A 41,323-nucleotide genomic window follows, 5' to 3' on the forward strand; every position below is an offset into this window, starting at 1 on the left:
TAGGGGAAAAAAATAAATCTATCTGTCGGGTTTCGTCGCTGACTTCTTTGCTGATTTCGACGGTTCCCAGGGGAGAAAGTAATTGTTCAAGGTAATTTTTGGCAAATTGGTCATGGGGTTTCATGGAGTTTCTTGAATAGCTTGTCGGACCTGTTCTAAGTCTAAATCCAAAGCTTGAGCGATTTGTTCCACACTTAAACCCAAAGCAAGCAAACGGGGAATAGATTCCAGTTTAGCCTCTAGTTTTCCTCGCTCTAGTCCTCGCTCTAGTCCCTGTTCTAGTCCTTCCCGTTTAGTTGCTTCCTTCCATTCCTGATAGGTTTGAGATAAAGTCATAAACACCTCTCTATCCTCAGTTTCTAGGATGTTATTTACTTCCATACTAACCCGCCAACTAATCAATAATTCTAGGACATTTTCCCGGAAAGCATTACCTTGAGGTAATTCTAACAATTCTCGCACCGCTTGGTTTTGAGTTTTTCCCCGTCCCAATAATCTTAACCAGAGAGTCTCAGCAGTCACAGGCAATCGATTAATAGCGATAATTGCCGTGCGATAAAGCGAGGGAAGAAAATAGACTCCTTCTGGCCACTCTGGCTCTAATTTTGCCCCAAATCCTTCTATAACAGTGATACCAGCCGAAGGGGATAAAATCCACAAACGAGGGGCATTGTTTTCATTGTAGCTCTGATTTTCTCGTTTAGCTTGTCTTTGCAGTTCGGCTAAAATCGCCAAAAGTTTCGCTAAACAATTACGAATCTCGCTCCGATTGGGAGGATTGCGATAGGGTTCAATTAAGACAGTATTAAGGACAATTCTGCCTAATAATCCCAGAGCATCGGGGTTTGGTTCGGGATTAGGGGAAAAAAATAAATCTATCTGTCGGGTTTCGTCGCTGACTTCTTTGCTGATTTCGACGGTTCCCAGGGGAGAAAGTAATTGTTCAAGGTAATTTTTGGCAAATTGGTCATGGGGTTTCATGGACTGAGCAGTTAATCGATAATTCTCAATTGTATAGTTATTAAAAAAGTGGGTTTAAATAACCCACTTCTCAGGTGATGATTAGTAGTTTTTGGAATCTGAATTTTCAAATTGTGCCAGAAACTATGAACAGCCATGGCAATTATTCTCCTTGTCAATAGTGAGAAATTTTAAGATTAGACTACCTCTTCGAGAAAATCATAAATTTTGTCTAATTGTTCTAAGGTCACTAAACCGTACTGCCAGAGAATCATCGGTAAATGAATTTTATCAGATTGGATCGATCGCTCGGCCATAGCGATCGATTCTTGGGGAAGGGACAATTCCTCTTGTAGAAATTGTCGGAATTGGGAATAGGCAATCGTGGACATAGGGGGACTTTTTCCTCAATAGTATATCTAGTAATTTTAACAAAACACCACCTGATCGGTTTCAAGGACAGTTAGTCTCGCGAACGTTTTTTCTGTATCTAAGCTATCTCGATGATAGAGAGTGCTTTCCTAAAAATCGCTGGCTCTCTTAAGATAGTCCCGTTAGATCGAGCAGAATTTTGTCTCTGTTTAATTTATACCAAGGGTGAAGATTATTCAATCTATGATTTAATAGACTATAAAAATCTTAATCGATATGGTCATATCTTAAACAGTATAAATGCGTAATAGCTTATAATAGCCATACTTATACTTCCAGACAAGGGACACTTTTTATAAGAAAGTTAACACCATTTTCAAAAATCAAGGTCTTGAGATAGACTCAATCTTAATTTTATCCCCTTCTTTCACTCCTAATTCTTTCGCTCGACCCCCAGCTAGTTCGATCACTTGATTAACCATGGTGTTTGGACCATAGACAGGACAAGGATCCACAGCACAAGGAGGGACATTAAGCAAAACTGCCTTTACTATACCATCTTTTAGAAAAATCATGTCTAGAGGAATCGAGACATTTTTCATCCAAAACCGGGCTATCAGAGGTTGTGCAAAGGGAAATAGCATACCGCGATTCTTCTCCAAAGACAAGCGATACATTAAACCCTTGGCCTGTTGTTCGGGGGTTTGAGCTACTTCTAACTCAATCATCTCACCATTAATATCTGCTTTGGCCGTGATCGGTAATATTTGCCCTTGATTCTCAGTTGTAATCTGAGCCATCGAACTATTATTACCATTGAGATTAGTCGATTGACAACTCAGCAGCAACAAACCTAAAAATAGTATTAACTTGATCTTGAGCATAAATGATTTTTTACCAGTCATCACCAATAGTTATCAATACTTAATTTTCCTAGGATAAGTGAAGAATTAAGCAGATAAGACATTAACACAAAGTGGCGACGGCAAATATAAAGATAGTATTAAAAATATCTAGCATGGGGGTGAGTTTACTTCCTTGCTTGAGCAGAGGGACAGAATTACTAGAACATATATACTAGGAAAATTCTCAAATTTATTGGCCGATTTTCCCCCTCAATTTTGCCCCAGTCCGGCTGCAGTCGATCGCCTTCGTAGGTTAAAATACCATTGATCTGTTGATCGATTATTGTAGGCTCAGGAGCAATCACCATGACCGCAGAAAGTATGTTATTTAACGGGCCGATCGTGGCGATCGTTCTCGTCCTCGTCGGATTAGCTTGGGGTTTTCTCCTCCTCAAAATCCAAGGTGGAGAAGCGGAATAGCCTGTTTTTCGGTTCATGGTTACTTTATTAGTAATCATGAACTATTTTTTCTGATCAAAAGTAATTAAGAGAAAATCAATAACTCAAATCTTATACCCACACCTATGACCACTCCCACGATCGAGTTTTTTGTCGGTTTATCAGAAGAATTAAGCGGTGTTAGTCTCCGCAAAAATAAAAATACCGGGATTCGCAATGTCCTGATGACTTTTAAAACCCTGAAAGCGATCGAACGTTTCCAAAGTTTCACCACCCAGACCTACGGCGATCTCCGTCTCACCGATGAGGAAGGAGTGATTACAGTTATCCCCAACTCGACTAAGTTTATTTTTGGAGGAGATGAAGGGGATGAAATTCAACGGGTAGAATGTGGTTTTGAAATCACCGATGAACACTGGGAGCGTTTTATGCGCTTTATGAATCGTTATGCAGCCGCTAACGGGATGGGGTATCAGGATAAGTGAAAAGACAGGACTGGGAATTATGAATTATGAATTATGAATTGGGGGGTGGTAAGAATAAATAAAATAATCTCCTGACTCCTGACGACCGACTCCTGACTCCTGAACATTGAACTCTGATAGCTAAAAACCAGCTAAAATAAGGATAAATTTAGTCAAGAAACCATGAAAATAGCGATTACTGGGGCGACGGGATTTGTGGGTAGTCGATTAGTGGTCAAACTCCATGATCGCGGCGATGATATCCTAATTTTGACTCGCAATCCCGATAAAGCCCGAAGAATGTACCCAAAGTCAATCTATCCTAAGATAGAGATTATCCCTTATATCGCCACAGAATCGGGGGATTGGCAAAAAGAGATTTCCGGATGTGACGCGGTGGTTAATCTAGCGGGAGAACCGATTTCGGAACGCTGGACCGGTGAAACAAAACAGGCAATCGTCGCTAGTCGGCAAATCGGCACCGAGAAAATTGTCGAGGCGATCTCGCGTAGCGAGCGCGTTGCGACCGCACTTGCTGCCCAGAAACCGAAAGTTTTAATTAACTCCTCGGCGATCGGTTACTATGGAACCAGTGAAACCGCTAGTTTTGACGAAAATAGCCCTCCCGGTGGCGATTTTCTGGCGGATGTCTGTAAAAAGTGGGAAACAGCAGCCCAAAAAGTGAAAGATTACGGCACTCGTTTAGTCATTCTTCGCACCGGTATTGTTTTAGGCAATGGGGGTGCTTTAGGGAAAATGATCCCACCCTTCAAACTTTTTGCCGGCGGTCCGATTGGCAGCGGTCGTCAGTGGTTTTCTTGGATTCATCGGGATGATTTAATTAATTTAATTATCTATTGTCTCGATCGCCCAGAAATTAACGGTACTTTCAACGCTACTGCACCCAATCCCGTCCGCATGAAAGAATTCTGTCAGATATTAGGGGAAGTAATGAAGCGTCCTTCTTGGTTGCCAGTGCCGGATTTTGCCCTCGAAATTCTCTTGGGAGAAGGAGCAAAAATCGTCTTAGAAGGTCAAGAAGTGCTGCCAAAAGCCACCCAAGCGATCGGTTTTGACTATCGTTATCCTAATCTAGAAGCGGCCTTAGAGGAAATTGTCCCGAAAATGTAGAAATCTGATAAACTAGCGGGCCGAATGCTCTCAATCTATTTTTCACTCCAGACGGGATGGGAGAATAAAGAGGCAGCCACTCTCACCCCGCGCAGTTGATTTAACAGGGGTAAATGACCCACGGGAGCGCTTAAATCCCAGATAAATTCCTGCGGGTATTTTGTCCAATTATTGCCATTTTTCCAGCCAATTTTCGGCCAGAGTTTCGGGAAATCTTGACCGACACCGAGCCATAATTTGCGCTGCACCGACCAACCGAATTTTCCTTCCGAATGAACTAACCAAAGATAATCAATAGTCTGAATATCCACACCGGGGAAAGCTTCTACTTCCGTAAAATAGACCCATTTCCTCTGTATTGCTCCTTCTCCTGCTAATTCACAGAGTTTTTGACGGGTGAGACTATCGGCAGTTTGAAAATCCTGTTTAGCCAATAATTCCTGTAAAAGTCGATAATCGATACCCTTAGCACTGTCTAGGGGAACAACACCCGTGGGGAAATAATTAGCTAAAAATTCCTTGCTCTGAGTGCTATTATCTTGGTATAGCAATTGATAGGCCTTACCTGTCACCAGATTAACAGGAGTGGGGCGCTGGGCTAATAAAAAATCTCTCAACACAGTTAGGCCACCTTCCCCGGCCCCGGCTAATTGTGTCAGAATCTGTAATTGGTTTTTCGGCGACTCGGTGGCTAATTGACTCATCTTACGGGTGATATCCTCGCTCTGTTCTTCTACTAACACGCCATTCTGGTCAGTCATATCATCACTTTTAAGACCACTCCTTCAATACTATTACCACTTTTTCGGGGTCGCTGCTCGATTTTTTCCTGAAAAAAAAGGGATTTTTAGCGGGTGGTTGATCGTACAGTGAATAACCAGTTCAAACCATAACGGTACAAACGTGATACCAAATTGTCATTCTAACCCGCGTTGGGTAACAGGCGGGTTATGGAAGAAAAGAACCGATCAACCTGAGACTCAATCTCAAAATAGACAGACAAAGCAGCTCTACTCTGAGCGGTAATCTCAAAACAACTCCGAGAGCGAACAGGATAAGAACTAATACACCGAATCAACCCCCGATACTCTCAATCATGTGCCGTTAGATAGCGATTTCCTGACTGGTTATACCAGTATAACCATTTCCGATACCAAGCAATATGTTCTCCTTTTTCGTAACCTAGCGCCAAGGCAATTTCAGGCAGCCAAACTCGATTATTCTCACTCTCTAGAAGTTCATATTTTCCTGAGACTAATTTATATACTTCTAATCTTTGTCTGTTTTTAAATCTTCCCCTTCTGCCACTGAAAGGATTGTATATTACATAATACAGAATCCCCAAGCTTTGGTAATTTAAGAATTTTTCCTCATATTCACTATTATATTTTTCAGAAATTACCTCTAAAAACAAAATCGGCAAGATATACTTTTCTCCCTACAAAACATAGTTTAACCGACCTCTTTCTCTCGTATTATGGTTGACTTCAAAGGCTAAGAAACCATGAGTTGGAACGAACCACAAAGACACAAAGGACACAAAGATTGATCGATCATATTGTAAGTTAAACTTATCACACAGAACCTAGAAGAGCCATAAACTTAGCAGTAGATTGGCAATATCGTTTTGTAACTGATTGTCCAATGGATTTTCGTCGGAAGAGGGCAATTCTTCGGCACTGGGAAGAGGGCGATTTTTGTCATAGATTAGGTTAACCATAGCTCTGGTAAGCACAGAGTTTATCCAACAAGGTTTTTAAATTTATTCAGTCAGCCCTATTTTAATGATCGCTGCCGTTTTCCTGTACCGATCCTAACTGTTGACGCACATCATCGATCGCTAGATTTAACTGGGCAATTTTATCTTCTAAACTGCGGCGGGCCATTTCCATACCTTCCTCTGGAGTCAAGCGCCCATTGCGGATCTCCTCCAAAAAAGACTGATTGTCAGCAGCTGCTAAACCGCGACGGCTGCGATTAGCCAACACTGTTCCCAAAACACCGCCCACTAAACCACCGACAATCGCACCGGCTAAAAAACCGCCCGCAAACCCATCTCGCTGACTCATAATCCGTTTTTCTCCTAATAGGTTCCAAAAGCTCGATCGCCGGCATCGCCCAACCCCGGCACGATGTAACCGCGGCTATTTAGTCCTTCATCGATAATAGCCGTATAGATGTTCAAGCTGGGATAATTTTGACTCAATTTCTGTAAAGCCGGCGGGGCAGCCACCACGGAAATCACGCGAATTAGGGCAGGATCAACGCCTCTGCTGGTAATTTCTGCCATTGCCGTTGAAATTGATCCCCCCGTGGCTAACATCGGTTCAAGAATTAACACTCTCGTGGCTGGATCAAAACTAGCTGGTAATTTATTTAAATAACAACTCGCCTCTAGGGTTTCCTCGTTTCTGGCTAAACCGAGATGATAGGTACTAGCTAGGGGTAAAAGACTTTGCGCCCCTTCCAACAGGGCTAATCCTGCGCGTAAAATCGGGACTACGGCCATCGGTACGCTAGGATCGATAAAAGTAGCCGGACATTCCGCTAGAGGGGTTTTAACGCTAGTTTCCAGCGTCGGCAACCATTGCCGGGCTGCTTCGTAGGTTAACCAGCGCCCTAGTTCCGTCATCGCTGTTTTAAATAGTACCGAGGGGGTATTTTGATCGCGGGCGATCGCCAGCCAATGCTTAACCAGAGGATGTTCGGGAACATAGACGCGCAGTTGTAAAACCATGAAAACACTAGAACTCGATCGAGGGCTAAACTTTATCTTAAGCCAAAAAGCCATCAGTCCGGAATTAGTTATCAGTTTCTGAAGCCAAGGGGCGACAGGCACTCGTGCAAAAGAAAGAGTCTGGCAATTCTCCTACCTAAAAAGAAGGGTTAAAACTAAGTAGGTAGGTATTGAAAACTTTCAGATCCCCCCTATCCATTAGTCAGATCTTTCTTAACAAAAAGAGAAGAAATTTAAAAAAAGGGAAAACGATTGATAGGTATAGTTTTGAAATAAGAAATCAAGGTGGAGGTAAGCAAAAAAAATGGAGAAATGGGCAGCCCAAGAATTACAGTATGCAGACCTAGGGGACACCAGAAGAAAGAGGCTCTTCGTTACCTGGTATGATTCGATAAGGGGGTATAAATCGACTAAATCCTTAGAAAGGAGATAGAAGCGATGTTTAGTTTAAGCGATTTAAAACAAACTAAAGTGTATCAGGAAGCTTTAGAGGAAGGTAGAGAGGAAGGCGAATTAGCGGCAAAATTAGCCTCTATTCCTCGTTTATTGGCATTAGGATTGAACTTTGAACAGATAGCACAAGCTTTAGAATTAGAGATCGAACAGGTTGGACAAGCAACTCAAAGGGAATAGGAAAAGTTCAATGCGATCGCACTAAGGTTAGATAGCGTATCATGCTAAACGACTTTTGTACTAAATCCGCTTATTAAAAACTGATTATTTATTCTCCGTTTTGCCTCTTGCATGAGTGCCTGTCCTGATGTGTAGCCTATACTCACTGGGGAGATACAGTAGGTAGGGTGCGTTAGGAGCACGACAATATTATTTAATTTACATCAATTACATACGCGACGTAACGCACCAATATTATCCTAAATCCGTTGAGTAACCCACAGAAAACGGGTTTCTCGGAGAAACCCGTTTTCTACTCACGCTACCTCAATTTTTTCAAAAAAAAATCGACCCGCCCCTAGGCGGGAAAAAGAGAAAAAGTAAAAAAGGGTAAAAAGAGAAAAAGGGTTACAGAGTCCTCCCAGCACCGCACACCACCCGAAAACCGCCGTAAGCGCCGCTGACGTAGGCGCGGCGGTAGTTGTCGTTGCGGGAAGCGGAACGGCAGAGATTCGGATAGTTGTACCAAGAACCGCCCCGCAGTATTTGAGAATAATTATCCTTTATTAGCCAAGCACTACCATCCTTTGGCGCATTCTTATAGTTATCGTGCCAATTGTCTTCGCACCACTCCCAAACATTGCCACTCATGTCATACAGTCCCCAAGCATTGGGCTTTTTCTGACCCACAGGATGAATTGTCTGCTGAGAATTTCCGTCATACCAAGCGTAATCTCCTAACTGATTAGCATCATCACCGAAATAAAAGCGAGTAGTAGTCCCCGCACGACAAGCATATTCCCATTCCGCTTCTGTCGGTAGGCGATAGGTTTTCCCGGTTATTTGACTCAATTTCTGACAAAAGGCTTGAGCATCGTCCCAACTAACCTTTTCTACTGGATTTTGGGGATTGTTTGGAAAATAAGAGGGATTTGTTCCCATTACCGCTTGATACTGTGCCTGAGTCACTGGATATTTACCAATCGCAAAACTGTTGACGTTAACTTGGTGTGGAGGCTTTTCATAACTTCGAGCATCGGGATCACTGTCAGGAGATCCCATGAGAAATTCACCTGCTGGTAAGTTCACCATCTCTAGTGTTATCCCATTGGGTAGGTTTTCGGTAAATGAAGTTTGAGGAATAGGAGAGTCACCGACAACGGAGGTGATAAAATTCCCGACTCTCTCGATTACATGGTTATTGATGCGTTGAATGGCGGTTTCCAGTTCGATTTCCTCGTCGGGGATTTCCACTTCCGTCAATTGCCATCCTTCCTGCTCGGCTCGCTCTAATGCGATCGCTAAACGACCGCGCTTTTCTTCGCTGGTGACGAGGAAATTGAGCAAACTAGCCGATAGATTCTCGTTTCTGCCAAAAGATAGGGCCGATTCGGAACTGAGAATGTTCTGGACGAGGGATTCCACTTCGCTGACACTGCGGGAAAGTTCCCCGTCAATGGTCACTACTCGCTCGATTAAGCCTTGAAACTGCCCGATAATTGGTTTTAGGTATTGTTCTAGATTAATGGCTACTTTGGCCATTTCGATCGCTTCTTGTTCCAGATTATCTAACTCCAGCTGCAACTGATACACTTGTTTGTACCCGTTCAACTCGCCAATCATTTTCGAGAAAACCTGTTTTTGTGTATCCTGATCTTCAGCTAATTTCTGGATACTTTCGCTGATTAGGTCGATTTTCTTGAGCATAAGCAAGCTGGCGCGACCAACAAGAATGACAGTGCGGAAAATCTGCTGTTTCTGTAGTCTCAGGGTATCTCGCAGGTCGGCCGAGCCGATGCTATTCTCCAAAGATTGGCGTTTTCGCTCTGTTTCTGCCAATTTCTGGCATTTAACCGCCACTGCCTCCTTGATTTCCTCGGTCAGTGACTGGAAAAACCGCCGGTATTCATCCTTATGGTCGGTGAGAAATCTGATTAACTGGTTATAATCCCCGACTAATCTTTCCAATTCTTGAAAAGTTTCCTCGAAATTGAGGGGTTCTTCTTTTTTCCTCAATCCTAACCATGTATGGCGAACCCGTTTTCCGGTTTTAATCAGTTGCTGTCTTTCTTGAATCTGATCCTGCAAAACTAATAAATCGGGGCGATTTAGTTGGGGAAGTTGATAGGTTTTCCGATAAAGCTTGATTTTCGCTGTTTCTTCTGCCATCGCCTTGGTCGCTGAGGGTGAGTTTTTTCTATTTTAGCCCGATTTTTTGATCATCAAATACTATCGCGATACGCCCCCAGCAACTAGCTAACTTTTTCTATAAGTCATAGAAGTAAGGATAAAGCTCCGATTCTGGAATATATTGACTTGCTTGCCTAAAAATAGCGTAACAGGTTCCGGGATCAAGTTGCCGATGATTGGGAATTGTTAAAGTCTCCTTTCTCTCCGAGATGACACGACGCAATTTTATGTGACTTCCTCGTTGACTGTGAATAGTAAAACCAAATCGATCAAGAATTTTGATAATGTCTTTGCCGGATAGTTGTTTCAGCTTAGGCATATTCTGGCTGCAACTCAAATGTAATCTGTAGAGAAGGTTTGGCAACTAGACCGAACTCCCTAGGGTCTTCTCCCTCTAAATGCAGTAAAATGGCTTCTTGGAGATTATTAACCACCTCATCTAAGGTATTTCCCTGGGTGACAATCGAAATTTCCACGCATTCACCTACATATCCTTTTTGTTCACCAGAACGAATAATTGCATTAACTTTTGGACTTAATGTTGTCATAATTGCTCATGTTTATTTTTTGCTTATTTAGATTTATGGCAATTGAGCAAGGGACAGGCCATTGATCCATTCTAACTGACTTTTTCCCTAAGCTGTCAAATTCATCTAGTTTTCTAGAAATCTCGGCCAGAGGCGAAAAAATCAGCGACAATGATATAAATAGAGTTATCAACACAAGTAAAGCGATTATGACTGTAGCCACGACGAACGCCCGAGATATTTTCCGCTCCGCCTACGAAAACCGTTACACTTGGGATGAAGGATTCCCCGGTTACACTGCCGATATTATCCTCACCCAAGGGGAGGAAGTCCATACGGGCAAAATTCAAGTTAATGCCGATTATAGTGTGGAAGTAACGGGCATTGATGACGAGAAAGTGCAAGAAAGTATCTATAATCAAATGCGCGACATCGTTACTCATCGCAAAAGAGGCAATTTTGATGCTTCTCACGGCAAAAACCAGTTTAATTTCGGGCAAGATGATCCCACCGGTGCGGTAGAAATTCTTGTCACCGGCGATGCGATGGGGTCTAATTATAAAGTCCGCGGCCAGGAAATCTGTCAAGTCAGTCGAGTCATGGGACCGATGGCTTTTACTATTAATACCGAGGAAAGTCTCGATACGGGAGAAGGTTATATTTCTATTCGCTATAATGCCATTTTCCGCAATGCTAAAACCGATGAATTAAAGGGAAAACGTGACTTTAAGGAAACCTACGAAAAAATCGGTAATTATTATTTACCCTCCTGTCAAGTAATTAACGCAATCGATGCGGGGGGCGAAAAATCCACCACAGAATTTACTTTTATCAATCTACAGCTTTTAGAATCTTAAGGGTTATCCCCGCCCAAAAAGCGTTAGGATTGAAGTAACTAAGTAGGTGGGTGTTAAAAATTGTCGGATCCCCCCGCCTATCGGCACCCCCCTTATCAAGGGGGGATTAAGGGGGGATCAAACCCCCCTTATCAAGGGGGGCAGGGGGGATCAAAGACAAAATCTATCTTCAATTTAATTGAACCCACTTACTTACACTGTAATAAATCTCTGACCAGAAGCTGATTATGTCTTTAACACTGACTCCCAATAACGTCGAACAAGTCTTAGATGAAATGCGCCCCTACCTGATGGCGGATGGTGGTAACGTGGAATTAGTCGAAATCGATGGGCCAGTCGTCAAACTGCGTCTTCAAGGCGCTTGCGGTTCCTGTCCCAGTTCCACCATGACCCTAAAAATGGGTATCGAACGCCGTCTCCGGGAAGTGATTCCCGAAATTGCCGAAGTTGAACAAGCTTTCTAAATCTTGGTTCAATTAATTCTCACCAGCGCCCGATTGCTAATTAAATTAGCGATCGGGCATAATATTAATTATATATTTTTCTTCTGCAAGATTGATAAAACTACATAATTAATTAAGGTAAAAAGTATCTTTTTTAGCCGATTAACAGGCAAATTAAGCATTAACATATACTTGAAAATTTTTATTAAAACTCAAAAATTATGGCTGACAATATCCCCACCATTGTGGTCATGCACGGCGACCAAACTGGAGAAGAACTATTACTAGAAGCCCTGAGAGTATTGCAACCCTCGATAATTCGTCAACCGCTTAACTTTACCGATTTTGATCTTAGTTTAGCCCAGCGTCGCCAGAGTAACAATCAAGTGGTTCATGAGGCCGCCGAAGCGACTCTCAAAACCGGATTAGCCCTGAAAGCTGCTACTATCACCCCAGAAATCAAAGGAGATGTGGGCAGTCCCAACGCTATCTTAAGAGAAGCAATGAATTCTCAGGTAATTCTCCGCATCGGTCGCCGTATCCCCGGCATTCGTCCGATTGGGGGCGTTTATTCTCCCATTGCCATTGTCCGCATGGCCGTTGACGATGCCTACGGAGCCAAAGAATGGCGAGAAACCACTGCCACCGGCGATGAAATTGCCTATCGCACCTCGCGCATTTCTAGGGCTACCAGTCGCGCTGTGGCCGAGTTTACCTTTCAACAGGCCAAAAAAACTGGGGCGCGGGTATTTGGCGGCCCAAAATTCACCGTTAGTGCCACCTACGAAGGGATGTTTAAAGAGGAATTAGACGCGGCGGCCCAAAGACATCCGGAAGTGCGTTATCAACCCCTGTTAATTGATGCAACTTTTGCCCTACTTTTACAAACCGACGGCGAAGCTTTGGTGATTCCAGCACTTAATCGCGATGGGGATTTATTATCTGATTTTGTCTTGCAACTCTATGGCAGTATTGCTGGGGCTGAAAGTTTAGTTTTGGGATTTGATGAGGAGACCTTAGCAGTTAAAACTATTATGGCAGAAGCTCCCCACGGCACAGCCCCCGCTTTAGAGGGCAAAAATATCGCTAATCCCATGGCGATGATTTTAGCCTCGGCAGCTTTGTTAGGTTATATCGAAACTAACGAAGCACGCAAGGCTTCTCGGGCAATTTATGAAAGTGTCTTTGAAACTATTCACGAGGGCAAAAAAACCCCCGATTTAGGGGGACAAATGACCATGAGTGAGTTTACCGATGAGGTGATTCGTCGCGTGGTCAGTAAGTTAGAAGTTTGGTCTGCTTTGGGGTAAGCTGCTGGCATACCAGTTAAGACTGGACTAGGGAAGGGGGAAAAAGCCGTAAGATTGCCTATTCCCTAATACCGAAAGCTTCTTACCTCACTATTCAGATAAGCGCGATATTGCCGCTAATAGTTAAGCTAACTTAAAGGCATCTCGCCAACACCAGCGCAACAGGGTAAAAGCGATCAAACCTTTAACCACTTCTAGAAACCAGTAACCAATCTGCAAGGACATCATTTCTCCCGACATTCCCGACGCGGTAACGGGAGCTAGTAAACCCATAGCACTCAGATTGGGAGTGAGAAAATAGGTGTAAATTAGGGTGATTACTAAGAGAACACCGGCGAATAGGAGCGATCGATGTTCGGGGAGATGGATTAAGGTATGATAGCGGTGGAAGACAACAAAGCTACACAGCACAATCGCCGCACAAACTAATTCCAGATGGTTAAAAATGCCAAATAGCAAGTAACCGGCACTGGCAAAGCCATTTTGTGTCATCATGCCAGCTACGGATAAGCTGGGGAGAATGATTAAATCGATGACGAAACTGGCACTTAACCAGAAACCGAGAACAACCATCGCTAAGGTTGTCCAATTAAACCAAGACCAATAACGCTCAACAAAAGTTTTCATTAGGCTTGCTCCTCCTTGCCTTTCTAACTTAATTGTAAAGAGCGTTCGCCAAAGTTTTGGCCAGTTTTTTGGTAATTCTTAGCAATTCTTATCAATTCTTAGGAGAGCAACCAAACAATACCGCTCTTATCTCTAGATTTGGCCACCCGCTCGGCGCAGAATTGTAAAGATTTATCAACAAGTGTTTATAAAAACCTTTAAATATTGACCAAGCTGACGATTCTAGACTTACCCTAAAACAATAACTGACTATCTACGGGTTTACTGTTATGGATAAGGATTTTCGTAACTATCGCATGGTTTGCACCCTCACCTTCGGAGATATTTACGGACAAATAATCGTCTGGTTAATCGTTATTTTTCTTACTCTCGCTTCCACTCTAGCTCTTTGGAGTAGCACTAGACAAATTTTCGCCCTCGCTACCGTGGGGTTAGTCGTCGTCCTCTCTTTGCCTTTTTTACTCTTTGCTTTCGTTACTACCCTTCTTAATCATATTGAATTCGTTCCCATCGAAACGGAAACCAATATTCGTCGTGGTCCCGTACCAGGAGTTAGTGGCAGCCGTGTACCGGCAGCCGGCTAAATCCCCAATAAATAATCTAGAGACGTTATCAGCAACGTCTCTAGCAGTTTTTGCCCTTGTTTGCGTTGGGGTTTCTCGTTCTTAATTTTTGTAAATTTTTGTAAATTTAACTTGTTTTAAAACATTTTGTCTGGTAGCGATTATCCAAAGAAAAATAGATGAAAGAGGGAAATTGTCAAGAGAATAATCTTGTTTGCTGCCTGATCCCGGTCAATGATAAATTTTTAAATACCTAGTCTTTTACATTTTCCCAACTCTCGGAGTGATCCCCGATGTTAAAAAATCTCTTTGGTGGCAAAAAATCTGACTTTTACCTAGAACTAAAAGAAACCGATGGTGAACAAAAAGCGACAGCAACCACGGCAGCAGCCGCCCCTGTTGTGGAAGCGCCCGCCGCTGCTGTGGAGTCTGCTGCCGCCCCTGTAGCCGAGAAAAAAGCCCAAAAAACTTCTATCAAGAAAGAAAAGCAAGTAAAAGAAACTCCAGCTGCTCCTGTGAGCGCACCGGCACCCTTAGCCGCTACTAACGTCAAAGTAGAGCCGCAAGAAGTGGAATTTGCGACAAAATACTTGATTACTCCTAGTCTGTCTCGCCGTCGCCCTGGTCCGAGTTTGAATGGTTTCAAAGACATGGCACGCAAGGCGAAACTACCTGCTAACCGCGGCTAAATCCCCCCAAATTGCTTTCTCAACAAAAAAAAAGGAGAGCTTTCTTTGACTCTCCTTTTTCATCAGGGTGCATCTACTGACTCAAGTTTAGCAGAGAGTTTTTTTAAGGTTGGTTATTTAGGTTACTCCCCAGAGTATTTTGGAGATAATTATTGCCTGTCTTTTTGGGTAACTTTTAAAACCTAGTACTAGATCGAACTGAGCAAAACGGTGATCACCACTACCCCAATTTGTTTCCAGTTTTTCAGTTTCCCGACTTTTTCGGCGAGATCGGTGGTTTTCCTGGCACGTTCTCTATAACTTTAACTCGATCTGCTTGCAGCTTAAACCCTCTATCTTCGCGTCTAGGGTTCCGATGTCGCCTTTGATACTAAATCCGTTGAGTATAGGTTACTTATGAGGAGAGGCAAAAGGCAAAACGCAAAAGAGAAATAGATAATCAGTCTTTGATAACTGAATTTAGTATAAAATAAGTATAGAAGAAACCGCCAGCTGGACGAGAAGAGTAAAAAGTATTTTGGGTGAATTACCAGTGATGGTTATTTTCAAGGGAATTTCCATTGGTTCTGGCCTCGGCTCATCTCAAGTGAAACAAATTGGTTTTCTTGTTAGAATTGCTAGTGCAATGTGGAATTCTGGCAATGTACCGCAAGTCTTTCGTCATCGCTGTGCCTATCTAAATGCTTCTCTTTTTTAACTTTTTTATTTACCTCGTTAAGCATTCTTACTTGATGTAAATGTGAGATGGTCTGCCTACAAATTCTCCAATTAAAGACTCTCAGGAAACTTGCATTCTAACCATTACTATTTGTCCTCCAAGATTAAGTTAGTATAACAAATACAGTCACTCACTCAAAGTTGATTCTTTCACGTTCGACAACTAAAGGCCTTTTTAAAATTCTCATGTGCATTAATCCAATGTATTCCCCAATAATGCCGATGAAAAATAGTTGCACAGAAGCGAGTAAAAATAGTCCGACAGTAACGGGTGCAGTTCCTAAAGGAAACGATTGCCAAAAAATGAGTTTAGCGATTAAATAACCAATAGCTACTAGCAAACTCAGTAGAGACATAGCAAAACCTAAAAATGTAGCAATCCTCAAAGGAACACTAGAATGGCTGGTAATGCCTAACATCGCAGCATCATAAAGCCTATAAAAATTTCGATAACTACTCTTTCCTTTTTTACGCTGCCGTTGTTTGTACTCAATCTCAGCACTGTCAAAGCCGATCTCTGAAATAATACCTCTTAGGTATGGATAAGGATCGTCAATTTTTTTCAAAACTTCCAGGACCATCCTATCATAGAGTCCAAAACCTGTAAAATGAGCAGTAGGCTTAATATCCGACAACTGAGTGACAAGAAAGTAATAAAAACTCCGGATACCATACAGTAGAAAATTTTCTTCACTTGAAGTTTTTATTCCTTTGACTATGTGATAGCCCTCTTCCCATTTTTTGATAAAATCAACAATCAAGTTTGGTGGATCTTGTAAATCAGCAAAAATTAAGACAACAGCATCAGCATCTGGTTGAATTATTCCATAGTAAATTGACCGAATTGCCCCAAAGTTTCGAGCATTAACGATAATTTTGACATGGGAATCTTTGATGGCAATACCTTTAAGAATGTCCACCGTTTTATCCTGAGAAGCATTATCAATAAATAGATGTTCATAATCATATTTTTCTAAGTCCGCAAAAATCTGTTTGACTTGAAGATAAATTTCTTCAATATTCCCCTCCTCATTATAGCAAGGAGTCACTACACTAATTTTTTTCATCGTCTATTTCCTCTAAAAACAAAGGTTTTATTTAAGAAATAGGAAACAATTGCTAGAGGCAATACTAAGATAGCTTGTGCCACTAACATATTAATTCCTAGCATCTTGACAATTCGTAAGGATTCAGCGTTTAATAAGTAAATCACTAAATAAACACCAATAAAGCGAGATAGTAGTCGATTATTTTGGTCTTTAAAAACTATAGCTCCGATAGTTTTAAAGTTGAATAATACCCCGCAAATAGTAGCGATAAGTAAGGAATAGCGCTCATCTAATCCTAGACGAAACAGCAAGGCAAACACCGAATAACCAAATAAGGTATTAATTACCCCCACTAACAAAAATCTAACAGATTTGCTTTTTTTGATTAGATACATTTTTCAAGTTTATTTTGATAATTAGTGATTACATCAGCATTCTTTTCGCCTCACCTGTAAAATGGCTAATACACTCTTTGTAGCATGGCCAGAGCCGATTGCACAATGCCATCCAAATCAAGTCCTTGTTGGGAACGTAAAACCGCTTGACTACCGGCGGTTTTAACCGCTTCTCTTTTTAACCTTAAAGGCTTAAATTCAACAGTTTCGCCCGACTGTGCCAGAACTTCTGCAACTGCACTTCCTAAACCGCCAATTCCATGTTCTTCTAGGGTGATTATCTTCTTAGTCTTTTGGGCAGATTGTAAGATAGATTGTTCATCTAGAGGATAGAGAGTCGGCATACTCAAAACTTCAACAGAATAACCCTGCATCGTCAGTTTTTCAGCCGCTTTAACGGTTAAATCTAGCATACCCCCTATACTGATTAAGGTCAAATCTGTTCCCGACTGTAACTCGATTGCCTTACCAATTTCAAACTGAGGTTCCTTGGGGTGAACTTGAGGCTCACCGGCTTTCCCTAATCTTAAATAACACGGACTAGATAGGTTAACAATAGCTTGAGTGGCTAACTTAGCTTCTAGAGGGTCTCCCGGAGCGATAACCGTCATATTAGGTAATACTCTCATCACCGCCAAATCTTCCATGCCATGATGAGTATAACCCAGAGAACCGTAGGTCAGTCCACCACCAACAGCAACAATATTAACATTGAGATTGTGATAACAGACATCATTACGAATCTGTTCAAAACATCGCATGATCGGAAAATTGACAATAGAATAGACAAAGACGATTTTGCCGCACATTGCTAGACCCGCAGCTATGCCGATCATGTTTTGTTCGGCAATACCCACATTAACAAATCGTTCAGGAAATTGACGGGCAAATCCTTCGAGGACAGAATAGCCTAAGTCTCCACAAAGAAGCCAAATCCGCTCGTCTTTCTTAGCTATTTCACAAAGCGTATTGATAAAAGCTGTTCTCATGATTTCCCCTCAATTTCTGCTATGGCTTGTTCTAGTTGTTCTTGATTCGGTGATTTGTAATGCCAAGCCAGTTGATTTTCCATAAAACTGACTCCTTTTCCCTTAACAGTATGGGCGATAATACAGCTAGGTTTGCCCTTTTCAAAAGGAACACTATTGAAAGCGTCTTCAATCTGCTGGAAATTATGACCGTCAATTTCTCGCACTGACCAACGAAATGCCTGGAATTTAGCTGTTAAGGGTTCAAGGTCAAGCACTTCTTGGACTGTGCCAAAACTCTGAATTTTGTTATAGTCCACAATAACAACTAGGTTATCGAGTTGATGCTGAGGCGCAAATAGGATTGATTCCCAGTTTGAGCCTTCGTCCATTTCCCCATCACTAACTAGAACAAATACTCGGTAGGGTTTATCTTCACGTTTACCAGCTAGAGCTATACCACAACCGATAGGTAAACCATGACCTAAAGACCCGGTAGAGGCTTCTATTCCGGGTAGATAATGACTGATATGACCGGTTAACTTAGAACCATCTTGACAATAGGTTTCTAGCCATTCTCGGGGAAAAAATCCCCGTTCAGCTAGTACCGCGTAGAGAATAGCCGCACTATGACCTTTACTGAGAATAAATCGATCGCGATCTAGCCAATTTGGGTTAGTCGGATCAACTCGGAGAATTTTGCCATATAGTACGGCTAGTAAATCAGCCATACTTAAGCAACTGCCAATGTGAGAGGCATTGGCTCGATGAACCATTTGTAAGGAAATTAGACGGATTTGTTTGGCTAATTTTTCGAGCATTGGCGTTCAATCATGAGGAAGTTTTTGTTGATATCAAGTTTTGAATTTGTTGGTTATGTCTTTCTCGATGAAGAAAGAAAAAGTTAGTTTCTACCGTGGTATCGTCCATGATTGAAAATTGGGATAACTTCTGACCACAAACGGTAAAACAGTCATAACCTATTTCAGCCATTAAGTCAATAATCTGATTAGGGTGGTAATTAAATTTTGCCGACCATTTTCTGAGCATCTCTGTAAAAATTATTGGTTTGTCTCGTTTAATTGTCTCCAGACCTCCTTGATAAACTAAAAGTTCTGCTCCTTCTACATCACACTTAATAAAATCTATCTTGACAGGATTTTCATCGATAAATTCATCTAACCTTTTCACTTCGCAAGTTATTTCTTTAATAGTTTCACTCTCCGTAATATTCACTAAAGACGCACTCACAGAAGCTTCCGGTTGAACGTAAAATTTTAACGTTTCGTTTTGATTAGAAAATCCAAAATTGTAGAGAGTTATGTTTTTAATTTCTAAGTTTAAGTCTAGATTTTTTTGAAAGTAATCAAAAGTTGACTTCACTGGTTCAAATGACCATATCTTAGCTTGATTAAATCGCTTGGCAATACTTAGAGAATACCAGCCAATATTAGCTCCAATATCAAAGATATTACAGGAGTCTCCCAAGATTGAAATTAACTCAAAAATTAAATGACTTTCTGCTGGTTCATAGAAATTAAAATTGAGTATTTCAAAGGGGGCTGATCGTTTATCCGGCTGATTACACCAAATTTGGATTCCTTGTTCCCTAGAAGTAAATACAACTCCATCGTCTTGAATCCTAATACTAGCAATGTCAGTATCCTTGAGAAATTCAGAATAGTCAAACAGAAGCTGGTGAAATTGATACATTTCATCAATATATTGCTGTTTATTGATCTGTCCCAAATGATAGTTTTGTTTCCTGTCCAATAACTTCATAAAAAACTCCCAATTGTACGTTTAAAACCTTCTTCAATGCTGGTTTGAGGTTGCCAGCCTAAGGCCAATAACTTAGAAATATCCGGACAATTCCGGGAGACTTGACTCGGAATATAATCGGGATTATCGTGGATTGGTTGGCGAAGGACTTTTAATCCTTTTTCAGGAAATAAATTCACAAGTTTCACCGCCAATTCTAATATACTTATGTCCCCTTGGGGATTTCCTAAATTATAGGCTTGTCCATTCTCCCCCTTAAGAAGAATAGTTAAAAACCCTTGAACGGCATCGGCTAAATAACAAAAAGCTCGACGAGCGCTTCCGTCACTCTTCATGATTATATCACGATTGTTGACAATATCAGCTACAAAATCTGCATAGACTCGACCATCATCCAAGCCTAACCCCGGCCCATAAGTATGAAAAGGACGGACAATTTTAGTAGGAATGTTGTATTGATGAAACCAAGAAACACACATATTTTCGCCCATACGCTTGCTTTCAGCATAACAGGAACGAACTAAGGTCGGATCCAGATAACCATAATTATCTTCCCTAATCTGCTCACAAGAGGGATCAACTTTTCCATACACCTCACTACTACTGAAATAGAGAAAGCTTTCCACTTGATGGAGTTTAGCAAGTTCAAGAAGATTATAAGTTCCTAGGGTATTCGCTAATAATGTTCCCGATGGATCTTTCCCGTAATACTTCGGACTGGCTTGACTGGCAGCATGAATGATAAAATCTATTTTCAAGTCTAAAGAAATCGGACTAGAAACATCCTGCTCAATTAACTCTAAATCGGTTCTATTCTGGTAAAACTTCAATCGTTTTAAGGCTTTCTCCTTATTTCTGACTAAGCCAATCACTTTGATAGAAGAATGTCTTTTTTGTTCATTCAAATAGAGCAATGTTTCCACGATGTAAGCTGGTAAAAATCCATTGGCTCCCGAAATAAAAACTGTTTTCCCTGCCAAAGTTTGCCAAGGTAAATCAGCTGCAATAATTTCCCTCAAATCTTGTTCAACAATTTTATGTCTCATAATTTTCTAACTCAGAAAAATCTTGGTTTGTGATACCGAATAATATCTAGTATCCCATCGAGGATAGATTTCCTTGCCGATGCTTTTAAGTCTAGCTGATCATTAGCCCAGATAAAACTTTCTAATAACCAACAGCCAAAAAAGCCTGTACCTCCAGTAATAAATATCCGCTGTCCCCGCAATCCTTCCCACAGGTCTTTAGTGTGAGTTAGAATGTGATTTAAGTCATTTGTTAGGTTAGGTTGCATCTTCAGCCAATCCATTTCATAGAAAAAGACAAATCCACACAAAAATCAAAAGCAATAGATTTCTACATTCGCTCTATCCAATGGGATAAGAAAAGGGTAACTTAAAAACACAGATAACAAACAAGTCCATTATATTGTGTAATTGACGAGATTGACTAAAATTTCTGATTGTAAAAAACATCCAAAAAAATAAAAATGTTCCGAAAAATGCGAACAATGCAAATTTACCTCCGCTCCGACAAAACTCTCGGATAATCGCTGTTACATACTCTAACATCTCCTACGTTAATCCTAGAAATACCCCAATCCAGAAGATCACTTCTATGATTTTATCAGCATTTGACAAGTCTCCTACAATGTTTCTGGTTCAACGCCTAATTCTCTTAATTTTTCAGCTAATTTTTGCCGTAACATTCGCTCCTGTTCGAGTTGACATTCAGTTTGTGCAACTCGTTCACTGCCCCATAATAACAGATTGCCCGACTTATCCCACCAGCGCAACCAATTAGTAGTAAATTCAGCTTTTTTTCCCTGCCAGACTCCCAAAAATAAGTTAATCTCTGCTATCCAATAACGATTGTTTTCATCAGGTTTTTGTTGTCCATACCTTCCTTCATTTAATCGATAAATTTCTAATTCTCCTGTTTTTGGGTGAAATATTCCATAGACAGGTACTTGTAAGATTTGCTCATAAAAATACCATTTTCCATAGGGATAGTGAGGGTTGATGGAATATTCACCCCCTTCAGTTTCCGAGATAAACTCTAGGACGATGGTAGGAATTTCTCCTTCAAGATGGGGAGTATAACTGCGCCGAATTTTTCCGCTAGGAATCGGTTTTACCGAGGGAATATAAACCCAGTCAGGTGCTTTGACAACAGTTTGAGTTTTAACGGTAGCACACAAGCCAAAATTAGAGGCAATTAGCATCGATTCTAGAATTAGTCCTGCTAATTCTAGGGATTCTCGTAAAGCTGCTGCTAATAGGGGTTGCAAGTTATTGTCCACAGGCTCTTCAAGTAGAATAAAATCATCCGGCAATTTCTCCCAGGTAATTGGCGGTGTTTTTTTGAACAAATTAATTGTGGATGGTGTCATGTTTATCTCTTTGTCATTAAGAAAAGCCAAGAATACTTAAAAAAGTCGTTTTTCCCTTAATCACCCTTGGCAGAAATTTTTTAGCGTCAAGACAACATATTCTAACATTTCCTCCGTTAATCCGGGATAAATGCCCAGCCAAAAAACACTACTCATGATTTTATCGGCATTACTTAAATCCCCAATAACTCGATAATTTAACCCCTTATAAAGAGGCTGGCGCAGTAAATTTCCTCCAAATAATAGCCTTGTGCCGATGCGTTTTTCCTCCAAATGCTTAACCAAATCATTGCGGCTAAAAGGCGCATTTTCCTTGACAAAAATCGGAAACCCGAACCAACTCGGTTCAGAATCGGGACTGGCTTCAGGCAGAATTAACACATCTTGAAGTTCCTGTAACTTTTGATGCAAAAAGTCGAAATTTTCCCGACGCTTTTTGATAAATCCTGGCAATTTATCCAGTTGCGCTACCCCGACGGCGGCTTGCATATCGGTCATCTTCAGGTTATAACCCACATGAGAATAGGTGTACTTGTGGTCATAGCCAAAGGGTAAATCTCCTAACTGCCAACCGAAGCGCTTATTACAGGTATTATCTACCCCCGGAGGACACCAACAATCTCTCCCCCAGTCACGGAATGACTCGACAATTTTCTTCAAGCGGGTATCACTGGTTAAAACCGCGCCCCCTTCTCCCATAGTCATGTGATGAGCAGGATAAAAGCTAACCGTTGCTAAATGCCCAAAGGTGCCGGTTTTTTGCCCTTTATAGAGACTTCCCACCGCATCACAGTTATCCTCAACTACCCAAAGGTCATGTTTTTCGGCAAAAGCCATCACCGCTTCTAAATTAAACGGATTTCCCAAAGTATGAGCGATCATAATCGCTTTAGTCTTCTCTGACAAGGCCGATTCCAGTTGATCAATATCAAGGTCATAACCAGGTAATTTAACGTCTAAAAAGACCGGAATTAGCTGATTTTGAAAGATGGGATTAACCGTAGTCGGGAAACCCGCGGCAACGGTAATGACTTCATCCCCCGGTTTAAGTTGTTTTTCCCCCAATTTAGGGGAAGTTAAGGCACTTAAGGCCACTAAATTGGCCGAAGAGCCAGAATTGACTAATAAACAATGTTTTACCCCCATCCACTGGGCAAAACGTTCCTCAAATTCCGCCGCATATCTGCCCGTCGTTAACCAGAAATCTAGGGAAGAATCCACTAATTTGACTAATTCTTGCTGATCAAATACCTTACCCGATGCCGGAATATAGGTCTGCCCCGCCACAAAAGCCTGGGGTTGAAATTTGTGTTTATAGTATTCTTGTACGGCTTGAAAGACTTGCGATCGCAGTTCTGCTTCAGTATTTGTACTGGGGGGAGAAATAGATTGAGTCATGGTTAATTTTCTTTCAGGGGAGAAATTTGAACTTAATTATTACTTAATTTGTATCCTTATCAGCCTTGAGTTCGCTAATCGATCAGACAACTTTGATAATATTCGATTTGTTGACGAGTAAGGTCTTGGAATTGTGCTTTATCTTCAGAGTCCATTTGAGCCGCTTGATAATACCATGTCACCGTTTCCTTGAGGGTTTGCCGAAAATCCCAGACGGGTTGCCATTTTAGGGTATGGAAAGCCTTATCCGTGACTAGATTAAGCAATTTAGCCTCATGAACAGCCTTCGGATCACTTTGATCGAGCCAAGTCCCCGGCCAAAGTTGTAGGATAGACTCAACTAACTCTTTAACCGGACGATTAGAAGTCAGAGCCGGACCGAAATTAAACGCCCCATATAACCCCCGGCTGTCTTGCTGCCAATTAGCCGTCATCAACTGCTCATAAATTGACTCAGCTAACCGTAAATAGCCCCCTAAAGGCTCTAAAACGTGCTGCCAAGGACGAGTCGCTAGAGGGTTACGCACCGGAATCGGTTCGGATTTGATCAAGGCCCGCATCGCATCAGGTACAATCCGATCTAGAGACCAATCTCCGCCACCGATGACATTTCCCGCCCTAGCACTGGCAATACCGATGGGGGTTTGAGGGGTTTTAAAGAAGGAATTTCGCCAAGATGCAATCGCCAATTCCGCCCCCGCTTTACTAGAACTATAGGGATCATAACCCCCTAGCGGGTCATTTTCCCGATAACCATAGACCCATTCCCGATTCTCATAGCACTTATCGCTAGTGATAAACACGGCGGCACAGGGATGAGTCAGGCTTTTGAGGGCCTCTAAAACGTGAATAGTCCCCATGACATTTGTGTTCCACGTTTCCACCGACTCCAGATAAGAAAGTCGCACTAAGGGTTGTGCCGCTAAATGAAAGATTACATCCGGTTGCCATGAAGCGATTAAACGAGCCACTAACTCAGCCTCTCGAATATCCCCTATATGGTGACTCAGGTTTTGAGCTAAGTCTAATTGGTCAAATAAGGTGGGGGTGGTATTGGGAGCTAAACTGAGGCCTTTTACCTCTGCCCCTAGATGGAGTAACCAAAACCCCAGCCAACACCCCTTAAAGCCAGTATGACCCGTGATAAAGACCTTTTTGCCCGACCAAAATGCTTCCTTTACCATATTTTCCATCTAGCTTGTCCAGTGTCATAAAGGTGATTGAGTACTTCCATTTCTCGATAAGTATCCATGCATTGCCAAAACCCATCATGCCTATAGACGGCGAGTTCTCCCAAAGCAGCTAGGGTTCTTAGGGGCTGTGCCTCAAAAACCGTCGCATCTCCCTCAATTAAATCCAAAACCTTGCGATTTAAGACAAAATAACCCCCATTAATCCATCCTTCAGATGTTTGCGGCTTTTCTTGGAACTGAGTGACTAGATTATCCTCAATCACTAACTCGCCAAAGCGAGAAGGAGGACGAACCGCCGTCAAGGTGGCTAATTTCCCATGAGAGTAATGAAAATCCAACAGATCCGCAATATTCACATCACAAACCCCATCCCCATAGGTGGCTAAAAAGATATCGCTTCCGCTTTGGCCTATATAAGAGGTGAGACGTTTAAGACGACCTCCCGTCATGGTTTCCTGTCCCGTATCAACTAACCAAATACGCCAGTCTTCCTCATCATGTCCACTATCGAGTTTAGTCACTTTTTTATTGCCTAACTCCAAGAGGACATCACTTTGATTCCAATCATAGCTAAAGAAATAGTCCCGGATTATTTCCCCTTTATACCCTAGACAGAGCATAAAGTCAGTTAAGCCATAATGGGCATAAGTTTTCATGATATGCCAAATAATCGGCCGATTTCCGATGGCAATCATTGGTTTAGGTCGAAATTCGGTTTCTTCCCGCAGTCGGGTTCCTTTGCCACCACACAAGATAGCCACGGGAATATTAGACTTATAGTCCTTAACTGTTAAACTGACCGATTGTATTACCATTAGATTATATGGTGAAAGGCTTTTAGAGTGACATCATCTTATCGAGGCAGTTTAACACGGGATTCCCGATTGTGTGCAGTATCTGTCTAAAAAAATTTTTGTTGAGCGGGTGTCTCTAGTTTATTGCTAAACAGGCTCTTAAATCTTCTAGCAGTTATCTTAATGGTGAGGTACGAGGTTTTCCTTTTGGGGAGTCGGTCGTCGGCCGGCGATGCCAAATCAGGTTATACTTCATCTTTATCGGCAACTATAGCAAAAAATGGGTTATTTAGGACGCTTTCAATTTTCAAACTCTTATCGGTCAAGGGTTTCAGCGATTGATTGTCCTAACCACCCCGATCTTTGCTATAGGACTAGAAATTCGCACTACCATGCGAAGATAAACATTCGGGGATACGGTGGCAAAACTACCAGACAATTTTAGGATAAAAATACCGACAATTATGGGGAAATCAATCAATAAAGTCCGAGGAACGGCACTGATTTTAGGGATTCTAGCGATCGCCTTTGCCTTTTTCACTAGGATTGTCAGTATCTTTGAATACGTTACCTTCGATATCGGACCCGATCCCGATCAGATTACCCTTGGTTATCTCTGGATGGATATGTGGAAGGGAAACTTTCCTCAATTAGGACCACCAGGGGGGGGGGGGAAATATGGATTCACAATTCCACCCCTCTATAGTTATTTAGGATTTCCTCTGACAATTTTCGGTACTGCTCCCGAATTTCAAGTCCTTACCAATGGCCTATTCTCTTTTTTATCGATTCCCCTCTTAATCTACTTTGTTTATCAACTTTTGGAAAATGTAGAACAAGATAAACGTCTTCTCCTGTCCAGTTTGGCAGGATTTTGGTATAGCACGATTTATGCCGACTATTTTATTAATAATTTTTCATGGGGACCTAGTCCAATACCCTTTTTCCTGCTCCTTTTTGCTTTACTCTATCGGTTCCAGATGGAAACGACTAAGCCGCTGATCTATCAGGCTATAGCTTGGATATTCTTCGGGATTACTGTCGCTATATTGGTGAGTTTACACACCACCACGATGTTAATTATCCCAGCGACTTCTGTTATCGCCTGTCTATGGTTTGTTTATCGAAATCGAAAGAATACTATTAAATGTCTTTTGCCTTTTCTATCGATTCTCTCGGCAAATCTCGCCTTGATTATGTATTGGCACAGTGAGATAGTTGGGAGATTTGCAAATACGAAAGGACTGCTGAGAGCGCTCACGGAGAAGGGGGCAAGCGCTGAACCATCGAGCAATCTGTTCGCTCGTCTATTTAAAGCGATTTGGGAAACGGTTTATCTGGGTAATCAAGTATTTTTTTTGAATGACAATATATCGATTTTCAATGTCGTAGTTTCAGTTATTTTTTTCGGCATTTCTCTATACATAGTCATCAAAAAATATCGAGGCAATAAAACACTGATCAGCTTTTTTGCGATTACTTGGATAATTTTTATCTACGCTTCCTCTAATTACCCTGATGAGTATTTTTATTCCCATCGTAAAATCTTACTCTGGTTTGCTCCTATTCTTCTGGCGATCTCTAGTCTGGCCTATCTAAACTTGACTAAGACTTTCCACAGGATCCTCGCTCTAGTTCTAACAATTATCATCGGCTATTCTATCGCAACTAATCTCTATTTCAATCAACGTTATCTTGCCAGTAAATACGGTTCCGAAAGACTCCTATCCGTGGCCGATACAGTGGCAATTATCAATCAGATTCCGGTCGGTTCAACCCTTTGTGATCCAGCCAAGAAACGCAAAAGAAAAGAGCACGGTCAGTACGATTATATCGATACCTTTATGACCAAAAGAGAGCTAAAGATCACCAATGCCTGCCCATCGGGTAGTTATTATATACAGCCGAAATTTAAAATGGCTATCCAAATGAACGATTTATTTCCAATTTTTACCCTCGTCAAAACTCCCCCTCTCGATCGCCCGATGACTTCCCTTCTGGAAACCCCAGAAGCCTATCTCTATAAAATCGAGTAGAAATACCTCAACCATGATAGCGGAATTTACTCGGGATATTCTTAGGAAGTTTTCCTTTTAGGGAGTCGGTTGTCGGTAGTCAGCAATAAGCTGTACTGCATTTAAACTGGGTATGGGAATTTTTAGTACAAATGCTCAGACCGACTCTCCCTGCTCATAGACAGTATTAACGAGCAATTTAGCTAGTCAAAAGCTTATTACCAGTGATTACCTCACCTTGGCGGCGTATTATTGACAATATTGAGCGCATAAAGGCGAAAACGCTCTAGATCAGCTTGTAGGGTTGATTCCACCACTCGACCTAGGAAAAGATTATCCATCAATTTTCCTAACCAACCGGGTATAGCATAGGCTGCTGTCAGTCGCACAATACTCCTACCATGACGGTCATAGAAACGAATTGCCCCACGGTTAGGCAACCCGTCCACGGATTCCCATTGAATCATCTGATGGGGGACAATTTTCATTATCCGTGACAACCAAGTAAATTCTAGACCACCACTGGCTAACTTCCAACGGGAAAGTTCTGGCTCCTCCTCGAGAATTTTCACCGATTCGATCCATTTCATCCAGTGGGGCATTTGTTCTAAATCTGACCAGAGCTCCCAAACCAGATCGATCGGCGCGTCCACTTCTACCTGTACACTATGTTCTAACCAAGTCATTCGTTAATTCTGGCGATGCTGAATATTTCTATGATAACGGCTATTAGTCTTTAGCTTTTCACTCAATGATAAAATAAAAACAATCTTCCCAGTTTAATTTTACTATGTTAATCAGAAAACTGCTCGAATGTGAGGAATTCATCGCCGGTGATCATACCCGATTGCGCGAGTTATTGCATCCCGATAAACAGCCGTTAAATCTACGTTATAGTTTAGCCCACGCATGGGTAGATGTGGGGGAAACTTCTACTCCCCACACTTTAAAAACTGCGGAAGTTTATTATATTCTGCAAGGACAAGGGGAAATGCACATCGATGAGGAAGTGCAATTAGTGACTGTCGGTGCTGCCATTTATATACCTCCTCTCGCTAAACAATATATTCATAATTGTGGGGAGGAACCCTTAGTTTTTTTGTGCATTGTCGATCCTGCTTGGCGACTGGAAGACGAAATTATCTTTGAGTAAAAATAATGAATATTGGCATTATTGGACTGGGTTTAATCGGTGGTTCCTTGGGGTTAGATTTCCGCGCACAAGGTTATAAGGTTTTGGGAGTTTCCCGTCAACAATCCACCTGTGATATCGCTATAGAAACAGGAGTGGTAGATGAATCTAGTACCAGTTTAGAATTATTGGCTACTGCCGATTTAATCTTTATTTGTACTCCCATACATTTAATTGTGCCAACTTTGGAAAAATTAACTCCCTATTTAAAAAAACAGGCAATTGTCACCGATGTGGGATCGGTTAAAGGAGCGATTGTAGCCAATTGTAGTCAATTATGGCCAAATTTTGTCGGTAGTCATCCCATGGCTGGGAAAACCGAACAGGGAATTAATGCGGCACAATTGGGTTTATTTGTCAATACCCCATATCTGATTACTCCCCTTGAATCTACTTCTAAATGTGCCGTGAAAATCTTAACTGAAATAGTAGAAAAATTAGGCTGTAAAATTTATTATTCCTCCCCCGAAGAACACGATCGAGCCGTGGCATGGATTTCCCATTTGCCAGTAATGATTAGTACCAGTTTAATCCAAGCTTGTGCGACAGAACAAGATCTGAATATTCGCAAATTAGCAGAAAATTTAGCTAGTTCTGGTTTTCGCGATACCAGTCGCGTCGGTGCTGGCAATCCCGAATTAGGTTTAATGATGGCTAAATACAATCGTCAAGCTTTATTGATATCCTTGACAAATTATCGGCAAAATCTTGATCAAATTATTGACTATATTGCAGGAGAACAATGGCAGGAACTAGAGGAAATTCTCGTTTCTAGTCATAAATATCGAGGCAATTTTATTCAATCAAAATAACATTTTTCCCAGCAATTATACCCCAGTCCTGTGTTATAGATTTATCCTCAGTAAACCAATGCAATAATATGAACACTTTTTTTGACTTTGAAGCCGAATTTGTTGACTCCTTACGTTGCATACCGATGGCCGTGAGAATGAAACTAGATACCTGTGGAGTTAAATTAAAATTATCCCATTGGATGCAGTTAACTCAACCAGAAAGAATGGTATTAGTTAATATGGCTTGTACGACGGCAGCAGAAACCAAAATCTATCGAGATTTTCTGCAAAAATTAATCACGGAAAAAACTGGCAATCCCGCAGGAGAACTAGCAATAGATCCCCACCCTCCTTGGCTAGATGATAGCCAGATTCCTGATACAGTCCTAGAAAAAGCTAGAGAATTAGAGATTGAAATTAGTTTAGAACAATGGCAAAAATTGCAATCATTCCAACGTTTTGCCCTGATTAAACTCAGTCGTCCCAGTCACGAAAATCTCAACTTCTATCCTGCCCTGAAAGAGTTCCACATAGTCGATGCCTAACTCAAGAAACCATGGCATATTAAGTTTGTTTATACCTTACTGTCATGACAAGCAAAAAGGCGATCAAGGAGTATAAAATTAAATAAATTACAGTAACTTGCTGGTCGCTTAATAAAAATGATAATTAATGAGCATATTCTGGGAAAATGATTATACAGTTTCCATCCAGTCAAAGACTTGATTTAATTGCGACAAATCGATTAAACCGTACTGCCATAAAACCATCGGCAAAGAACCCACCGATGCTTCACAGAGACGCACAGCCATATCGAGGGAACGGGGGGAAATTGCTAATTTTTCCAAGAGGAAAGTGCGGAGTTGTTTTTGTTGATGAGCTTCCATGATTAAGGATCATTGGTAATGATAATCGGATTATTGAATAACTTATCTTCTATTAAAAAGAGATGCTTCCCTCACGGGGATCACCCAATCGGGTGATTTTGTCCAACAATGGCAATAATTTAAGAGTTTATCCATAATATGTCCTGCTATCCCGAAATTGCTAGTGGGGATATCAACACTTTCTTTACTTAGAAAAACGATAAAGGGGAGCTTTTGGGATAAGCTATTGATCAGGAGACCTCGAAAAACAGATTTACTACAGCATTGCACCGCCTGAAAACCTCATGAAACCTTTATTTATTCTCAATTAGTGCGAAGATTTTTTCAATAAGTCTAATTTATCGAGGTACGCTTTAGGTATCAGACATAATTTAATTTCGAGAACCTACTTGACTTTCGCCAGTCAATCCTGTATGATCGAGCCGGTGGTTATTAGGAGAATAAAAAAACAATCTGAGCAACTATGTCAAAAATTAAAATCAACCTACAGATTATTGGCGTTTTTTATAAGCGGGTTATTTACCCAACTGTAACTTTAACTTTTCCTATATTTCTGGCTTCCTTAGTCGCCTGTAATCCCTCTCCAGAAGGAAGCAAAGTTAATCCTCCCCCAAAGGCTTCCCCCTCTTCTGAAGCACCTACTTCTCCGAACACCCAAACTACTACATCCAACGTTTCTATTCCTGGTGTTCAAAATTACACCGAAATCATTTTTAAACAGCCTCAGAAAAATTCAAGCAATGGTTTCTTCGAGGCAGTTAACGATTCCCCAGAACTTGAGCGAGAACTCCCGAAGACTAAGCCTTTCAGAGTTTCTGGTTGGGCTGTAAATGCTGACTTTATTCAACCAGCCGACCTAGTAATTATAACGATGGGAGATGATAACACTCCTATTGCTATTGCCCCTGTCACGATAGATAGGCCTGATATTGTTAAAGGGTTTAAGAAAAACGCTTTAGCAAAATCTGGCTGGAGTGCGACTATCGATCCCATATCTTTACCTAATAATAGCGTGATACTCAAGGCTTGGTCTTACGATCCCACCACCAAAGAAGCGATTCAATTGTCTCAAGAACATAAGCTGACTTGGAAATAGAGCATCTGGAGTATATTTAGAAAACTGCGAGTATGATTATGATTGATAGTAGTTGGCAGAAAAACTATCCTCCTCTGGAAAAAATGACGGAAAATCTTGATGATAATAGTAGTTTAGCAAAACTATTAGGCTTGATTAGCGAGAACACGAGAGTCATTGATTTTGGATGCGCCACAGGTTATTTGGCTTACTTACTTAAGCGAAAAGGGTGCGTGGTGACAGGAGTTGAAATTAATGAACAGGCCGCAAGCATTGCGGAGGAATACTGTGAGCGAGTAATTGTGTGCGATTTAGATATTACTCGTTTACTCGACATTCTTCCTAAACAAACTTTCGATGTAGCCGTTTTCGGTGATGTTTTGGAACATCTTCGAGATCCTTGGCGAATTTTGCAAGAGACCAAAGAATTGTTACTTCCGCAAGGGTATGTTGTTGCCTCGATTCCCAATATAGCTCACGGGGCGATTCGTTTATCTTTACTTCAAGGCAAGTTTGACTACCAAGAACTTGGTATTTTGGATAATACTCATTTAAGATTTTTTACCCGAAAAACCGTTGAAGAATTATTTGAAAAAAGTGGATATTTATCCGAAATTGTTGACCGTACCCATCTTCCTATTCTGGAAAATTCTCCTCTAATTCCATCTCTTGAACTTAATCATCTTGATAATAAATTAGTTGAAGATATTCAAAATGCCAGAGAGACTGATACTCTCCAGTTTATCGTTCGCGCCTTTCCTGCTTCCGTAGAAAAACAGTATGATTTTCTAAAAACAAAGTTTTTAGAAAATTCCAATCTACTGGAAAGCTCTCAAACGGAACTGCAACAAACTAAGGGTTTACTGGAAAGCTCCCAAACCGAACTGCAACAAACTAAGGGTTTACTGGAAAGCTCCCAATCGGAACTGCAACAAACTAAGGGTTTACTGGAAAGCTCCCAATCGGAACTGCAACAAACTAAGGGTTTACTGGAAAGCTCCCAATCGGAACTGCAACAAACTAAGGGTTTACTGGAAAGCTCCCAATCGGAACTGCAACAAACTAAGGGTTTACTGGAAAGCTCCCAATCGGAACTGCAACAAACTAAGGGTTTACTGGAAAGCTCCCAATCGGAACTGCAACAAACTAAGGGTTTACTGGAAAGCTCCCAATCGGAACTGCAACAGACCCGCGACTGGCTGGATCGATATCAAGTATGGATTGGTGCGATGGAATCGAGTAAGTTTTGGAAGTTGCGAACGAAATGGTTTGATGTGAAATACGCTTTAGGACTCGATCAGCCTGAAAAACATCAAAAACCCGAGAATCATAAATCAGCAGAAACATTCAATATTGATTATCAATCCTCTTCCTTCCAATTATTTATCGATTTAGCGATTCTTGTTCCGAATCTGGGAATCTATGCCGAGGGTTGGATATTCGATCCCAAGGACGAAATTCAAGCTCTAACGTTCGTAACTGAACGGGAAGAGGTAGATGTTAAATCAACTCTTGCTAAAAAAAATCGACCAGATCTAGTTCCTTATATTCAGAGTCTTGGAATCAGTAATCCTCCAGAAGACCTTGGGTTTTTTGTCCTTTGTCCTTTAAGCGACACATCTAATATTACCGAGTTACAACTTCAAGTTCAACTACAAACAGAAGATACTGTAGATTACAAAGCAGGATTTTTGAAACTGCCGAGCGATCCTTTGCCAGTTATTCAGAATATCCTAACTTATTGCCCACTTCCCAATTATCGAATGCGTTCTATTTTAGACAATCATGTAGGGCTTACTGTTAGGACTCTCTGGAAAAATCGGCAGCGGCCTAAGATTGAAAAAATCGTTAGGGAATACGGTGTTCAAGTAGAAAAACCAGAAGTGTCGATCGTTGTTCCCCTTTATGGAAAAATAGATTTCTTGAAGTATCAGTTAGCTCTTTTCGCTGACGATCCCGATCTCAAGCAGAATGAATTGATCTATGTTCTTGATGATCCACGATGTTACGACGAGTTTCTTTATCTTTGTGATTCACAATCATCCATATTTGAAATCCCGTTTAAAACTGTATACACGGGGATAAATCAAGGGTATGCTGGAGCTAACAATTCTGGAGCCTTGATCGCTAGAGGACGATTACTTCTTCTTTTAAACTCTGACGTGATGCCCGTTCGTTCTAGATGGCTTTCCTCTCTGGTCAAGAGTTACAATGGTCTCGCAGATGTAGGTGTAATTGCACCGAAATTACTCTATGGAGATGGTAGTATCCAACACGCTGGTATGAAATTCCTCAGATACGGTCCTTGGGAGAATTTATTTATTAACGATCATCCGAAAAAAGGGTTGCCCAACTTTGTTGAGCGCAACTCTTGTCCCCAAGAACTAGCGGCAGTGACTGGAGCCTGTATGATGGTTTCGAGGGAACTATACGATGATGTGGGTGGCATAGACGAAGAGTATATTATTGGGGATTTTGAAGATTCCGATCTTTGTTTAAAACTTCATGCTAAGGGGTTTAAGAACTATTATATCCCTGGGGTAGAACTTTTTCATTTAGAAAGACAATCGTTGAGTTTAAATCATAATCATGGCGAACAAGGCAAAAGAAATCAGACTCTGTATAATTGTTGGTTATTTAATCAGAAATGGGAGCAATATATTTTAGAAAATATTCTCTGAGCAAAAAAATTTACTTATTAAGAGAATTGTCATCGGTACTAAAAATCGAATGATGAGATATTAACGAAATGAGTATTGGAGAATAAGTACAATTTCTATAACAACGGTATCCTACACAATTAGACGAAATTAGGAAAGTTAAAGTTTATGTTAGAAAAACAAAAAATTTTAATTATATCTCACGCCCATCCGAAGATAAGTAAGGGTGGCGGAGAGAATGCGGCTTATAACCTCTTTAAAGAAATTCAGCATAGAGATAATTATGAGGTTATTTTTCTTGCCTATAACCCTTTGGGTAGTCCAAACAATTTAGGTAAGTATTTAGAAGTTTGTGCATTCGACGGTTCAGAAATAATGTTATCTGGAGGCAGTCCCGATCATTTTATTTTTTCGCAGTTAAATACAAAATTGATTTGGGAAAATTTTCGTGATTTATTAGATTATTTCCAACCTACTATCGTTCACTTTCATCACTACGTTCATATTGGACTGGAGATGATCAGAGAAGTTCGTAAATATTCAAAGGATGCTCCAATTATTATGACTCTTCATGAATACTTAGCTATTTGTAATAATAATGGACAAATGATAAAAACATCGACCGATAAACTGTGTTATCAAGCCATTCCGACAGATTGCCATAAATGCTTTCCTAACAGATCACTGGAGGATTTCCAACTTCGAGAATTATATATTAAATCATTTTTTAACTTAATTGATGTTTTTATTGCACCCAGTAAATTTTTATTGGATAGATATGTAGCATGGGGAGTTCCACAAGAAAAGATGGTGCATCTCGACAACGGACAACCGAACATTACACCAGTGAAACCAAGGACTATCAGTGTCAGAGAAAGTAGAAATCATTTTGCGTATTTTGGTCAAATCAACATCTATAAAGGCATTTTAGTTATCCTAGAAGCGATGTCTAACTTACCAAGAGAAGTAAGATCAAATATCGTACTAAATATTCACGGAGCAAATTTAGAGTTGCAACCTTTGGATTTTCAAGACAGGGTTACTGAATTACTTGATAAAACTAGGGATTGCGTTCAATTTATCGGTCCTTACCAACCAGAAGAAATGCCAAAGCTAATGGCTAATGTGGATTGGGTAATTGTCTCATCGATCTGGTGGGAGAATGCTCCCTTGGTGATAGAAGAAGCCTTTATTCACAAACGCCCGGTGATCTGCAGTAATATTGGTGGCATGGCTGAAAAAGTAGAACATGAAAAGTCGGGATTACATTTTCAAGTAGGTAGTGCGGCAGATTTAGCTAATTGTATAATCCGAGCGGCGACTGAAGAGGGATTGTGGGATAAATTATCTAATGGGATTTCGGAGCGTTTAACGATTCAGGAAGTGGCCGATCAAACACTGGAAATTTATAGACAGATTCAAGAAAAGCGTTCTTTACTAAACTCTCAGCTGAACCAAGTGGGTGAATGTATTTCTCAAGAACCAAGTTGATTTAATCTTTGTAATCTCTCAAATTGATATGACCTTTATTCCCGATCAACAACCACTGGTTAGCGTTTTGATACCGACCTATCAAGGGGAGGAATTCCTTGAAGAAGCACTTGAATCAGTTCTATCCCAAACTTATCATAATCTCGAAATCATTATTAGTGATGACGGCTCGGTGGATAGAACTTTAGAAATTGCTAAAAATTTTCAATTACACTCTTCAATAAAATTCAAAATACTTACTCATCAAAGATTGGGGATGATTCCTAATTGGAACTTTTGCCTCTCTATGGCACAGGGAAAGTATATTAAATTTCTATTTCAGGATGATGTTCTCACTGCCAGCTGTATTAAGGACATGGTAGAATTAGCTGAAAGCGATGAGGATATCGGTTTGGTTTTCTCTGCTCGCGCCTTGCTTACCGCCAGAGGAGTAGAGACCAGTGACACTTGCCTGAATTTTGCTAAAGGTATAGAAAATATACATTTAGCTTGGTCAAAACTAGAATCAATTCAGTCAGGCATCAATTTACTTAGCGATCCTAAGTTTTTGGATGGCTCTATTAATAAAATCGGCGAACCCAGTACAGTATTAATTAGGAAAAATGTTTTTGATATCTTAGGAGACTTCGATCCTAACCTCTGTCAATTAGTCGATGTTGATATGTGGTGTAGGATTATGCTCCAGTATAAGGTTGGATTTATTAATAAAACTTTATCCTATTTTCGCATTCACTTTTCTCAACAAACTGTTCAAAATCATGAAGAAGGTAAAATTACAAACGATTATCAGTTTTTTCTACAGAAAATGATGGCGAACCCTTGCTATAATAACATTCCTTCTGAATTAAAAAAAAGAATTTATCTCAAGGTAGAAGGTGAGCGAGATGATTTTCAGAGACAATTAGTAAATGCTATAAAAAGGATTCAATACTTAGAGGAACGAGAACTAGAACTAGAAGCTCAAAGGAAAAACCTTAACTCTCTTGTGGAAGAATTTTCTGGTAAACTACAAAAAGCTGAGGCTCTAATTATAGGAATGGAGAGTAGTAAATTCTGGAAATTAAGAATGATGTGGAAAAATCTTCGACATAGGCTAGGATTACCAGATAACGATTAATAATTACCGTGAAAATCAGGGTGAGCGCATCTCAAACGCTATTGACAACTGGCGATTTTTCTTGTCCACCTGCCGTGGGAGCATTTCAAGTGATACCAGTCAATCAGAATAGTTACGAACTCGACAAACTTGGCCTATTGTTGCTTAACAGTTTATAGCATAGAACGATTTAGTTAGGACAGATGCCTGAAGGCTTTACTCACAGCATCCACAAGGTTTTCACTATCATTGATAATCTGACTAACATAGTTTTTCAATCTATAGCAAATTCCACTCAAATATGCCTGAATCGCCATCAGCGTAAGCAATCCAGATCAAGTTTATTTTGTCAAGGATTGTTAAGATGCGCTTACCCTGATGGTTGATAAACAAGACAATTCATGGTAGAATCCAAACGTCAACAGATTTGTAAAGTTGTGTTCTATCGCCCAGTGCGGTAGTTACTCTTACCCAGGCAAAATACTTTCTGTCTGTGGAAGCAAAAAGCTCAGGTCAGTTCAGGCTTTGAGAAGGGGAGCATCTCACCTTTGTAAACTCTAAATCAGGTTTTTATGTCAAGCTATTTTGAAAGCCTTACCAGAAGCAAGTTTTAGCGATAAGCATAATTATTCACTTGCATAAATGAGATGCTCCCTTGAGAAGTTCACACTAAATAATATTACATTACTTTTTAGATAGGTGAAACTATGTCGAATACTTCAGGTTCCTTAACAGATACTCAAACAGTCAAAGATCATTGGAGTCAAAAAGCCCAACAGGAGGATTTAGAGCGAAGAAAGTATGTTGACTGGATGAACCATCCCTTTATTGATAAATTTTATATTAACCGCCAGATATCAAAGAATCCAGAGAAAAACTGGCTAGTATATGTTAATAAAAATTACGTTCCCATGACATTGGATTTAGGGTTAACTCTTGGATGTGGGAATGGCGGACTCGAAAGACACGCACTCAGCTTGGGTATGTGCAGACAATTTGAAGCTTTTGATATTGCTGAGGGAGCAATTGATGTGGCCCGAGATCTAGCAGTAAAGGAGGGAATTGACTCTAAAGTTAAATACGAAGTAATGAATATAAATCAAATTTGTTTGGAACCAGATAAATATGATATAGTTTTTGCTTCTATGTCAGCTCATCACTTTACTGAGTTAGAACACATCTATAGCCAAGTTAGAACTGCGTTAAAACCAAATGGTTTTTTTGTGCTTAACGAGTATGTGGGACCGACACAGTTCCAATGGACAGATGAACAGTTAGTTCTAATAAATGATTTGTTAAAAATATTGCCGAACAAGTACCGAGAATATATTTCCCTTCCTGGACAAATTAAGCAAAGTGTATTTAAACTGACTATAGATGAAATGAATAGTATTGATCCATCGGAAGCCATTCGCTCCGCTGAAGTTTTGCCCCTCCTAGATAACTATTTCAACATTGTAGAGAGGATTGATTATGGCGGAACGATTTTACATCAGTTGATGCAAGATATTGTTGGAAACTTTGCCCTCGATAAGGAGCAAGATATTGCCCTTTTAAATCTTATCTGTTACCTTGAAGAAACATTAATCAAAAAAAAGGTAATCCCCAGCGACTTCGCTCTAATAATTGCACAGAACAATCAACAGGAACAAACCGCTTTGGTAAACAGCACTGCATACAATGAGGACAAAAATATGATTTCCAATCGACAAAATTACCATGACGAAACATTTTTTGATGTTTCCAGTAAGCAGCTTGCCCAACAAATTTCTATGAGAAAGTTAATCAAGGCAATCTTACACAAGATTATGAACAAATTTGAGGTAAAATAACTCAATTTTTTGAGCAATGACCATTAGAGATTGAAGCGATTATCCCGAATTTAACCTAATTTAATTTTGGTGGAAAGTAGTTTAAGGAGAATCCTGAAACTACTTTCCACAGTCTCTGGAAACTAGAGTCAATGTTTCGCCGATTCAAAAGTCGCCGCTAATGTGTTAGTGTGTCTCATAAACTAAGAATTTTCTCTACGTTATCAACTATTTAAGACAGAATCAAAATGGTTATCAATCATCTTCATTCCTACTCTATCCAGAATAAAAAGAAAATTATTATCAATATTGGCTTATTTATCCTGCTGTGTTTAGTTATAGCGACCATTACCACTTTATATATCTCAAGTGAGAGATACTTATATTTCTGGGATTCTGCTAACTATCCAAACCAGACTAGCGATTTAGCTTCTGCATTTCGCACTTCAATAGGTCAAGGATTTGAAACTTTTTTTGTTTCTCTTTCCACTGACTACAACAAAATCCCTTGCTTGCCACTTGTTCCCTTTGTTCTGATCTTTGGTAACTCCCGTCTGGTTTATATTCTCAGTAGTGCATTGGTATATAATGTCCCCTTTGCATTGGTAATGGGGGCGCTCGCAACTAAAATTATTCCAGGTCAGTCTCGTGCTGTTTTTTGGTCAACAGCCTTCTTGACGGTACTGATTCCTACCACATTGCTTCCAACCCTGCGTGGCTACCCTGATATAGGTGCTGCTTTTATTATAGGTTTAGCCCTATTAGTTTACTTAAAAGATGTAAAACTTAAGCAATGGTGGCAGCCCCCACTACTTGGTTTTTTACTAGCATTAGCACTCTTATTTCGCCGCCATTTTGCTTACAGCGCAAGGGCTTTTTTAGGAGCGATGATTTTGTGGGGTTTACTGATATTTTTAAGTGAAGTTCGCAATAATACAAGGACAGCTTTACGGAATTTAACTCGTTATGGAATTCTCATTGGCCTTGTAGCCATAAGCAGCGTGGTGACTTTAATAATATTAGCTCCTGAATTTACTAAACAGATTCTAACCACTAATTTTCGTTATCTTTATGCTTCATACGAGCAGGATACTTTTCTTATTTTTCAATACTTTGGAGAATTTTATGGTTGGTTAATCTGGCTGCTCGCAATTCTTGGTATTTCTGCTGGAATTGTAACTCGGATACTTATTCGTCCAGCTATTTATTTAATCGTTATATTTGGCAGCTTTTCAATTATACAATGGGGACTTTTTTCAAAACAATGGGGACCTCAATATACGACACATTTCAATTTTGTGATCATTTTAGGCATATCTTCACTGATTTGGACGATTTGGCTCACAATAAGAAATAAACTACGCTCTTTTATTCTAGGGGCTTTAACTATTATTTTGATCATTAATTTATTAAGTCAACTTACAACTGGGTTAGAAGGCATCCTGAATAACCCATTTCGTGCTTTGTTTGGTGGCAATCATCCCCCTTTGGTACGAAAAGATTATGGCACAATGGTGCAATTAATTGAATATCTCCGCAACATTTCTCAGGACAAGCAGGCTGTTTATGTAGCTTCTTCTTCAATGATTTTGAACAATAGCTTAGTTATAGAGGGTGAACGACAATTATATGGTAGAGAAAACGGAATATTAAATATTTTAATGACCTCAGATATTGATTCTCGTGATTTCTATCCAATTCAACAGTTGTTAGAGGCTGATTATGTAATTGTTGCTACTCCTTTCCAGCATGCTGTGGCTCCTCAAGAAGCTGATGTAGTTAAAGTTGTTGTAGATGCTTTTACTGAAAATTCGGAATTAGCTCAAGACTTTGAACGGCTACCTGAGCAGTTTGTTTTAGAAAATAACGTTATTGTTAGTATTTTTCGGAGGAGTCGTTTAACTTCACCAGAAACCGCTTTATATACCCTAAAAACAATGCAGGAGCAAATACAACCCATGCCCGGCAGTAGCTATTACTGGATGAGTTATGGTACACAGCCCCAACATAAGATCTGGTTTAATGGAGACAGAACTGTCAATATCCAAGCTACTTTCAAGATGGAGCCAGCATCTTTCCTTTATTTTGGCCCACTTCCACAATTAGCAAATGTTAGTGGTATAGTAAAATCCTCTACCTGCTCGGGATTTAAACAATTTTCAATTCGCCTAGCAACATTGAACAAAAAAGGTGATGTTATTAAAAGCAAAGAACTAATATATTCTTCTAAAGATTCAAACAATTTCTCTTTGCCAATTGAATCTCTAAATGCGGCCTATCTAAGATTTGATTTAGTTGGTCACAATAAAACCGATAATATATCCTCCTGTTCCGTACACATTGAAAATCTTGGAGTTTTCTAATCTCAAAGGGAAGAGAATGTAACAGGTCTTGTCCTGACCATCGCATCTGATATTTTCAAATCCTATCCATTTATTTGCTCTCGCTTTTTGTTCTTGAGGTAGACATACCCCATGACTGTTTCGTTGGGTATCTAGAATTCTCTAAGCAAAAACTAGATGCTCAGCATCACTGACCAAATACATCTAATCTATGACAATATCTGTAAATTTCTCCCTGAAACCCATGGCAATTATCGACCGGGTGATGGGTGACATTTTAACAGTCGCTGGTCATTTCCGACAGGGGGTGGGTTGCACTTCCCTAACCCACCCGACTTTATTAATCGACGGCAATTAAGGAACGATTGCGAAGATAAGCCAAATCTTTTAATAACTGTTGGCTATCACCACCGTTATTAAGATTAATCCCCAAAGCCGCTAAATCCGCATCTACCATTAATTTTACCAGTCCCTCGAACGTCACCG

43 protein-coding genes and 3 pseudogenes are annotated in these 41,323 nt (G+C 40.5%); 21 read left to right on the forward strand and 25 right to left on the reverse strand.

The window, feature by feature from the left end; genetic code table 11:
• Positions 1-120 precede the first annotated feature (120 nt).
• The 3 genes from IQ234_RS04460 to IQ234_RS04470 form a co-directional block, all read right to left on the reverse strand.
• Positions 121-981 carry a flagellar assembly protein H gene (locus tag IQ234_RS04460; protein ID WP_193956188.1) on the reverse strand — a complete coding sequence of 287 codons (861 nt, stop codon included), beginning with the start codon at positions 979-981 and terminating at the stop codon, positions 121-123.
• A gap of 176 nt (positions 982-1,157) precedes the next feature.
• Positions 1,158-1,352 (reverse strand): DUF2949 domain-containing protein, encoded by a 195-nt coding sequence (locus tag IQ234_RS04465; protein ID WP_002732568.1) that lies wholly within the window; start codon positions 1,350-1,352, stop codon positions 1,158-1,160.
• Positions 1,353-1,715: 363 nt separating this feature from the next.
• On the reverse strand, positions 1,716-2,237 hold the full coding sequence (locus IQ234_RS04470; RefSeq protein ID WP_110577576.1) for a DUF192 domain-containing protein: 522 nt from the start codon (positions 2,235-2,237) through the stop codon (positions 1,716-1,718).
• A 306-nt stretch (positions 2,238-2,543) separates the two neighbouring features.
• On the opposite strand from IQ234_RS04470, the gene IQ234_RS04475 reads away from it, so the two are divergent.
• The 3 genes from IQ234_RS04475 to IQ234_RS04485 all read left to right on the forward strand — a co-directional run bounded on the left by IQ234_RS04475 (position 2,544) and on the right by IQ234_RS04485 (position 4,231).
• On the forward strand, positions 2,544-2,657 hold the full coding sequence (locus IQ234_RS04475) for a PetM family cytochrome b6-f complex subunit 7 (protein WP_002731506.1): 114 nt from the start codon (positions 2,544-2,546) through the stop codon (positions 2,655-2,657).
• A 104-nt stretch (positions 2,658-2,761) separates the two neighbouring features.
• Positions 2,762-3,121 carry a photosystem II reaction center protein Psb28 gene (psb28, locus tag IQ234_RS04480; RefSeq protein WP_193956189.1) on the forward strand — a complete coding sequence of 120 codons (360 nt, stop codon included), beginning with the start codon at positions 2,762-2,764 and terminating at the stop codon, positions 3,119-3,121.
• Between the two features lie 162 nt (positions 3,122-3,283).
• Positions 3,284-4,231, forward strand: coding sequence for a TIGR01777 family oxidoreductase (locus tag IQ234_RS04485; protein ID WP_193956190.1), 948 nt, complete (start codon positions 3,284-3,286; stop codon positions 4,229-4,231).
• Positions 4,232-4,266: 35 nt separating this feature from the next.
• Here the strand turns inward: IQ234_RS04485 and IQ234_RS04490 are convergent, their stop codons facing one another.
• The 4 genes and pseudogenes from IQ234_RS04490 to upp form a co-directional block, all read right to left on the reverse strand.
• On the reverse strand, positions 4,267-4,992 hold the full coding sequence (locus IQ234_RS04490) for a GUN4 domain-containing protein (protein ID WP_193956191.1): 726 nt from the start codon (positions 4,990-4,992) through the stop codon (positions 4,267-4,269).
• A gap of 332 nt (positions 4,993-5,324) precedes the next feature.
• A pseudogene (locus IQ234_RS04495) lies at positions 5,325-5,951 on the reverse strand (Uma2 family endonuclease); the annotation flags it as partial.
• Positions 5,952-6,012: 61 nt separating this feature from the next.
• Complete coding sequence (locus tag IQ234_RS04500) at positions 6,013-6,300, reverse strand: hypothetical protein (RefSeq protein WP_104397362.1); 288 nt, start codon at positions 6,298-6,300, stop codon at positions 6,013-6,015.
• 14 nt (positions 6,301-6,314) lie between these two features.
• On the reverse strand, positions 6,315-6,968 hold the full coding sequence (gene upp / locus IQ234_RS04505; RefSeq protein WP_110577572.1) for a uracil phosphoribosyltransferase: 654 nt from the start codon (positions 6,966-6,968) through the stop codon (positions 6,315-6,317).
• A gap of 438 nt (positions 6,969-7,406) precedes the next feature.
• On the opposite strand from upp, the gene IQ234_RS04515 reads away from it, so the two are divergent.
• Positions 7,407-7,601, forward strand: coding sequence for an aspartate aminotransferase (locus tag IQ234_RS04515; RefSeq protein ID WP_193956192.1), 195 nt, complete (start codon positions 7,407-7,409; stop codon positions 7,599-7,601).
• A 387-nt stretch (positions 7,602-7,988) separates the two neighbouring features.
• Here IQ234_RS04515 and IQ234_RS04520 read toward each other — a convergent pair whose 3' ends face one another.
• From IQ234_RS04520 to IQ234_RS04530, 3 genes are all read right to left on the reverse strand, one after another.
• Positions 7,989-9,749, reverse strand: coding sequence for a formylglycine-generating enzyme family protein (locus IQ234_RS04520; RefSeq protein WP_193956193.1), 1,761 nt, complete (start codon positions 9,747-9,749; stop codon positions 7,989-7,991).
• A 97-nt stretch (positions 9,750-9,846) separates the two neighbouring features.
• Positions 9,847-10,089, reverse strand: coding sequence for a type II toxin-antitoxin system HicA family toxin (locus tag IQ234_RS04525; protein ID WP_002735126.1), 243 nt, complete (start codon positions 10,087-10,089; stop codon positions 9,847-9,849).
• Positions 10,082-10,318 (reverse strand): type II toxin-antitoxin system HicB family antitoxin, encoded by a 237-nt coding sequence (locus IQ234_RS04530; protein WP_002766296.1) that lies wholly within the window; start codon positions 10,316-10,318, stop codon positions 10,082-10,084. The genes IQ234_RS04525 and IQ234_RS04530 overlap by 8 nt, the downstream gene beginning before the upstream one ends.
• A gap of 188 nt (positions 10,319-10,506) precedes the next feature.
• Here IQ234_RS04530 and IQ234_RS04535 point away from each other — a divergent pair, with 188 nt between their 5' ends.
• From IQ234_RS04535 to IQ234_RS04545, 3 genes are all read left to right on the forward strand, one after another.
• Positions 10,507-11,154, forward strand: a complete 648-nt coding sequence (locus IQ234_RS04535) for a DUF3386 domain-containing protein (RefSeq protein WP_004268696.1) — start codon at positions 10,507-10,509, stop codon at positions 11,152-11,154.
• A 227-nt stretch (positions 11,155-11,381) separates the two neighbouring features.
• A complete protein-coding gene (locus tag IQ234_RS04540; RefSeq protein ID WP_002735229.1) occupies positions 11,382-11,618 on the forward strand; it encodes a NifU family protein in 237 nt (78 codons plus the stop codon).
• Positions 11,619-11,818: 200 nt separating this feature from the next.
• On the forward strand, positions 11,819-12,907 hold the full coding sequence (locus tag IQ234_RS04545; RefSeq protein WP_193956194.1) for an isocitrate/isopropylmalate family dehydrogenase: 1,089 nt from the start codon (positions 11,819-11,821) through the stop codon (positions 12,905-12,907).
• A gap of 123 nt (positions 12,908-13,030) precedes the next feature.
• Here IQ234_RS04545 and IQ234_RS04550 read toward each other — a convergent pair whose 3' ends face one another.
• The gene (locus IQ234_RS04550; protein ID WP_110577565.1) at positions 13,031-13,534 is read right to left on the reverse strand and encodes a hypothetical protein; all 504 of its coding nucleotides are present in this window, start codon (positions 13,532-13,534) and stop codon (positions 13,031-13,033) included.
• 269 nt (positions 13,535-13,803) lie between these two features.
• Here IQ234_RS04550 and IQ234_RS04555 point away from each other — a divergent pair, with 269 nt between their 5' ends.
• The 3 genes and pseudogenes from IQ234_RS04555 to IQ234_RS04565 form a co-directional block, all read left to right on the forward strand.
• A complete protein-coding gene (locus IQ234_RS04555) occupies positions 13,804-14,118 on the forward strand; it encodes a hypothetical protein (RefSeq protein WP_002758945.1) in 315 nt (104 codons plus the stop codon).
• Positions 14,119-14,390: 272 nt separating this feature from the next.
• Positions 14,391-14,786 (forward strand): hypothetical protein, encoded by a 396-nt coding sequence (locus IQ234_RS04560; RefSeq protein ID WP_110577564.1) that lies wholly within the window; start codon positions 14,391-14,393, stop codon positions 14,784-14,786.
• Positions 14,787-15,333: 547 nt separating this feature from the next.
• Positions 15,334-15,483, forward strand: a pseudogene (locus IQ234_RS04565) (ISKra4 family transposase); the annotation flags it as partial.
• A gap of 151 nt (positions 15,484-15,634) precedes the next feature.
• On the opposite strand, the gene IQ234_RS04570 reads toward IQ234_RS04565, so the two are convergent.
• From IQ234_RS04570 to rfbF, 11 genes are all read right to left on the reverse strand, one after another.
• Positions 15,635-16,570, reverse strand: coding sequence for a glycosyltransferase family 2 protein (locus IQ234_RS04570; RefSeq protein WP_193956196.1), 936 nt, complete (start codon positions 16,568-16,570; stop codon positions 15,635-15,637).
• Entirely contained in the window at positions 16,567-16,947 is a 381-nt protein-coding gene (locus IQ234_RS04575; protein ID WP_110577562.1) for a GtrA family protein, read from the reverse strand. The genes IQ234_RS04570 and IQ234_RS04575 overlap by 4 nt, the downstream gene beginning before the upstream one ends.
• Positions 16,948-17,012: 65 nt before the next feature.
• The gene (locus tag IQ234_RS04580; protein ID WP_193956197.1) at positions 17,013-17,936 is read right to left on the reverse strand and encodes a transketolase family protein; all 924 of its coding nucleotides are present in this window, start codon (positions 17,934-17,936) and stop codon (positions 17,013-17,015) included.
• Entirely contained in the window at positions 17,933-18,736 is an 804-nt protein-coding gene (locus IQ234_RS04585; protein ID WP_193956198.1) for a transketolase, read from the reverse strand. Before IQ234_RS04585 ends, IQ234_RS04580 begins: the two co-directional genes overlap by 4 nt.
• Before the next feature lie 10 nt (positions 18,737-18,746).
• Positions 18,747-19,697: an FkbM family methyltransferase gene (locus tag IQ234_RS04590; RefSeq protein ID WP_193956199.1), complete on the reverse strand. Its 951-nt coding sequence runs from the start codon at positions 19,695-19,697 to the stop codon at positions 18,747-18,749.
• The gene (locus IQ234_RS04595) at positions 19,694-20,743 is read right to left on the reverse strand and encodes an NAD-dependent epimerase/dehydratase family protein (protein ID WP_193956200.1); all 1,050 of its coding nucleotides are present in this window, start codon (positions 20,741-20,743) and stop codon (positions 19,694-19,696) included. The genes IQ234_RS04590 and IQ234_RS04595 overlap by 4 nt, the downstream gene beginning before the upstream one ends.
• An 11-nt stretch (positions 20,744-20,754) precedes the next feature.
• Positions 20,755-20,991 carry a hypothetical protein gene (locus IQ234_RS04600; RefSeq protein WP_193956201.1) on the reverse strand — a complete coding sequence of 79 codons (237 nt, stop codon included), beginning with the start codon at positions 20,989-20,991 and terminating at the stop codon, positions 20,755-20,757.
• A gap of 351 nt (positions 20,992-21,342) precedes the next feature.
• A complete protein-coding gene (locus IQ234_RS04605; RefSeq protein WP_193956202.1) occupies positions 21,343-22,089 on the reverse strand; it encodes a Uma2 family endonuclease in 747 nt (248 codons plus the stop codon).
• Between the two features lie 60 nt (positions 22,090-22,149).
• Positions 22,150-23,487, reverse strand: a complete 1,338-nt coding sequence (rfbH, locus tag IQ234_RS04610; RefSeq protein ID WP_193956203.1) for a lipopolysaccharide biosynthesis protein RfbH — start codon at positions 23,485-23,487, stop codon at positions 22,150-22,152.
• Positions 23,488-23,561: 74 nt separating this feature from the next.
• Entirely contained in the window at positions 23,562-24,680 is a 1,119-nt protein-coding gene (gene rfbG / locus IQ234_RS04615) for a CDP-glucose 4,6-dehydratase (RefSeq protein WP_193956204.1), read from the reverse strand.
• The gene (gene rfbF / locus IQ234_RS04620) at positions 24,665-25,495 is read right to left on the reverse strand and encodes a glucose-1-phosphate cytidylyltransferase (protein WP_228008372.1); all 831 of its coding nucleotides are present in this window, start codon (positions 25,493-25,495) and stop codon (positions 24,665-24,667) included. Before rfbF ends, rfbG begins: the two co-directional genes overlap by 16 nt.
• Positions 25,496-25,938: 443 nt before the next feature.
• Here rfbF and IQ234_RS04625 point away from each other — a divergent pair, with 443 nt between their 5' ends.
• Positions 25,939-27,510 carry a hypothetical protein gene (locus tag IQ234_RS04625; protein WP_193956205.1) on the forward strand — a complete coding sequence of 524 codons (1,572 nt, stop codon included), beginning with the start codon at positions 25,939-25,941 and terminating at the stop codon, positions 27,508-27,510.
• A 212-nt stretch (positions 27,511-27,722) separates the two neighbouring features.
• Here the strand turns inward: IQ234_RS04625 and IQ234_RS04630 are convergent, their stop codons facing one another.
• Positions 27,723-28,175: an SRPBCC family protein gene (locus IQ234_RS04630; RefSeq protein WP_002774315.1), complete on the reverse strand. Its 453-nt coding sequence runs from the start codon at positions 28,173-28,175 to the stop codon at positions 27,723-27,725.
• Between the two features lie 104 nt (positions 28,176-28,279).
• Between IQ234_RS04630 and IQ234_RS04635 the strand changes: the two genes are divergently transcribed.
• From IQ234_RS04635 to IQ234_RS04645, 3 genes are all read left to right on the forward strand, one after another.
• Positions 28,280-28,642 carry a cupin domain-containing protein gene (locus tag IQ234_RS04635; protein ID WP_193956206.1) on the forward strand — a complete coding sequence of 121 codons (363 nt, stop codon included), beginning with the start codon at positions 28,280-28,282 and terminating at the stop codon, positions 28,640-28,642.
• Between the two features lie 5 nt (positions 28,643-28,647).
• A complete protein-coding gene (locus IQ234_RS04640) occupies positions 28,648-29,493 on the forward strand; it encodes a prephenate/arogenate dehydrogenase (protein ID WP_193956207.1) in 846 nt (281 codons plus the stop codon).
• Between the two features lie 68 nt (positions 29,494-29,561).
• On the forward strand, positions 29,562-30,020 hold the full coding sequence (locus IQ234_RS04645; RefSeq protein ID WP_193956208.1) for a nitrate reductase associated protein: 459 nt from the start codon (positions 29,562-29,564) through the stop codon (positions 30,018-30,020).
• A 150-nt stretch (positions 30,021-30,170) separates the two neighbouring features.
• On the opposite strand, the gene IQ234_RS04650 is transcribed toward IQ234_RS04645, so the two are convergent.
• Positions 30,171-30,362, reverse strand: coding sequence for a DUF2949 domain-containing protein (locus IQ234_RS04650; protein WP_002738067.1), 192 nt, complete (start codon positions 30,360-30,362; stop codon positions 30,171-30,173).
• Positions 30,363-30,825: 463 nt separating this feature from the next.
• Here IQ234_RS04650 and IQ234_RS04655 point away from each other — a divergent pair, with 463 nt between their 5' ends.
• From IQ234_RS04655 to IQ234_RS04685, 7 genes are all read left to right on the forward strand, one after another.
• A complete protein-coding gene (locus IQ234_RS04655; RefSeq protein WP_193956209.1) occupies positions 30,826-31,458 on the forward strand; it encodes a hypothetical protein in 633 nt (210 codons plus the stop codon).
• A 38-nt stretch (positions 31,459-31,496) separates the two neighbouring features.
• Complete coding sequence (locus IQ234_RS04660; protein ID WP_193956210.1) at positions 31,497-34,118, forward strand: methyltransferase domain-containing protein; 2,622 nt, start codon at positions 31,497-31,499, stop codon at positions 34,116-34,118.
• Between the two features lie 147 nt (positions 34,119-34,265).
• Positions 34,266-35,588, forward strand: coding sequence for a glycosyltransferase family 4 protein (locus tag IQ234_RS04665; RefSeq protein ID WP_193956211.1), 1,323 nt, complete (start codon positions 34,266-34,268; stop codon positions 35,586-35,588).
• Between the two features lie 28 nt (positions 35,589-35,616).
• Entirely contained in the window at positions 35,617-36,705 is a 1,089-nt protein-coding gene (locus IQ234_RS04670; protein ID WP_193956212.1) for a glycosyltransferase family 2 protein, read from the forward strand.
• 686 nt (positions 36,706-37,391) lie between these two features.
• Entirely contained in the window at positions 37,392-38,516 is a 1,125-nt protein-coding gene (locus tag IQ234_RS04675) for a class I SAM-dependent methyltransferase (protein WP_193956213.1), read from the forward strand.
• A 227-nt stretch (positions 38,517-38,743) separates the two neighbouring features.
• Positions 38,744-40,858: a hypothetical protein gene (locus IQ234_RS04680; protein ID WP_193956214.1), complete on the forward strand. Its 2,115-nt coding sequence runs from the start codon at positions 38,744-38,746 to the stop codon at positions 40,856-40,858.
• 190 nt (positions 40,859-41,048) lie between these two features.
• On the forward strand, positions 41,049-41,195 hold the full coding sequence (locus IQ234_RS04685) for a hypothetical protein (RefSeq protein ID WP_193956215.1): 147 nt from the start codon (positions 41,049-41,051) through the stop codon (positions 41,193-41,195).
• Here IQ234_RS04685 and IQ234_RS21705 read toward each other — a convergent pair.
• Positions 41,178-41,323: pseudogene (locus IQ234_RS21705) on the reverse strand (GDP-mannose 4,6-dehydratase); the annotation flags it as partial. The gene IQ234_RS04685 and the pseudogene IQ234_RS21705 overlap by 18 nt on opposite strands.

The sequence above is a fragment of the Microcystis aeruginosa LEGE 91341 genome (assembly GCF_015206885.1).
Classification (GTDB): domain Bacteria; phylum Cyanobacteriota; class Cyanobacteriia; order Cyanobacteriales; family Microcystaceae; genus Microcystis; species Microcystis aeruginosa_H.

Coding starts and splice junctions, on each gene's coding strand:
- IQ234_RS04460 (WP_193956188.1), bottom strand. CDS start 981: ATGAAACCCCATGACCAATTTGCCAAAAATTACCTTGAACAATTACTT.
- IQ234_RS04465 (WP_002732568.1), bottom strand. CDS start 1,352: ATGTCCACGATTGCCTATTCCCAATTCCGACAATTTCTACAAGAGGAA.
- IQ234_RS04470 (WP_110577576.1), bottom strand. CDS start 2,237: ATGACTGGTAAAAAATCATTTATGCTCAAGATCAAGTTAATACTATTT.
- IQ234_RS04475 (WP_002731506.1), top strand. CDS start 2,544: ATGACCGCAGAAAGTATGTTATTTAACGGGCCGATCGTGGCGATCGTT.
- psb28 (WP_193956189.1), top strand. CDS start 2,762: ATGACCACTCCCACGATCGAGTTTTTTGTCGGTTTATCAGAAGAATTA.
- IQ234_RS04485 (WP_193956190.1), top strand. CDS start 3,284: ATGAAAATAGCGATTACTGGGGCGACGGGATTTGTGGGTAGTCGATTA.
- IQ234_RS04490 (WP_193956191.1), bottom strand. CDS start 4,992: ATGACTGACCAGAATGGCGTGTTAGTAGAAGAACAGAGCGAGGATATC.
- IQ234_RS04500 (WP_104397362.1), bottom strand. CDS start 6,300: ATGAGTCAGCGAGATGGGTTTGCGGGCGGTTTTTTAGCCGGTGCGATT.
- upp (WP_110577572.1), bottom strand. CDS start 6,968: ATGGTTTTACAACTGCGCGTCTATGTTCCCGAACATCCTCTGGTTAAG.
- IQ234_RS04515 (WP_193956192.1), top strand. CDS start 7,407: ATGTTTAGTTTAAGCGATTTAAAACAAACTAAAGTGTATCAGGAAGCT.
- IQ234_RS04520 (WP_193956193.1), bottom strand. CDS start 9,749: ATGGCAGAAGAAACAGCGAAAATCAAGCTTTATCGGAAAACCTATCAA.
- IQ234_RS04525 (WP_002735126.1), bottom strand. CDS start 10,089: ATGCCTAAGCTGAAACAACTATCCGGCAAAGACATTATCAAAATTCTT.
- IQ234_RS04530 (WP_002766296.1), bottom strand. CDS start 10,318: ATGACAACATTAAGTCCAAAAGTTAATGCAATTATTCGTTCTGGTGAA.
- IQ234_RS04535 (WP_004268696.1), top strand. CDS start 10,507: ATGACTGTAGCCACGACGAACGCCCGAGATATTTTCCGCTCCGCCTAC.
- IQ234_RS04540 (WP_002735229.1), top strand. CDS start 11,382: ATGTCTTTAACACTGACTCCCAATAACGTCGAACAAGTCTTAGATGAA.
- IQ234_RS04545 (WP_193956194.1), top strand. CDS start 11,819: ATGGCTGACAATATCCCCACCATTGTGGTCATGCACGGCGACCAAACT.
- IQ234_RS04550 (WP_110577565.1), bottom strand. CDS start 13,534: ATGAAAACTTTTGTTGAGCGTTATTGGTCTTGGTTTAATTGGACAACC.
- IQ234_RS04555 (WP_002758945.1), top strand. CDS start 13,804: ATGGATAAGGATTTTCGTAACTATCGCATGGTTTGCACCCTCACCTTC.
- IQ234_RS04560 (WP_110577564.1), top strand. CDS start 14,391: ATGTTAAAAAATCTCTTTGGTGGCAAAAAATCTGACTTTTACCTAGAA.
- IQ234_RS04570 (WP_193956196.1), bottom strand. CDS start 16,570: ATGAAAAAAATTAGTGTAGTGACTCCTTGCTATAATGAGGAGGGGAAT.
- IQ234_RS04575 (WP_110577562.1), bottom strand. CDS start 16,947: ATGTATCTAATCAAAAAAAGCAAATCTGTTAGATTTTTGTTAGTGGGG.
- IQ234_RS04580 (WP_193956197.1), bottom strand. CDS start 17,936: ATGAGAACAGCTTTTATCAATACGCTTTGTGAAATAGCTAAGAAAGAC.
- IQ234_RS04585 (WP_193956198.1), bottom strand. CDS start 18,736: ATGCTCGAAAAATTAGCCAAACAAATCCGTCTAATTTCCTTACAAATG.
- IQ234_RS04590 (WP_193956199.1), bottom strand. CDS start 19,697: ATGAAGTTATTGGACAGGAAACAAAACTATCATTTGGGACAGATCAAT.
- IQ234_RS04595 (WP_193956200.1), bottom strand. CDS start 20,743: ATGAGACATAAAATTGTTGAACAAGATTTGAGGGAAATTATTGCAGCT.
- IQ234_RS04600 (WP_193956201.1), bottom strand. CDS start 20,991: ATGCAACCTAACCTAACAAATGACTTAAATCACATTCTAACTCACACT.
- IQ234_RS04605 (WP_193956202.1), bottom strand. CDS start 22,089: ATGACACCATCCACAATTAATTTGTTCAAAAAAACACCGCCAATTACC.
- rfbH (WP_193956203.1), bottom strand. CDS start 23,487: ATGACTCAATCTATTTCTCCCCCCAGTACAAATACTGAAGCAGAACTG.
- rfbG (WP_193956204.1), bottom strand. CDS start 24,680: ATGGAAAATATGGTAAAGGAAGCATTTTGGTCGGGCAAAAAGGTCTTT.
- rfbF (WP_228008372.1), bottom strand. CDS start 25,495: ATGGTAATACAATCGGTCAGTTTAACAGTTAAGGACTATAAGTCTAAT.
- IQ234_RS04625 (WP_193956205.1), top strand. CDS start 25,939: ATGGGGAAATCAATCAATAAAGTCCGAGGAACGGCACTGATTTTAGGG.
- IQ234_RS04630 (WP_002774315.1), bottom strand. CDS start 28,175: ATGACTTGGTTAGAACATAGTGTACAGGTAGAAGTGGACGCGCCGATC.
- IQ234_RS04635 (WP_193956206.1), top strand. CDS start 28,280: ATGTTAATCAGAAAACTGCTCGAATGTGAGGAATTCATCGCCGGTGAT.
- IQ234_RS04640 (WP_193956207.1), top strand. CDS start 28,648: ATGAATATTGGCATTATTGGACTGGGTTTAATCGGTGGTTCCTTGGGG.
- IQ234_RS04645 (WP_193956208.1), top strand. CDS start 29,562: ATGAACACTTTTTTTGACTTTGAAGCCGAATTTGTTGACTCCTTACGT.
- IQ234_RS04650 (WP_002738067.1), bottom strand. CDS start 30,362: ATGGAAGCTCATCAACAAAAACAACTCCGCACTTTCCTCTTGGAAAAA.
- IQ234_RS04655 (WP_193956209.1), top strand. CDS start 30,826: ATGTCAAAAATTAAAATCAACCTACAGATTATTGGCGTTTTTTATAAG.
- IQ234_RS04660 (WP_193956210.1), top strand. CDS start 31,497: ATGATTGATAGTAGTTGGCAGAAAAACTATCCTCCTCTGGAAAAAATG.
- IQ234_RS04665 (WP_193956211.1), top strand. CDS start 34,266: ATGTTAGAAAAACAAAAAATTTTAATTATATCTCACGCCCATCCGAAG.
- IQ234_RS04670 (WP_193956212.1), top strand. CDS start 35,617: ATGACCTTTATTCCCGATCAACAACCACTGGTTAGCGTTTTGATACCG.
- IQ234_RS04675 (WP_193956213.1), top strand. CDS start 37,392: ATGTCGAATACTTCAGGTTCCTTAACAGATACTCAAACAGTCAAAGAT.
- IQ234_RS04680 (WP_193956214.1), top strand. CDS start 38,744: ATGGTTATCAATCATCTTCATTCCTACTCTATCCAGAATAAAAAGAAA.
- IQ234_RS04685 (WP_193956215.1), top strand. CDS start 41,049: ATGACAATATCTGTAAATTTCTCCCTGAAACCCATGGCAATTATCGAC.